General features: G+C 37.7%; 56 protein-coding genes. 18 read left to right on the top strand and 38 right to left on the bottom strand.

Going from position 1 to position 57,671, the window contains the following annotated elements; all coding sequences use genetic code 11:
• The first annotated feature begins 18 nt into the window (after positions 1-18).
• Positions 19-1,383, top strand: coding sequence for an oxygen-independent coproporphyrinogen III oxidase (gene hemN, locus ACSQ7D_RS05780; protein WP_437135204.1), 1,365 nt, complete (start codon positions 19-21; stop codon positions 1,381-1,383).
• A gap of 158 nt (positions 1,384-1,541) precedes the next feature.
• The gene (gene mscL / locus ACSQ7D_RS05775; RefSeq protein ID WP_009417159.1) at positions 1,542-1,925 is read left to right on the top strand and encodes a large conductance mechanosensitive channel protein MscL; all 384 of its coding nucleotides are present in this window, start codon (positions 1,542-1,544) and stop codon (positions 1,923-1,925) included.
• A 96-nt stretch (positions 1,926-2,021) separates the two neighbouring features.
• On the opposite strand, the gene ACSQ7D_RS05770 is transcribed toward mscL, so the two are convergent.
• From ACSQ7D_RS05770 to recQ, 5 genes are all read right to left on the bottom strand, one after another.
• On the bottom strand, positions 2,022-2,921 hold the full coding sequence (locus tag ACSQ7D_RS05770; RefSeq protein WP_437135203.1) for a NifU family protein: 900 nt from the start codon (positions 2,919-2,921) through the stop codon (positions 2,022-2,024).
• Between the two features lie 26 nt (positions 2,922-2,947).
• A complete protein-coding gene (locus tag ACSQ7D_RS05765; protein ID WP_437135202.1) occupies positions 2,948-3,583 on the bottom strand; it encodes a ribonuclease H1 domain-containing protein in 636 nt (211 codons plus the stop codon).
• Positions 3,584-3,671: 88 nt separating this feature from the next.
• Complete coding sequence (gene prfA, locus ACSQ7D_RS05760) at positions 3,672-4,745, bottom strand: peptide chain release factor 1 (protein ID WP_308765860.1); 1,074 nt, start codon at positions 4,743-4,745, stop codon at positions 3,672-3,674.
• 113 nt (positions 4,746-4,858) lie between these two features.
• A complete protein-coding gene (pckA, locus tag ACSQ7D_RS05755) occupies positions 4,859-6,442 on the bottom strand; it encodes a phosphoenolpyruvate carboxykinase (ATP) (protein WP_437135201.1) in 1,584 nt (527 codons plus the stop codon).
• Positions 6,443-7,160: 718 nt separating this feature from the next.
• Complete coding sequence (gene recQ / locus ACSQ7D_RS05750; RefSeq protein ID WP_009419726.1) at positions 7,161-9,350, bottom strand: DNA helicase RecQ; 2,190 nt, start codon at positions 9,348-9,350, stop codon at positions 7,161-7,163.
• A 531-nt stretch (positions 9,351-9,881) separates the two neighbouring features.
• Between recQ and gldF the strand changes: the two genes are divergently transcribed.
• From gldF to ACSQ7D_RS05715, 7 genes are all read left to right on the top strand, one after another.
• Complete coding sequence (gldF, locus tag ACSQ7D_RS05745) at positions 9,882-10,601, top strand: gliding motility-associated ABC transporter permease subunit GldF (protein ID WP_278589925.1); 720 nt, start codon at positions 9,882-9,884, stop codon at positions 10,599-10,601.
• Entirely contained in the window at positions 10,598-12,286 is a 1,689-nt protein-coding gene (gene gldG, locus ACSQ7D_RS05740; protein ID WP_437135200.1) for a gliding motility-associated ABC transporter substrate-binding protein GldG, read from the top strand. The genes gldF and gldG overlap by 4 nt, the downstream gene beginning before the upstream one ends.
• Position 12,287: 1 nt before the next feature.
• Positions 12,288-13,481: a tRNA 2-thiouridine(34) synthase MnmA gene (mnmA, locus tag ACSQ7D_RS05735; protein ID WP_437135199.1), complete on the top strand. Its 1,194-nt coding sequence runs from the start codon at positions 12,288-12,290 to the stop codon at positions 13,479-13,481.
• A 65-nt stretch (positions 13,482-13,546) separates the two neighbouring features.
• Positions 13,547-14,821: a glycosyltransferase family 4 protein gene (locus ACSQ7D_RS05730; RefSeq protein ID WP_437135198.1), complete on the top strand. Its 1,275-nt coding sequence runs from the start codon at positions 13,547-13,549 to the stop codon at positions 14,819-14,821.
• Between the two features lie 356 nt (positions 14,822-15,177).
• The gene (locus tag ACSQ7D_RS05725) at positions 15,178-15,489 is read left to right on the top strand and encodes a hypothetical protein (RefSeq protein ID WP_002672015.1); all 312 of its coding nucleotides are present in this window, start codon (positions 15,178-15,180) and stop codon (positions 15,487-15,489) included.
• A 133-nt stretch (positions 15,490-15,622) separates the two neighbouring features.
• The gene (locus ACSQ7D_RS05720) at positions 15,623-16,921 is read left to right on the top strand and encodes a TolC family protein (protein ID WP_437135197.1); all 1,299 of its coding nucleotides are present in this window, start codon (positions 15,623-15,625) and stop codon (positions 16,919-16,921) included.
• Positions 16,922-17,112: 191 nt separating this feature from the next.
• Complete coding sequence (locus ACSQ7D_RS05715; protein ID WP_437135196.1) at positions 17,113-18,333, top strand: alpha/beta hydrolase; 1,221 nt, start codon at positions 17,113-17,115, stop codon at positions 18,331-18,333.
• Between the two features lie 91 nt (positions 18,334-18,424).
• Here the strand turns inward: ACSQ7D_RS05715 and ACSQ7D_RS05710 are convergent, their stop codons facing one another.
• Together ACSQ7D_RS05710 and dnaA are read right to left on the bottom strand one after the other, a co-directional pair.
• Positions 18,425-19,597 (bottom strand): alanine dehydrogenase, encoded by a 1,173-nt coding sequence (locus tag ACSQ7D_RS05710; protein ID WP_437135195.1) that lies wholly within the window; start codon positions 19,595-19,597, stop codon positions 18,425-18,427.
• Entirely contained in the window at positions 19,597-21,018 is a 1,422-nt protein-coding gene (gene dnaA, locus ACSQ7D_RS05705; protein ID WP_437135194.1) for a chromosomal replication initiator protein DnaA, read from the bottom strand. Before dnaA ends, ACSQ7D_RS05710 begins: the two co-directional genes overlap by 1 nt.
• A gap of 201 nt (positions 21,019-21,219) precedes the next feature.
• On the opposite strand from dnaA, the gene ACSQ7D_RS05700 reads away from it, so the two are divergent.
• On the top strand, positions 21,220-21,636 hold the full coding sequence (locus ACSQ7D_RS05700) for an acyl-CoA thioesterase (protein ID WP_048747655.1): 417 nt from the start codon (positions 21,220-21,222) through the stop codon (positions 21,634-21,636).
• A gap of 98 nt (positions 21,637-21,734) precedes the next feature.
• On the opposite strand, the gene ACSQ7D_RS05695 is transcribed toward ACSQ7D_RS05700, so the two are convergent.
• Together ACSQ7D_RS05695 and ACSQ7D_RS05690 are read right to left on the bottom strand one after the other, a co-directional pair.
• Positions 21,735-22,562 (bottom strand): purine-nucleoside phosphorylase, encoded by an 828-nt coding sequence (locus ACSQ7D_RS05695; protein WP_106095404.1) that lies wholly within the window; start codon positions 22,560-22,562, stop codon positions 21,735-21,737.
• Positions 22,563-22,679: 117 nt separating this feature from the next.
• On the bottom strand, positions 22,680-23,495 hold the full coding sequence (locus tag ACSQ7D_RS05690; protein WP_015782949.1) for a M48 family metallopeptidase: 816 nt from the start codon (positions 23,493-23,495) through the stop codon (positions 22,680-22,682).
• Between the two features lie 948 nt (positions 23,496-24,443).
• On the opposite strand from ACSQ7D_RS05690, the gene ACSQ7D_RS05685 reads away from it, so the two are divergent.
• The 3 genes from ACSQ7D_RS05685 to ACSQ7D_RS05675 are packed head-to-tail and all read left to right on the top strand — an operon-like array spanning position 24,444 to position 27,115.
• Complete coding sequence (locus ACSQ7D_RS05685) at positions 24,444-25,703, top strand: tetratricopeptide repeat protein (RefSeq protein WP_016479570.1); 1,260 nt, start codon at positions 24,444-24,446, stop codon at positions 25,701-25,703.
• Between the two features lie 39 nt (positions 25,704-25,742).
• A complete protein-coding gene (gene truA, locus ACSQ7D_RS05680; protein ID WP_437135193.1) occupies positions 25,743-26,531 on the top strand; it encodes a tRNA pseudouridine(38-40) synthase TruA in 789 nt (262 codons plus the stop codon).
• 59 nt (positions 26,532-26,590) lie between these two features.
• Complete coding sequence (locus tag ACSQ7D_RS05675; protein WP_009421613.1) at positions 26,591-27,115, top strand: membrane protein; 525 nt, start codon at positions 26,591-26,593, stop codon at positions 27,113-27,115.
• Between the two features lie 56 nt (positions 27,116-27,171).
• Here the strand turns inward: ACSQ7D_RS05675 and rsmG are convergent, their stop codons facing one another.
• Positions 27,172-27,789, bottom strand: coding sequence for a 16S rRNA (guanine(527)-N(7))-methyltransferase RsmG (rsmG, locus tag ACSQ7D_RS05670; RefSeq protein ID WP_264860524.1), 618 nt, complete (start codon positions 27,787-27,789; stop codon positions 27,172-27,174).
• Between the two features lie 46 nt (positions 27,790-27,835).
• On the opposite strand from rsmG, the gene ACSQ7D_RS05665 reads away from it, so the two are divergent.
• The gene (locus tag ACSQ7D_RS05665) at positions 27,836-28,315 is read left to right on the top strand and encodes a DUF4421 family protein (protein WP_437135192.1); all 480 of its coding nucleotides are present in this window, start codon (positions 27,836-27,838) and stop codon (positions 28,313-28,315) included.
• Complete coding sequence (locus ACSQ7D_RS05660) at positions 28,281-28,802, top strand: DUF4421 family protein (RefSeq protein ID WP_437135191.1); 522 nt, start codon at positions 28,281-28,283, stop codon at positions 28,800-28,802. Before ACSQ7D_RS05665 ends, ACSQ7D_RS05660 begins: the two co-directional genes overlap by 35 nt.
• Here the strand turns inward: ACSQ7D_RS05660 and ACSQ7D_RS05655 are convergent.
• The 6 genes from ACSQ7D_RS05655 to ACSQ7D_RS05630 form a co-directional block, all read right to left on the bottom strand.
• On the bottom strand, positions 28,750-29,901 hold the full coding sequence (locus tag ACSQ7D_RS05655; protein WP_437135298.1) for a class I SAM-dependent methyltransferase: 1,152 nt from the start codon (positions 29,899-29,901) through the stop codon (positions 28,750-28,752). The genes ACSQ7D_RS05660 and ACSQ7D_RS05655 overlap by 53 nt on opposite strands.
• 31 nt (positions 29,902-29,932) lie before the next feature.
• Positions 29,933-31,021, bottom strand: coding sequence for a magnesium/cobalt transporter CorA (gene corA, locus ACSQ7D_RS05650; protein ID WP_437135190.1), 1,089 nt, complete (start codon positions 31,019-31,021; stop codon positions 29,933-29,935).
• A 236-nt stretch (positions 31,022-31,257) separates the two neighbouring features.
• On the bottom strand, positions 31,258-31,782 hold the full coding sequence (locus ACSQ7D_RS05645) for a class I SAM-dependent methyltransferase (RefSeq protein WP_255493648.1): 525 nt from the start codon (positions 31,780-31,782) through the stop codon (positions 31,258-31,260).
• Positions 31,783-31,902: 120 nt separating this feature from the next.
• Positions 31,903-32,190, bottom strand: coding sequence for a YciI family protein (locus ACSQ7D_RS05640; RefSeq protein WP_015782942.1), 288 nt, complete (start codon positions 32,188-32,190; stop codon positions 31,903-31,905).
• A gap of 33 nt (positions 32,191-32,223) precedes the next feature.
• Positions 32,224-32,901 (bottom strand): SDR family NAD(P)-dependent oxidoreductase, encoded by a 678-nt coding sequence (locus ACSQ7D_RS05635; protein WP_437135189.1) that lies wholly within the window; start codon positions 32,899-32,901, stop codon positions 32,224-32,226.
• Position 32,902: 1 nt separating this feature from the next.
• Entirely contained in the window at positions 32,903-34,378 is a 1,476-nt protein-coding gene (locus ACSQ7D_RS05630; RefSeq protein ID WP_437135188.1) for an SLC13 family permease, read from the bottom strand.
• A gap of 147 nt (positions 34,379-34,525) precedes the next feature.
• On the opposite strand from ACSQ7D_RS05630, the gene ACSQ7D_RS05625 reads away from it, so the two are divergent.
• Positions 34,526-34,726: a hypothetical protein gene (locus ACSQ7D_RS05625; RefSeq protein ID WP_437135650.1), complete on the top strand. Its 201-nt coding sequence runs from the start codon at positions 34,526-34,528 to the stop codon at positions 34,724-34,726.
• Here the strand turns inward: ACSQ7D_RS05625 and ACSQ7D_RS05620 are convergent.
• From ACSQ7D_RS05620 to ACSQ7D_RS05555, 14 genes are all read right to left on the bottom strand, one after another.
• On the bottom strand, positions 34,723-36,177 hold the full coding sequence (locus ACSQ7D_RS05620) for a lipopolysaccharide biosynthesis protein (protein ID WP_437135186.1): 1,455 nt from the start codon (positions 36,175-36,177) through the stop codon (positions 34,723-34,725). The two genes, ACSQ7D_RS05625 and ACSQ7D_RS05620, sit on opposite strands and share 4 nt — an antisense overlap.
• Before the next feature lie 3 nt (positions 36,178-36,180).
• Positions 36,181-37,530 (bottom strand): tetratricopeptide repeat protein, encoded by a 1,350-nt coding sequence (locus ACSQ7D_RS05615; RefSeq protein WP_437135185.1) that lies wholly within the window; start codon positions 37,528-37,530, stop codon positions 36,181-36,183.
• A 43-nt stretch (positions 37,531-37,573) separates the two neighbouring features.
• A complete protein-coding gene (locus ACSQ7D_RS05610) occupies positions 37,574-38,020 on the bottom strand; it encodes a GyrI-like domain-containing protein (RefSeq protein WP_437135184.1) in 447 nt (148 codons plus the stop codon).
• Between the two features lie 79 nt (positions 38,021-38,099).
• A complete protein-coding gene (locus ACSQ7D_RS05605; RefSeq protein WP_437135183.1) occupies positions 38,100-39,590 on the bottom strand; it encodes a restriction endonuclease subunit R in 1,491 nt (496 codons plus the stop codon).
• A 118-nt stretch (positions 39,591-39,708) separates the two neighbouring features.
• Positions 39,709-41,328, bottom strand: a complete 1,620-nt coding sequence (locus tag ACSQ7D_RS05600; protein ID WP_437135182.1) for an ABC-F family ATP-binding cassette domain-containing protein — start codon at positions 41,326-41,328, stop codon at positions 39,709-39,711.
• A gap of 30 nt (positions 41,329-41,358) precedes the next feature.
• Complete coding sequence (locus ACSQ7D_RS05595) at positions 41,359-41,652, bottom strand: Txe/YoeB family addiction module toxin (RefSeq protein ID WP_002671928.1); 294 nt, start codon at positions 41,650-41,652, stop codon at positions 41,359-41,361.
• A 2-nt stretch (positions 41,653-41,654) separates the two neighbouring features.
• Positions 41,655-41,876 (bottom strand): hypothetical protein, encoded by a 222-nt coding sequence (locus ACSQ7D_RS05590; protein ID WP_009750482.1) that lies wholly within the window; start codon positions 41,874-41,876, stop codon positions 41,655-41,657.
• Between the two features lie 22 nt (positions 41,877-41,898).
• Complete coding sequence (locus ACSQ7D_RS05585) at positions 41,899-42,390, bottom strand: YfbM family protein (RefSeq protein ID WP_009422092.1); 492 nt, start codon at positions 42,388-42,390, stop codon at positions 41,899-41,901.
• 73 nt (positions 42,391-42,463) lie between these two features.
• On the bottom strand, positions 42,464-43,159 hold the full coding sequence (locus tag ACSQ7D_RS05580) for a class I SAM-dependent methyltransferase (RefSeq protein ID WP_437135181.1): 696 nt from the start codon (positions 43,157-43,159) through the stop codon (positions 42,464-42,466).
• A gap of 19 nt (positions 43,160-43,178) precedes the next feature.
• Positions 43,179-44,492: a 5-methylcytosine restriction system specificity protein McrC gene (locus ACSQ7D_RS05575; protein ID WP_437135180.1), complete on the bottom strand. Its 1,314-nt coding sequence runs from the start codon at positions 44,490-44,492 to the stop codon at positions 43,179-43,181.
• Positions 44,473-46,764, bottom strand: coding sequence for an McrB family protein (locus ACSQ7D_RS05570; RefSeq protein ID WP_437135179.1), 2,292 nt, complete (start codon positions 46,762-46,764; stop codon positions 44,473-44,475). Before ACSQ7D_RS05570 ends, ACSQ7D_RS05575 begins: the two co-directional genes overlap by 20 nt.
• A 96-nt stretch (positions 46,765-46,860) precedes the next feature.
• Positions 46,861-47,367 carry an Lrp/AsnC family transcriptional regulator gene (locus ACSQ7D_RS05565; RefSeq protein ID WP_015782926.1) on the bottom strand — a complete coding sequence of 169 codons (507 nt, stop codon included), beginning with the start codon at positions 47,365-47,367 and terminating at the stop codon, positions 46,861-46,863.
• 209 nt (positions 47,368-47,576) lie between these two features.
• Positions 47,577-47,702: a hypothetical protein gene (locus tag ACSQ7D_RS05560; RefSeq protein ID WP_437135649.1), complete on the bottom strand. Its 126-nt coding sequence runs from the start codon at positions 47,700-47,702 to the stop codon at positions 47,577-47,579.
• A 68-nt stretch (positions 47,703-47,770) separates the two neighbouring features.
• A complete protein-coding gene (locus ACSQ7D_RS05555; RefSeq protein ID WP_437135648.1) occupies positions 47,771-48,826 on the bottom strand; it encodes a M14 family metallopeptidase in 1,056 nt (351 codons plus the stop codon).
• Between the two features lie 387 nt (positions 48,827-49,213).
• Between ACSQ7D_RS05555 and ACSQ7D_RS05550 the strand changes: the two genes are divergently transcribed.
• Both ACSQ7D_RS05550 and mnmE read left to right on the top strand, forming a co-directional pair.
• On the top strand, positions 49,214-49,660 hold the full coding sequence (locus ACSQ7D_RS05550) for a helix-turn-helix domain-containing protein (RefSeq protein WP_437135647.1): 447 nt from the start codon (positions 49,214-49,216) through the stop codon (positions 49,658-49,660).
• A 56-nt stretch (positions 49,661-49,716) separates the two neighbouring features.
• Entirely contained in the window at positions 49,717-51,135 is a 1,419-nt protein-coding gene (gene mnmE, locus ACSQ7D_RS05545) for a tRNA uridine-5-carboxymethylaminomethyl(34) synthesis GTPase MnmE (RefSeq protein ID WP_437135646.1), read from the top strand.
• Here the strand turns inward: mnmE and ACSQ7D_RS05540 are convergent.
• The 8 genes from ACSQ7D_RS05540 to ACSQ7D_RS05505 all read right to left on the bottom strand — a co-directional run bounded on the left by ACSQ7D_RS05540 (position 51,097) and on the right by ACSQ7D_RS05505 (position 57,570).
• Entirely contained in the window at positions 51,097-51,567 is a 471-nt protein-coding gene (locus ACSQ7D_RS05540) for a hypothetical protein (RefSeq protein ID WP_437135645.1), read from the bottom strand. The two genes, mnmE and ACSQ7D_RS05540, sit on opposite strands and share 39 nt — an antisense overlap.
• A 4-nt stretch (positions 51,568-51,571) precedes the next feature.
• Positions 51,572-52,132 (bottom strand): hypothetical protein, encoded by a 561-nt coding sequence (locus tag ACSQ7D_RS05535; protein WP_002671901.1) that lies wholly within the window; start codon positions 52,130-52,132, stop codon positions 51,572-51,574.
• 27 nt (positions 52,133-52,159) lie between these two features.
• Positions 52,160-52,918 carry a Mur ligase gene (locus ACSQ7D_RS05530; protein WP_437135644.1) on the bottom strand — a complete coding sequence of 253 codons (759 nt, stop codon included), beginning with the start codon at positions 52,916-52,918 and terminating at the stop codon, positions 52,160-52,162.
• Between the two features lie 3 nt (positions 52,919-52,921).
• Positions 52,922-54,667 carry an alpha-amylase family glycosyl hydrolase gene (locus tag ACSQ7D_RS05525; RefSeq protein ID WP_437135643.1) on the bottom strand — a complete coding sequence of 582 codons (1,746 nt, stop codon included), beginning with the start codon at positions 54,665-54,667 and terminating at the stop codon, positions 52,922-52,924.
• A 40-nt stretch (positions 54,668-54,707) separates the two neighbouring features.
• A protein-coding gene (gene prfB / locus ACSQ7D_RS05520; RefSeq protein WP_157446755.1) for a peptide chain release factor 2 occupies positions 54,708-55,812 on the bottom strand; the annotation gives its coding sequence in 2 pieces (ribosomal slippage) (positions 54,708-55,751 and positions 55,753-55,812; 1,104 coding nt in all).
• Positions 55,809-56,363 (bottom strand): ribosome recycling factor, encoded by a 555-nt coding sequence (frr, locus tag ACSQ7D_RS05515; protein WP_437135642.1) that lies wholly within the window; start codon positions 56,361-56,363, stop codon positions 55,809-55,811. Before frr ends, prfB begins: the two co-directional genes overlap by 4 nt.
• 153 nt (positions 56,364-56,516) lie before the next feature.
• Positions 56,517-57,224, bottom strand: a complete 708-nt coding sequence (gene pyrH / locus ACSQ7D_RS05510; RefSeq protein WP_002671891.1) for a UMP kinase — start codon at positions 57,222-57,224, stop codon at positions 56,517-56,519.
• 220 nt (positions 57,225-57,444) lie between these two features.
• Positions 57,445-57,570: a hypothetical protein gene (locus ACSQ7D_RS05505; protein ID WP_437135641.1), complete on the bottom strand. Its 126-nt coding sequence runs from the start codon at positions 57,568-57,570 to the stop codon at positions 57,445-57,447.
• Positions 57,571-57,671 lie beyond the last annotated feature (101 nt).

Here is a 57,671-nt window from a genome sequence, read left to right as displayed (position 1 = left end):
GCCCCGTTTTTAGTGAAAATGGCAATATCTCTCATTCAAAAATACAATGTAGCTGGGCCTCGCTATACTAGCTATCCTACTGTTCCCTATTGGGATAGTAGTACTTTTTCTACTGAAAAATGGTTGGAGAGCTTACGAAAATCCTATGCTGAGAGCAATAGTACTGAAGGGATTAGCCTATACATTCATTTGCCTTTCTGTGAGAGTCTTTGTACTTTCTGTGGTTGTCATAAACGCATTACTAAGCGTCACGAAATGGAAGCTCCTTATATAGAGGCAATACTTAAAGAATGGCAGTTATACACTAATTTTTTGGAAGAACGCCCTCGTATTAAGGAAATACACTTAGGGGGAGGTACACCTACCTTTTTTGAACCTTTGCAGTTGCGCTGTTTGATAGAAGGTATTTTTGAACGTGCTGATAAAGCTGATGCTCACGAATTTAGTTTTGAAGGTCATCCTAATAATACCACTGAAACTCATCTACAAACGCTTTACGACTTAGGTTTTAGGCGTGTGAGTTATGGTGTACAAGATTATTCGCCTAAGGTACAAAAAGCCATTCACCGCATTCAACCTTTTGAGAATGTACAGCGTGTTACCCAGCAAGCCAGAGCTATCGGCTATACCTCTGTAAGCCACGATTTGGTCTTTGGTTTGCCGTTTCAAACCTTAGACGATGTACTCTTCACCATTGATAGGAGTAACACTCTTCGTCCCGACCGTATTGCTTTTTATAGCTATGCGCACGTACCTTGGATAAAAGGCAGTGGACAACGTGGTTTTAAAGATGAAGATGTGCCCACAGGCGAAGTAAAACGAGAGCTGTATGAAGTAGGAAAACAATACTTATTGAAAGCAGGATATGCCGAAATAGGAATGGATCACTTTGCTTTACCTACTGATAGTATGTATAAGGCTTTCAAAAATCATCAATTGCATCGTAACTTTATGGGCTATACAGCCTCCAAAACGCAAGTGATGATAGGCTTAGGAATGTCTTCTATCAGCGATAGTTGGTACGGTTTTGCCCAAAACGAGAAAGATTTAGATGCTTATTATGCACGTCTTGAGAAGAATGAAATACCCGTGTGTAAAGGGCATATTCTCAATAAAGAAGATTTAATTATTAGGCGTCATATTCTCAACTTGATGTGTCAGTTTAGTACTTCTTGGAACGACGAATCTCTTCAGTTTCCTGAAATAGCAGAAGTAATGGCACATCTACAAGAGATGCAAAACGATGGTTTACTGCATATAGCAGGTAATCATATAGAAGTCCCCGATGAGGGAAAACCTTTTATTAGAAATATCTGTATGGCTTTTGATTTGCACTTGCAACGCAAAATGCCTAATACCAAAATATTTAGTATGACTGTGTAAAGTTATACTTAACCATCATAGTGATTGAGTTTTTTAGTTAGTGATGAAAAGGGACAGTTGTGAAATTCGTCCCTTTTCTTTTTGTATTTCCGAAAAAAGTATTATTTTTGCCCCGAATTAAGTAACAAATTATTTTTATAAACTTAAAATGAATCATTATGGGATTTTTAAAAGAATTTAAAGAATTTGCCGTAAAAGGTAACGTAGTCGATTTAGCCATCGGGGTTATCATCGGGGCTGCTTTTGGTGCTATTGTATCATCATTAGTGTCTGATGTTATTACCCCTTTGTTATTAACACCTGCTTTGAAAGCTACGGGTGCTGAACACTTAGAAGGTTTGGTATGGAATGGAGTAGCTTATGGTAAGTTTCTTGCCGCTGTAATTAACTTCTTCTGTATTGCACTTGTATTGTTTATGCTTCTAAAAGGTATCAACAAGCTAAACAAACAGAAAAAAGAAGAAGAGGCTCCTGCTACACCAGCTGGTCCTACTCAAGAAGAGTTACTTACTGAGATTAGAGATTTATTGAAAAATAAATAAGAAGAATTTCGTGTAACCGCAACACTACACATTTCAACAATTGTTTAACTAAACCACGCTATATAAGGCGTGGTTTTCTATTTCAGAAGAATTATCTTATCCGTTAAGAGCGTTTACATTAATATAAGGGTTTTGTAGCTTATCTTTCAAGATGACTTCAATTCCCTTTTTTAAGGTTAGGGTAGAGGAGGGGCAACCACTACAAGCTCCTTGCAGTATTACCTCTACGTAATGCGTTTCTGGATTGTACGAAATAAACTGAATATTTCCTCCATCAGAGGCTACAGCAGGCTTTACAAACTCATCTATAATAGCTACAATTTGTTTTGATACCTCATCGTTAGTAACCATAGAGAGTAGGCGTTCTTGTATTGCTTGCTGATGTCGTTTAATTTCAGAAGAAGAAATAAGTATGTGTCCTTCTGAAAGATAATTCTTAATGAATTCTCGTATATTAGAAGTAACCATTGCCCACTCTTTGTTATCTTTTTTAGTAACTGAAATATAGTTATCATCAAAAAATACCTCCTCAATAAAAGGAAACTGAGTAAAAAGAGCTTTAGCCATAGGAGCCTCATCAGTTTCCTCTATATGCTTATATTCTATAATGGTAGGAACAAGACGTTTATTGGCTACAAACTTCATTACCGAAGGGTTAGGTGTTGTTTCAGCATATATAGAAATAACCTTCTTTTGTTCACCCTCAGTACTTACAATTTCTCTCCCTGACTGTAAATAAAATAACACTTGCTGTGCTACTTCTTCTTGTACGTCTTTCCATTCTATAATTGGAAATCGTTTCAATGCAATAAAATTACTCGAGATATATACTGTCTTTACAAAAGGAAGGTAAAACAGCTCTTTTGCTAAGGGTGAGTTTTTAGCTTCATCAATATTTTTATACTCGTAACTACCTTTTACTAAGGCTTTATTCGCCTCTAATTTAATAATATCAGGACTCGAAGTAGGCTGTACAGATAGAGTAATATCAGTCATTTATTTTTTAGATTTAAGAAGAAAAGTTAAGAGTCTTTTCTACCAAAGTCTGCAGGATTTTCGCCCCACGCTTTGGTTTCCCATTTGAGAATACGATTAGGGTAAGTGTTTTCTTGTAGCCATTTTTCAGCACGAGTTATTAGTTCAAATATTTTTGCATTATCAGCTGTCTTTCCAAGCTTAGTTTTACATACTTTTTGTTGTACCCAGCGCATTGCTATTTCACTATCCGAATAAATAGGCATCGTAAGATTGCGTTGTTTTAAGAATGCCAAAGCGTGTACTATAGCCAAAAACTCCCCTATGTTATTGGTGCCATCTTTCATAGGTGTGAGCCTAAAAATCTCGGCTTGTGTTTCAGTATCTACCCCCCGATATTCCATTATACCAGGGTTACCGCTACAAGCAGCATCTACCGCAATAGAAGGCAAAATAGGCTTCCCAATAAGTTTTAATGCGCCTGATGAAAGAGCAGGCTCTTCTATCTTTTTACCTTTATACGTTTCATAATTCCCTGCATAGGCTTTTTGTGCCATTTCTTCTGTAGGAAAACTTTTGTATTTAGCATTCGGAAAATTATTAACAGCCTTCTTACATTCAGCCCACGAGGTAAAGACCCCCGTTTGGTGTCCCTCCCATACTACATAATACTTCTTTGCCATCTCACAAAATAAATAGGATTGCCAAAAAGAATATAACAGCTACTATTGCTACAATAACAATATTGCTATTTTCTTTTTTAATAATAGTTTAAAAAACATCTCCTTCTTTTAGCTTCTCAGCATTTTCAGCCAATTGAAGTTCATCGATAAGACGTTGTACATCACCATTGATAACATTTTGCAAATCATAAAGGGTAAGACCTATGCGGTGGTCGGTTACGCGTCCTTGCGGATAGTTATAAGTGCGTATTTTAGCTGAGCGGTCACCACTGGAAACCATTGATTTCCTACGAGCAGAATCAGCTTCCATCTTCTTTGCTAGCTCCATTTCGTACAAACGTGAACGCAATACTTTAAGCGCCTTTTCAAGATTCTTGTGTTGCGATTTCTCATCTTGGCAACGTACTTCAATGCCTGTAGGAATATGTTGCAACTGAATAGCCGAATAGGTTGTATTCACCGACTGTCCTCCGGGTCCCGTAGAAGTAGTACGAATGATTTTCACATCAGCCATATCAAGTTCCACATCAAATTCTTCTGCTTCTGGCAATACAATTACAGTTGCTGCCGAAGTATGTACACGCCCTTGTGTCTCTGTTTGAGGCACTCGTTGTACACGATGTACTCCTGCTTCAAATTTTAAGGTACCATATACATTGTCACCCGTTACTTCAAAGATAATTTCTTTATACCCGCCAGCAGTTCCTTCATTAAAGTCCATTACTGAGGTACTCCAGCCTTTACTTTGGCAGTATTTGGTGTACATACGGTATAGGTCGCCTGCAAAGATTGAAGCCTCGTCACCACCTGTTCCTGCACGAATTTCCATTACCGCATTCTTAGCATCTTCGGGGTCTTTTGGGATGAGCATATATTTGATTTCTTCTTCTAACTGAGGTAAACGCTCTTTGCTTTCCTCTAATTGTAACTTTGCCATTTCCACCATTTCGGCATCACTGCCATCAGCAATAATTTCCTCAGCTTCTTGTAGGTTTCCAGTTACGTTTATAAACTCATCACGCTTATCCATCAGCTCTTTAAGGTCTTTATATTCCTTGTTGAGTTGGATATAGCGCTTTTGGTCTGCAATAATATCAGGTTGAATGATTAAGTCCGAAACTTCGTCGAAACGTTGTTTTACGATATTTAATTTGTCGAGCATTTTTTATCTTTAAATTCTATTTGGGGTGCAAAAGTAGTAATAATATTAGTAAAAAACAAAAATAAAAGGCTGTTCTTAAATGAACAGCCTTTTGAATATGGTTATCTAAATAATTACAATTTAGGAGCTCCAGCAAGGACGTCAGCACTTGCACCTTCAGCGAATTTTTTGTCTTTGAAGTTTTGTACAAATGATTCAGCCAATTCTCTCAGTTTAGCACTGAATTGTGCTTTGTCACTCCAAGTATTTTCTGGGTTCAAGATGCTTTGGTCTGATACACCTTCACAAGATTGAGGTACTTTGAAGCCAAAGATAGGTAATTCTTTGTACTCAACATTGTTAAGTTTGCCGGTAAGAGCCGCAGTGATAAGAGCACGAGTATCTTTCAAGCTACATCTTTTCATTTTTCCGTTGTAACCAGTGTTTACCAACCATACGTTTACGCCAGTTTCTTTGATTTTCTCAGCCAAACGTTTTCCGTATTCAGCTGGGTGAAGTGGCATAAAGGCAGCACCGAAACAAGCAGAGAAAGTTTTTTGAGGGGTAGTGATACCTACCTCAGTACCGGCTACTTTTGAAGTATAACCAGAAACGAATTGGTAAGCAGCTTGTTCAGGAGTCAATTTAGAGATTGGAGGCAATACACCATAAGCATCAAAAGTAAGGAAGAAGATGTTCTTAGGATTGTGTCCTATAGAACCTGGCTGGATATTTGCGATGTAGTAAATAGGATAAGAAACACGAGTGTTTTCAGTGATATCAGTGCGAGAGAAATCAACTACACCTTTATCATCCATAATTACGTTTTCAAGGATAGCACCTTTCTTAATAGCTCCAAAGATTTCAGGTTCTTTTTCAGCAGTAAGGTCTACTACTTTAGCATAGCAACCACCTTCAAAGTTGAATACCGTATTTTCAGGAGTCCAACCGTGTTCGTCGTCACCAATTAAATGACGGTTAGGGTCAGCTGAAAGAGTAGTTTTACCAGTACCTGATAAGCCGAAGAAGATAGCAGTATCACCACCTTTACCTACGTTAGCTGAACAGTGCATTGGCATAGTGTTGCGGAACACAGGCAATTCAAAGTTCATAGCTGAGAAGATACCTTTTTTAATTTCTCCGGTATAACCTGTACCACCAATCAAAGCAATTTTTTTGGTGAAGTTCAAGATAGCGAAGTTAGCTTGACGAGTACCATCTACAGCAGGGTCAGCTTCAAAACCAGGTGCATTTACTACCAACCAATCTTCTTTGAAAGAAGGAAGTTCGCTATCATCTATACGCAAGAACATATTGTAAGCAAAAAGGTTGCTCCAAGGAAGCTCAGTAATGGTACGAATGTTAGTACGGTATTTAGGATCTGCACAAACATAACCATCGTGAACGTAGATTTCTTTGTTAGATAAGTAAGCTACTACTTTTTCATATAGTTTGTCAAATTTTGCAGGTTCAAAAGGAATGTTAATACTTCCCCACCATACGCGATCTTTGGTGATATCATCTTTTACGATGAAACGGTCTTTAGGAGAACGCCCTGTAAATTTACCTGTTTTAATAGCAATAGCTCCTGAAGAAGCTTCAACGCCTAATTTTTTATCCAAAGTTTCTTGTTGTAGTTCGTCAGCAGTTAACTGATAACGAACATTAGCGTTCTTAATTCCGTATTTATCAACGGAAAGTGTTTTTGGTTTACTCATAATGTCTTAAATTTGATATTAATTTAACAATTCTTTTTTATCTAATAGCAATATAAAATTGCCTCAATTTTTGAGAGGTCTCTCAAAAACCGGTGCAAATGTACAAATTAATTTTGATACTGAAAAATATTTTTTAATGTTTTTTTGAAGTTATTTTTACGAGTATTTATAACAACTCTATATACTCCTTATTTACCTGTATTTTCAAGCTCTAATAAAAGATTTTTAGGTTTTATAATAACACTCTAAATCATCTTATCTTTACTTTATTTCCATTTATCCTTCGTTTATTCTTTATTTGCCTCTGTGGCTCGCACTATCATTTATTTGTTCCTTATTCGTCATCTATTCGTCTTTTCTCTATCTGCCCGTGCGACTCGCACCATCATTTATTCGTTCTTTATTCGTTCTTTATTCGTTCTTTATTCGTTCTTTATTCGTTCTTTATTCGTTCTTTATTCGTTCTTTATTCGTTTTTTCTCTATCTGCCCGTGCGGCTCGCACCGTCATTTGTTCGTCATTTGTTCGTCATTTGTTCGTCATTTGTTCGTCATTTGTTCGTCATTTGTTTATCTGCCTGTGCGGCTCGCACCTGTCCGTGTGACTCACACCGTTTTCACTAAAAAAAGTGTCTGAGAAATTATAGCTAACTCTCAGACACTTTATTTAATCTAACTTACTTATTTTATTATAGGTTAAATGTAAAAAACTTCTCATATTAATTCGCTACTTCACTAATAAATTTCAATCGGTAGATTCTTAGTTCATCATCTTCGTAATCACCAGCAAACTCTTTAGAGGCTAACGATATTTTGTCGCTTTCAGCTTCCATAAAGTATTCGTGAAGCTCTTCTTGTTGCTCTTCATCAAAGATTTCATTCACCCAATAATCGATATTTAGCTTGGTACCGCTGTATACTATTTGTTCCATTTCTTTGAGAAATTCGTCCATCTCCAACCCTTTGGCTTGGGCGATGTCGGGCAATGGCAATTTGCGGTCTATATTCTGAATGATAAACAATTTCAAAGCTGAGTTAGATCCGGTAGTTTTTACTATTAAATCCTCAGCGCGTACAATGTCATTCTCTTCTACGTAACGCTCAATGAGCTTTACAAACTCACTACCATATTTCTTAGCCTTGCCTTCCCCTATACCGTGTACATTAGTAAGTTCCTGAATAGTAATAGGGTATTTGAGAGCCATATCTTCTAGCGAAGGGTCTTGGAATACCACAAACGGAGGTACTCCTTTTTGTTTGGCTACTTTCTTACGCAAATCTTTGAGCATTTCAAGAAGTACAGGGTCGGCTGCTACGGCATTAGCACTGTTGATATCTTCGGGTTCTTCTTCATAACTGTGGTCTTCAGTCATCATAAATGAAGGTACATCTTTTAAAAACTCTTTTCCTTTGTCGGTGATAAACATCACTCCGTAAGTTTCTATATCTTTACGTATGAGTCCGTTTACCATTACCTGACGGAGGAGTGCCATCCAGTAAGCATCGTCTTTTTCCTTCCCAATGCCAAAGAACTCTTGTTCGTCAATACGGTGTGCTTTGATAATAGCACTCACTTTTCCAATAAGCGTATTTACAATCTCTTTAGCTTTAAATTTCTGTTTGGTAGCAATAATTACGTTTAGTAATTTCACCACATCGTCTTTGGCTTCTTTCTTTTCTTTAGGGAAACGCACATTATCGTCCATATTAGCACCTTCACCATTCACTTCGTCAAACTCTTCACCAAAGTAATGTAAGATAAATTTACGGCGCGAACTAGACGTTTCGGCATAGGCTACAATATCTTGCAAGAGTGCTTGTCCTATTTCTTGCTCAGCTATAGGTTTACCTATCATAAATTTTTCCAGCTTCTCTACATCTTTATAAGAATAGAAAGCCAAGCAATGCCCTTCACCACCATCACGACCGGCACGTCCGGTTTCTTGATAGTAACTTTCTATACTTTTAGGAATATCGTGGTGAATTACAAAGCGCACATCGGGTTTGTCAATACCCATACCAAAAGCAATAGTTGCAACTACCACATCTACTTCTTCCATCAAGAACATATCTTGGTGTTTGGCGCGTGTTTTGGCATCTAATCCTGCGTGATAAGGCACTGCCGAAATGCCGTTTACTTGCAAGGTTTGCGCGAGGTCTTCCACCTTTTTACGGCTAAGACAGTATATAATCCCTGATTTTTTACTGTTCTGTTTCACAAAACGAATGATATCGGCATCTACATTTTTAGTTTTAGGGCGTACCTCGTAATACAAGTTTGGGCGGTTGAACGACGACTTAAACACGTTAGCCTCCTGCATTCCTAAGTTCTTCAAAATGTCTTCTTGTACCTTAGGAGTAGCCGTAGCAGTAAGCGCTACAATAGGTATATTACTGCCCAAACGCTCGATAATGGTTCTAATATTGCGGTACTCAGGACGGAAATCGTGTCCCCATTCCGAGATACAGTGCGCCTCATCTACCGCTACAAAGGAAATAGGTACTGTTTTGAGAAAGTTAGCATATTCCTCTTTGATAAGCGACTCGGGGGCGACGTATAGCAACTTAGTCTTACCTGCACTGATGTCTTCCATTACCTCTCGAATTTCATTTTTAGTAAGCGAAGAGTTTAGCACGTGGGCAATACTATCAGTTGACGAAATACCACGCATAGCATCTACTTGGTTTTTCATCAAAGCGATAAGCGGAGAGATAACAATAGCAGTCCCCTCCAAGACTAAGGCAGGTAATTGGTAACACAATGATTTACCACCACCTGTAGGCATAATAACAAAGGTGTTCTCTTTATTAATTACGCTGGTAATAATTTCTTCTTGATGCCCTTTAAACGCTTCAAACCCAAAGTAGTGTTTCAGGGCATTGTGTAAATCATCTTTTGTCATTTCCATATTAAAAAATCTTCTGTTTTAGTGTTGAGTTTTTCTGTTATTACATTCAATTTACAAATATACGACATTTTTCTAAACCACAAAAATTTTTGATAAAAAAATATTGTCACACTTATAAATTTTCTTTTATAAAGCTACTAATGGGAAAAGCCTATATGGCTCCCAAAATGCGAGCTTTGTCAGAGCTTGACTTTTCCAAATATGAAATTTTCTCATTCGATAAACTTAATTCTACGTGTTTAAAACGGCATTTAGAGAGTTAGGGGAGAAGGCGAAAAGAAAAAATACATCCTTATATTTTTTACTTTTACAATATTATAAAGGGAGTAAAGAGGATAAAATTTGCATTGTATTTTTCACAATAAGAAACCGATACTCTTGAAAATATGATAATTGTTACTAACTTTTATTGCCCCCTATAGTGGTAATATCATATTATTTTTGTATTTTTGCACGCTGAAAAATCATTAAGAATAAAGATTATTGTTAAAGACTTTTTAAATCTCAAATTCTTACCTCTTAACTATAAAAATGTACGCACTATTCAAAAAAGAAATCCGTTATTTCTTCACTTCGCCCATTGGTTTTACTATCATTGGGCTCTTTATCGTGCTCAACGGCTTGTTCCTATGGGTCTTTAAAACAGATTACAACATTTTCAATGCTGGTTTCGCCGATATGTTGCCTTTTTTTAGGCTTTCGTCTTGGGTTTTTGTCTTTTTAGTACCCGCTCTTACGATGAGAAGCATCTCCGAGGAGAAAAAAAGCGGTATGTTAGCCCTTTTGTTCACCAAACCGGTCAGCACCCTGCAAATGGTGCTCGGCAAGTACTTGGGTATTCTCTTCTTACTCTTTGTAATCCTTTTGCCGTCAGCCCTGTACGTCTATATGGTATGGGTGTTGGGCAACCCCGTAGGCAACTTAGATATAGCTGGCACTGTAGGGTCTTACATTGCCTTGTTTTTGCTGGTAGCCACTTTTGCCTCAGTAGGCTTATGGGCGTCGTCTATAAGTAGTAACCAAATCATTTCCTTTGTGTTAGCGGCCTTTCTGTGCTTCTTTTTCTTCTTTGGTATCGACCAACTTATTGCCTTTGTAGCCCCCGAAGATTTTGGTGGGGTAGGCTTCCAAACGCATTTCGATGCTATCAGTAGGGGAGTGCTTGACACCCGAAATATCGTGTATTTCCTCTCTGTTATCTCATTTTTCATATATCTCACTACCTTATCACTCAAAGCCTACAAACGATGAAAAAACTCTTTCAAAACTCTATTAGCAAGGTAGTTATAGCCTTAGTTTGCCTCCTTGCAATTAATTATATAGCCAAACAATGGCACACGCGGATAGACCTCACTCAAGACAAACGTTATACGCTCTCTGAGGTGAGCAAGAAAACACTTGCTAAAATACAGAATCCTATCGTGATTGATGTATTGCTCAAAGGCAATATCCCTACCGAATTTAAGAAATTACAGACTGAAACAATTCAGTTATTAGACGAGTATGCTGTTGCCAATAACAACATTATCGTCAATTTTGTAAATCCATTAGAAGGGGAGGAGCACCCCGAAAGTGTGATTCAAGAACTGATAAATAATGGCTATCAGCCCCTGCAAATCACCCAAAATGAAGCGGGAAAATCTTCTATTGAGTATATTTTCCCTTGGGCAGTGATTAGCGATGGCAAGAAGAGTGAGCGCGTTCGTCTCTTTGTGAACAAACTCGGCTCTACCGACCAAGAGCAGGTACAGAACTCAGTACAGAAATTGGAATACAATTTTACCGATGCGCTCTATAAGTTTGCTTTAGATAAAAAGAAGAAAATCGCAGTGCTCAGAAGTAATGGTGCTTTAAAAGATATCTATATGGCCGACTTCCTCAAAACAGCGCGCGAATACTACTTTATAGCACCTTTCACCCTCGATTCAGTGGCTACTAACCCCGAGAAGACTCTACACGACCTCGAAAAATTCGATTTACTACTCGTACCTAAGCCTACTGAGCCTTTCACCGATGCCCAAAAGCAGGTCGTAGACCAGTATATAATGAATGGCGGTCGTGCTCTATGGCTGATTGACAATGTAGCGGTTTCCTTAGAAGATATGTACAAAACAGGTGGAATGACAATGGCAATGCCCGTCAATCTAAACCTTACTGATATGTTTTTCCAATATGGTTTCCGTATCAATTACACTTTGGTAAACGATTTGTACTTTTCTGAAATCATTGTAGCCACAGGCGATGGCTCTCAAACCCGTTATATGCCTATTCCTTGGGTGTATAATCCACTGGTGATTTCAGGCAATAATCACCTTATCAACAATCATTTAGATGCAGTGAGGTTTCAGTTTGCCAATAGCATCGATACGCTGAAAAACGGAGTGAAGAAAACAGTGCTTCTCGCCAGTTCACCTTTCTCAAAAGCCGATGGTACCCCTCGCGAAATCAATTTGCGCTTCGACCCCAATAACCAGAATAAAGAAGCCTACAAACACGGAAATATTCCCTTAGCAGTGCTTTTGGAAGGAGAGTTTAACTCAGTTTATAAAAATCGTATTCGCCCCATAAGCCTCAAAGAAAAATCCGATAGAAGCAAACCTACCAAAATGTTGGTAGTAGCCGATGGCGATATTATCAAAAACGATATAGATAGCAAAAATAATATTCCCTTAGAACTCGGTTTTGATAAATGGACAAGCAAATATTATGACAATAAATCCTTCTTGCAGAATGCTTTAAACTATCTTTTAGACGATACTGAGTTTTTGAGTTTGCGCAATAAGAAAGTTCAATTAGCTTTCTTAGACAAACAAAAAGTAGCTGAAAGTGTCAGCAGTTGGCAAATAAAAGTATTTGTGTATCCATTATTGCTTTTGATATTGGTAATGCTTTCAGTATTATATTTTTATAGGAAGAAGAACATAAGAAGAGAATAAAATGAAAAGAGTAGTAGTAGGACTTAGTGGGGGAGTAGATAGTAGCGTAGCTGCCTATTTGTTAAAAGAACAAGGCTATGAGGTAATAGGCCTTTTTATGAAGAATTGGCACGATGATTCAGTTACTATTTCCGACGAATGTCCTTGGTTAGAAGATAGTAACGATGCGCTTTTAGTAGCCGAAAAGCTCGGTATTCCATTCCAAACAGTGGATATGAGTGAACCCTACAAAGCCCGTATTGTCGATTATATGTTCAATGAATACGAACACGGCAGAACGCCCAATCCCGATGTGTTGTGTAATCGCGAAATCAAGTTTGATGTCTTTATGAAGCTCGCCCTTAGTTTAGGTGCCGATTACGTAGCAACGGGACACTATTGTCGCAAAGAAGAAATAGAGATAAATGGTGAAAAAATCTACCGATTACTATCCGGGAAAGATGAAAATAAAGATCAATCGTATTTCCTATGTCAGCTTTCACAAGACCAACTTAGTAAATCACTTTTCCCTATTGGAGAATTGCAGAAATCGGAAGTAAGAGCCATTGCCAAAGCTCAAGATTTGATAACCGCTGATAAAAAAGATTCTCAGGGACTTTGCTTTGTAGGAAAAGTACGTTTACCCGAGTTTCTACAACAAAAGCTACAACCCAAACAAGGCGATATTATTGAAATCTCCAATGATTGGAAAGGATATACTGACTTTGATATGCCACGTACTTTTGAAACTTATGAAGGTGAATTGGAGTATTTGTCACAACGTTTTGTGTATCAACCCGAAGACGGTAAAAAAGTAGGTATCCATCAGGGGGCTCATTATTTTACCAAAGGGCAACGCAAGGGCTTAAATGTGGGAGGAACCAAAGAACCTTTGTTCATCATAGAAACTGATATTGAGAAGAATATCATCTATACAGGACAAGGACACACACATCGCGGATTGTTCCGCAGTGCTTTGTTTATCGCAACCCCTGATGAACATTGGATTCGAGAAGATTTGGCATTAAAAGTATATGAATCGAAAGAGTTTATGGTACGTATACGCTATCGTCAGCCATTACAGAAAGCGGTTTTATATAAAGTCGAAAACGGTTTGTATATTCATTTTTCAGAACCCCAAAGTGCTATTACTGAGGGACAATTTGCTGCCTGGTACAGCGGAGATGAATTAGTGGGTAGCGGTGTTATTTCATAGAAAAAACACCTATTGTAAAATGGTTATAATGTATATTATGTCAAATAACAGATAGGGAAAAAGATATGAGAAAGGTACTTATCATCACTTATTATTGGGCGCCTGCTGGCGGACCTGGTGTACAACGTTGGTTAAAATTCGTGAAATATTTACGAGATTTTAATATAGAACCTATTGTATATATTCCTGAAAACCCAACTTATCCCATCATTGATAATGAAATAGGAAACGATTTGCCTACCGATATACAAATTATCAAACATCCTATATGGGAACCTTATGCTTGGGCTTCGTTATTCTCTAAAAAGAAAACCCAAAAAATTAGTTCAGGTATCATTCCGCGTAAAAAAGTTTCTATTTTAGATAAAGTATTACTTTGGATACGTGGTAACTTCTTCATTCCCGATGCTCGCAAATTCTGGGTAAAACCTTCTGTAAAGTATCTGAATAAGTTTATAAAAGAAAAACAGATAGAAACTATTATCACTACTTCGCCTCCCCACAGCATACACCTTATAGGTTATGAGTTAAAGAAACAAATTCCTCACCTCAAATGGATTAGCGATTTCCGCGACCCGTGGACAACTATTGGTTATTACAAAGATTTACACCTTACTAAATGGGCAGATAAACGTCAGCATTATTGGGAAAAAGAAGTGTTACAACAATCAGACTTGGTGATTACAACAAGTTTCAAGACGCAAAAAGACTTTCGGCAGCTTACCAATACTCCTATTGAGGTAATTACCAATGGTTATGATGAGGAAAAAACAACCACCTCTCCCCTATCTAATAAATTCCTTATTTCGCACATAGGTTCCTTATTATCAGATAGAAACCCCAAAATGCTGTGGAAAATATTAGCCGAATTAATACGCGAAGAACCTCATTTTGCCGAAGATTTCACACTTTGTTTTGCAGGCAAAGTAAGTGAAGAAATCGAAGAAGATATTCGCCATAACGGACTTACACCTTATTATATTAATAAAGGTTATATTAGCCATCAAGAAGCTATTAGTTTGCAAAAGCAATCGCAAGTATTGTTGCTCATCGAAATAGATTCCGAAGAAACACAAGGTATTATTCCGGGTAAACTGTTTGAATATATGATTTCGGGGCGACCTATTCTCGCCATAGGTCCTCATAACTGGGATGTTACACCTATTCTCACTGAAACACAAACAGGTACTTTTGTGGGATATACCGATGCCTCTCAGATGAAAGCCAAAATAGTAGAGTTCTATCATCAATTCCTACATAAAACACTTAAAACCAACCCCAAAGAAGTAGAACAATACAGCCGTAAAGCCCTTACTCAGCGGTTGGCTCAACTGATATGAAAAGTTTTCTTATTTATCACATTTTTTTCTATTAATGAAAGATTTTCTGCGATAAATAATCTTTTTCTTTTGTTTATTAAAAAATAATACATACCTTTGCAGAGAAATCTCAAAAGGTACTTTTTCTGCTTCTTATATAAAAGAAGAGAAAACTATCTGGGGAAAACAATTTTCTATATAGAGAATTAAAAAAACTATCTCAGTAAAACGTTTTCTCATATAGAAAACTAAATAAACTATCTCGGGAAAATGATTCCCTATGTTGGTAACTGAAAAAACTATCTCAGTAAAACGATTTCCTATATAGGAAACAAATAAAATAAGTAATTATCTCATAAAATTTAATTGACAATCTTATGGCAAAGAAAACTTACTCAACTAATTTAGTCGAATCACAAGTGATGATTGACGGGTTAAAAGGTCGTAATGACAAATTGCCTTTGGGTGTGAAAGCCGAAGACATTACTAAGCTCGAAGAGCTCCGAAAGAAGATGGAAACACTCAACAGCGAACAAGAAAAGCTCAAAGCCGATCTCAAAACTAAGACTCAAGAACTTAGTAAAACTATTACCGAAATAGAAAGTAAAGTATCTTTCATTAAAAAACTCATAAAAATTGATATTCCTCAAACACAATGGAAAGAATTTGGTATTGAGGACAAACGATAAAAAGAAATACCTTGTTAGGCAGTGCGTCCCAACAAGGTATTTTTTGTAATGATAAATAGTTAAGAACGAATTACTTTGTATATATAATAATTCGGAAACTATATATAATATCAAACTTATTGAATAGAATTAAATGATGAAAAAGTTATTTTTTTTACTTTGTTTACTGCCTTTTTCAGTAGTAGCACAAAAACTGTGGACATTAAGCGACTGTATTCAGTATGCCAAAGAAAATAACCTATCTATTAAACAATCGGAAATAGATTTGAAAGCCACAGATATTGATAAAATGCAAGGCAAAGCAGGTTTCTTGCCCTCGGTGAATGGCAATGCATCTTATAACTTAAATGAGGGGAAAAATATCAATCCTGTAACCAATCAGTTTGAAAATGCTTTCTTTCAATCGGCGTCAGGAGGAGTAAGCGTAGACCTTACTCTTTTTGCAGGACTACAAAATTGGCGCAAGTTACATCAGGCGGAACTTAATCGTATAGCTTCTCAATATCAGTTAGATAAAATGAAAGACGATATAGTACTGATGATTATCAATGCCTATGCTGAAGTGTTGAGCAATAAAGAACAAATCAAGAACTTGAAAGCACAGTTAGAAATTTCAAAGGAAAGTTTAACGCGTACCCGTGAACTTATTGGTGCAGGTTCTTTACCCAAAGGAGATATTTATGAAGCCGAAGCACAACTGCTCACACAAGAACAGCAAATAATAGCTACCGAAAACGCTCTCTTTATTGCCAAAATGGGTTTGGCACAATTACTTTTGTTAAAAAACTATCGAGATTTTGATATTGCAGATAGTGCTTTTGAGCAACCTTCTGCTGATATTCTCAATAAAACTCCTGAAGAGATTTATGAGCGTGCCAAAGAGGTAATGAACGATGTAAAATTAGCCGAAGCGAATATGCAAGTAGCTCAAAATAGTTTGCGTTTATCACAATCAGCTTATTCACCGCGTCTTTCTGCTCAATGGGGTTATAGTTCACGATGGAGTAAGAATCAATCGCAAGATTTTTGGCAACAACTTGATGCTAATAAAGGTATGTATGCAGGGTTATCGCTTAATATTCCTATTTTTAACGGATTTTCAACTTTAGGAACAGTAAAACGTCAGCGATTAAATTTTCTAAAAAGTCAATTCGCTAAAGAACAAGCAGAACTTACTTCTGAGAAGAACATTTATCAAGCCTATAACGATGCTTCGAATGCTAAAAAGCTATATGAAGCAAGTGAAAAGACGGTACAAGCAAAACAACAGGCGTTTAGTTATGCGCAAGAGCGTCATAATGTAGGTTTAATGAATACTTTTGATTTTAGTCAAGCTAAGTATCAGTATGAGAATGCTCAAAACGATTTTGTTAAAGCCAAATATCAATATATTTTTAAGCTAAAAGTATTAGAATATTATTTTAGTCATTAATACAAAGTCGATGTTTTTTTGTCCAACTTTGGTACTTTCGAACAAGCCTTATTATAGATTATTTTAGATAAAGTAGAACCTTTAGCTTTGTTGTCTACCCAAATACCTGACAATTGGAAAGGTGTAATCAAAGATGCTCGCAACGTTAAGTACAAAAGTCATAAAAAGTAAAATTACTAATTTATCTATATATGAAAAAATGCATACTATTCAGTGCTATAACCTTATTTGTTGTAGGGCTACAAGCACAAAACAAATTCAAAGTAACGCCTGATGAGGCACGCAATGGTTCGTATACTATTAGTCCTACTTTACCTAAGGACGGAATGGTAAAAGCAGGTACGGTTCTTACACTCAAAGCAACTCCTGCCACTGGCTATATTTTTGATAGTGGCTATTACTCTTTACCAGAACAGTGGGGGGCTATGTTTTATGAACAGTCTACACCTGAGTTCAAAGTGAAAGTAGACAAAGATATGAATGTAGGAGCTTGTTTTATACCTAAAAAAGCGGAAGCTAATCTGAAAGTAGTGCAAGATATCGTTTATGCTAAACCGGGAGTAAAACCGCTGAAATACGATGTATATAGTCCTAAAAGTAAGCAAAATCTACCTTGTATCGTAATTATTCACGGAGGTGGATGGAGCTCCAATACTGAATCGGTGATGAGAGGTTTGGCACGCGAACTAGCAAACAGTGGCAGATATGTGGTTTTCAACATTGATTATCGCTGGATAGACAAACTTGACGGAGATAGTACTCCTACTCAATTGCACCAAATTATAGAAGATGTGTATGGTGCTTTGTTACACATTTCTGAAAATGCTGCTAAATACGGAGGCGATAGCAGTAAGTTACTCCTTACGGGCGATAGTGCGGGAGGATATTTATCCGCTTCAGTAGCAAATTTTGTAGAACGTATAGGCGATAGAGGTTTTAATAAAACACAAAGTGTTTACGAGTTTATGCCTACCTATATGCCTAAAGGAAAAACTGTGGCACAAGTGCGCAATGAGTTGGCTAAAGCTATCAAAGCTGCTGCACCCAGCTATGGAGTATTTCGTCCTGAAATGCTCACTCATCGCTTTAAAGACTATCCTTATTTAAATGAAATTGCACCTATCAACAGTATTCCAGAGGCTTCTAAAAGAGCAGTACCCCAATTGTTGTTTAGAGGTTCAGAAGATGAACTTATAAAAGATGAAGAGGTTAAAGCTTACGAACGTGCCCTTTCCAAAGTCGGTCAGAGGGTGGAGTATATACAAGTAGGAGGTGCCAATCACGCTTTCTTCGATTGGAAACCTGATACTAAAACACAAGCAACTTTCAACAAATACGGCAAATACCACGCTCACGAAATGTTGTTGTTCTTTGATTCAGTGTTAGAAGGTCTTAACAAAACAGAAAATTGAAATTAGAAACAATAGCAAAATGTCCGAGAAGTTAACTCTATAACTTCTCGGACATTTTATTATCAAAGTATTAAGAAAACTTATTCTGTGTCTATAAAAACAATAAATGTAAAGGTTTGTAAGGCAATCCGAACCACTCGGAGATGTTGTGATGAGTAATGATTCCGTGATAAGAATAGAGTCCGTTTCTAAAGCCTTTGTCTATTTGTAAAAGGTTTTCTACACCTCCCTCCTCTCCTATTTTCAGTAAGTAAGGTAATAGGATATTGCTGAGCAAAGTTGAAGCTGTATGAGCATAACGGGAAGGTAAATTAGGCACTCCACAATGTACTACTTCGTATTTTGTAAAGGTAAGTTGTTCTAAAGTGGTAAGCTTACTGGTTTCTATACAGCCTCCTATGCCAATACTAGCATCTACTATCACAGCACCACGCTTCATTTGTTGTACCATTTCTTCGGTTACTACTATGGGCGAGCGACATTCTCCACTCATAGCCCCTATAAGCACGTGGCAATGTGTTAAGGCTTCTCGGAGTAACTGAGGTTGCAAAGTAGCGGTATATACTGAGGAGGGCAAATGTGTACGCAGTTTTCTCAAATCGGTGAGAGAAGGAGCAAATATCTTTACATTGGCACCCAATCCTAAGGCAGTTTTAGTAGCAGCTTCGGTGAGTTCATTTGCACCCAAAAGTATTACCTCAGTAGGCGGTATTCCAGTGATATTGCCGAGCAAGAGTCGGTTTTCTTCTGCAAGCAGCTCAGAGGCGGTGAGTACAGCTGCAATACCTGTGAGCTCATCAACCGACTGCTGTATGGGGTGATTTTCTGCTTCGTCTTTTATATATTCAAAAGCTAAGGCAGTGATTTGCTTTTGTGCAAGCGTCTCGAAGTAAGTTTTATCTTGTGTGTTAAGTTGTAAAGCCGACAACAATATGGATTGAGCATTAAAGTAAGCAAGTTCATCAGTAGTAGGTGGTTGAACTTTTAGCACAATAGGACACGCGAATATTTCTTGGGTATCGTATACTATTTCGGCACCTGCCTCACTATAGTCGGTATCGGAAAAATGAGCCTCCTCCCCTGCCCCAGCCTCTATTAGTATTTGATGTCCATTAGCTACTAATACCGCTACTTCATTGGGAGTTAAGCAAATGCGATGCTCCTGAAAGGTATGCTCTTTGGGAAGCCCTATTTTCAAAGATTTTTGTTCATTGCTTACCGCTAATCGTTCTTCTTGTGGTAATAGTTGAGATAAGGATTGCATCAGTCAGAGAATTTAGTTTCCAAATCACTTACATATTTCTTGAAAGCACGGTCGGTTTCTATTAGGTTTTCCACCGTTTTACAAGCGTGTAACACCGTAGCGTGGTCGCGTTGTCCTATTTGGCTTCCAATAGTAGAAAGCGAATTTTTGGTGTATTTCTTCGAGAAAAACATCGCCAACTGTCGTGCTTGAACCACATTGCGCTTTCTGGTTTTGGAATGCAAGGATTCTATATCTAAGCTAAAGTAATCAGCAATGATTTGCTGAATATGGTCAATCGTCAAATCGTTTCGATTATTCTTCACCGATTTATCGATAATGCTTTGTGCAAGTTCTATAGAGTACTCTTTACGGTTGAAAGCCGCTTGTGCAATCAGTGAATTGCTCACCCCTTCGAGTTCACGCACATTGGTACGAATATTTTCAGCTAAATAAGCGATGATATCCTCGCCTATTTCAGCGCCATCGTTATAGAATTTATTTTCTAATATTTTATAGCGCGTTTCATAGTCGGGCGTTTGGAGTTCGGCTGAAAGCCCCCATTTAAAGCGAGAGAGCAAGCGCTGTTCGATATCGAATAAATCAACTGGTGCTTTATCGGAAGTGAGGATTACCTGTTTTCCATTTTGGTGCAGGTGATTGAAGATGTGAAAGAAAGCATCTTGGGTTTTTACCTTCCCTGATAGGAACTGAATATCATCGACTATCAGCACATCGATGAGCTGATAAAAGTGAATAAAGTCGTTAAGTGTATTCTTATCTTTATCTTTGGCTGTGGAAGCACTGATAAACTGTTGGGTGAACTTTTCGGCAGAGACGTATAGTACCTTCTTTTTAGGGTATTTTTCTTTGATATCTACCCCTATTGCGTGTGCCAAGTGGGTTTTACCTAAGCCTACTCCACCGAAGATAAACAGCGGATTGAAAGCCGTACCCCCAGGTTTGTTGGCAACTGCCATACCTGCAGATCGGGCTAAACGATTAGAAGCCCCCTCCACAAAGTTGTCGAAGTTCTGATGTAAGTTCAGCTGAGGATCAACAGTTATTTCGCGAATACCAGGTATTACGAAAGGATTTTTAAGTCCAGGGTCTTTGGTTTCAGTAGCTAAAGTCAAAGTCTGTTTTGCTAATTCCGGCCGATTAGTACTAGGAAGTTGTTCTTTAGTAAGAGGAGTATCGACAATATATACGAGGCGAGAGTTTACACCTAAGGTAAAAGTCATAGCTGATTTGAGAAGAGAAATATAATTTTCTTCTAACCACTCGCAAAAGAATTTACTGGGCACTTTGATTTTTAGGGTGTTGCCCTCTAATTCTACAGGTACGATAGGAGCGAACCAAGTGTTAAATGGTTGCTCAGTGATATTGTCTTTTATGAATTCAAGACACCTACTCCAGACTTTTTCAGCTGCTTCTTTCATCTTTTTTAGTGCTACTTTTTAGCTAAAAATTTGATTATTAGATTTTTTTACTAATTTTGCCGGTGATAAAACTGTTGTTTTTTCAGTGAGCAAAGTTGTGAATAATTTTTGAATAAAAAAAATATTTAACATTTGTTTTTGTACTTTTATTTTATATGGGAGCACTGTTAATGTTTTGTTAATATTTATATCTATTTAAATATGAAAGAATTATATTTTGATTATGTATTGCGTACACGCTATGCAGAAACTGACCAAATGGGGGTAGTGTACTACGGAAATTATCCTCAGTATCTTGAACTGGGAAGAGTGGAGTGGCTAAGGTCTATTGGCTTTACCTATAAGGCGATGGAAGAAGAAGGAATAATGATGCCTGTGGTATCTCTACAAATTCAGTATAAAAAGCCTGCTTTGTATGACGAGCTCATCACCATTCGTACCAAGTTAAAAGAATTACCCTCTACAAAAATAGAGTTTAACTATGAAATTCTCAATGAAAAAGGAGAATTACTCTCTACGGCTAATACTGTATTGGTGTTTGTAGATGCGAGGACTTTCAGACCGGTGCGTTGCCCTGAGAAGGTGCTAAAGCTTATAAAAGCAAAAAGTGAAGAGTAGGGAGTGAAAAGTAAATAATTTGGTAATTTAACTTTGCCAAAGGTTGTAGCACAACAAGCTATTGAAACTTTGGCAAAGTTTATACCACAACTAAAAAACTATTGATAGCTTTTAATCAAATTCTTCACCAATAATATCACGTTTGGCATTGCGATATTAGCAGCGTTGAGTACTTCTTCGTGTGATACGTCGGGGGAGATGTCGGGACCACCTAAGTCGGTGATGACTGAAAGAGCACACACTTCCATATTCTGATGACGTGCTACAATTACTTCGGGTACGGTGCTCATACCTACAGCATCACCTCCTAAAATGCGCACCATACCATATTCGGCTGGGGTTTCAAAAGAAGGACCTTGCAAACCTACATACACTCCTTTTTGGAGCTTGATTTTATGTTTCTTAGCTATCTTTTCGAGCTCGGTTATCATAGCTTGGTTATAAGGTTTGCTCATATCGGGGAAGCGCGCACCAAATAGGTCTAAGTTCTTACCGCGTAGAGGGTGTTCAGGAAATAAATTGATATGGTCGCGAATAACCATTACATCACCTATTGAAAAGTTAGGGTTCACCCCTCCTGAAGCGTTAGAAACAATCAGACGTTTAATACCTAATTGCGCAAAAACGCGTATTGGGAAGGTTACTTCTTGCATTGTATATCCTTCGTAATAATGCACACGCCCTGCCATCATTAGCACATAGCGGTTTTCTATTTTACCGTAAATCAGTTTACCTTTGTGTCCTTCTACAGTAGATTTAGGGAAGTTAGGGATATTGTTGTATTTAATCTCAGAAATTACTTCTACTTCATCTTCTAACTTATTGAGTCCAGAACCTAAAATAATAGCAAATTCAGGAGTGTGCTCTGTGATGTACGACTGTATGATGCGAGCCGTTTCATTAATTTTATCGTAAACTTGTTGCATATCTTTATAATGTTTTATTTGTTACCTATATTGGTGTGAATAATACTAAAATGTTGACAACCTCTCCCTATACTCCTTCAAAAGAGGAATCGTAGCGATGCTTATCATATCTTTTAGCTATTGAAAATGGGTGACTCCAAACTTAGCAGCTTCAGCACGTGCTTTGGGTACTAAGGCAGTGAGGTTTTTGATACGAGAGGCATCAGAAGGGTGGGTGCTTAAAATAGTAGGTGTAGATTTACCATTATTCTTGGCACTCATACGCTTCCATAGCTCAGGAGCCTCAGCGGGGTCATAACCAGCAATTGCCATAATCTGGATACCTATTGCATCAGCTTCTGTTTCGTTGGAACGACTGAAAGGTAACATTACCCCTAAGTTAGACCCTAAGCCATAAGCGAGCATAAACTGGTCGGTATAAGCAGCGTATTTGCTAGTTTGCAAGGCTACCGAACCTGCAATAGCACCTATTTGTTGTAAGGTAGCAGCACTCATACGTTGTGCTCCGTGGTCGGCTAAAGCGTGAGCCACCTCGTGCCCCATTACCACTGCCAAACCTGTTTCGGATTGTGTAATAGGTAAAATTCCTGTATAGACCACAATCTTACCGCCTGGCATACACCAAGCGTTCACCTCAGGACTATCTACCAAGTTATATTCCCAACGATAATCATCTAAATAGCCTTTATAACCATTGGTATCAAGCCATAGTTTGGCAGCTTTGGCTATACGTTCGCCTACGCGTTTCACCATAGCGGCATCGTTTGTATTTTTCACTACCTTATTAGATTTTAAAAAGGTGGAATACTCACTAAAAGCCATCGGAAATACCTGACTATTAGGCATAAAGTTAAGAGTGCTCTTTCCTGTAAAAGGGTTTGTCTTACAAGAAAAGACAATTAAAAGGAATGCGATTAAAGTTAATTTCTTCATAAGATTTTATTTGAGGGCAAAGATACAAATAATAATCGGAAATACAATAGTAATACTTTATAAATTTTATTGTTAATGAAAAACAATAATATAATAGGTGAAAAGTATTCTTTTTACAGTGAGACTACGTGCCAGAAATCGAACAAATTGGTTTCAAAATTAAAAGAGAATTAAGGATATGCCTTGTGAAATGATTATTTTAAGACTTCAACTTTGCCAAAGTTTAAACTTTGGCAAAGTGTATACCGCAAAGGAAACTAGTAATTAGTATTGTAAATATATAGGACTCACATTAATATCAATAGGTGAAAAGTATTCTTTTTACAGTGAGACTACGTGCCAGAAATCGAACAAATTGGTTTTAAGATTAAAAGAAAATGAAGGTTGATTAATACAAGTACTATATGACTTTGGAGAAGCTGAGAAAAAAATGCTAAAATTTCTAAAATAGAGCATATTTTTTTAAAATAAGACAATAAAATTCTTTTTCATCTTTTAGTGAATTAAAAATAATAATTGTTTATATATCAGTTAGATATAAAATATACCTATCTTACCTTTTAGATGTAGCTTAACCGAAGGAAGAGCGAAGGTAAGACGAACCTAAGACGAAGGAAAGACGAAGGAAAGAGGTTACTAAGTTGAATCTCAATTAGTAGAAAGAGGTATTTACGTTATTGAGAAAAAAATCATAAAAACGTGATTTTGGCGAAAAAAATGCAATTTTTAGTGTGAGTAACTTTTGAGGAACGTTTATGAGAATTGAAAATAGAGAGATATAACTTTCGAGGAACTTCAACGGACTAATTGTCAGAAGAATGCGGTTGGCACAAGTTTTGTTGCTAAATAAAAAGTTGATAATATTTGGTGCTTTAAAAATAAAGTGCTACATTTGCGACTTCAAATTAGTACATAAAACAAAAAACTGCGTTAAAATTGCAAAACAATATGAGAAAACCATTATTAATGGCTGCTGCCTTACTGATTTCGGCAGTGGCGTTCGGACAAAAAAAAGAACTCAAAGAGATTGAAAAACAAATCCGTAAAGGAGATTTAACAACTGCCAAAAGCGGATTAAGTTCCATTAAAGGTTCTATTGAGGGTACTGAATTTGCACCTCAGTTCTATTTCTTGGAAGCACAAGTGAATGTGGAGGCTGCTAAGAAAAATGAAAATGTATTGCCTTCGTTGCAAGCGGCTTCTTCAGCTTTTGCCAAAGTAAGACAATTAGAAGGAGGTAAAGGCAAATACACAAACCAGTTGCAAACTTTGGCTGATGAGGCTATTAATATTGCAGCTAAGCAAGCACAAGACAATTACGAGCGTAAAAACTACAAGAATGCTTCGGTTGCTTTTGAACAAGTATACCGCCTCAGTCCGCGTGATACTGTATTTTTGTACAATGCGGCAGTAGTATCGGTTGAAAATAAAGATTATGACAACGCTGTGAAACTTTATAAAGAGTTGAAAGACTTAGGTTATGACGGTGCTGAAACACTTTATTTGGCTACTAATAAGCAAACTAAAAAAGAGGAAACTTTCCCTGATAAAAACCAGCGTGATTTGATGGTAAAAGCAGGTACTCACGAAAAAGCTAGAAATGAAAAAACGCCTTCAAAACGTGCTGATATCGTGAAGAATATTGCCTTTATTTACGTAGAGCAAAACAAGACTGATGAGGCGCTAAAAGCTTTTGCTGAAGCAAGAAAAGCTTATCCTAAAGATGCTAACATCATTCTTGCTGAAGCCAATGTTTACTTGCAATTAGACAATAAAGAAAAATTTAAACAACTAATGCAAGAAGCTGCACAGCTTGACCCTAATAATGCTGACCTTCACTACAATATTGGGGTTATCAATATGCAACAAGGTAACAATATAGAGGCTCGTAAAGCTTTTGAACAAGCACTTAAAATTAAGCCTAAATATGCTGATGCTACCTTGAACCTTTCGACTACTTACATTAATGAAGGTAATGCTTTGGTTGAGCAAATGAATTCATTAGGCAATTCGGCTGCTGATACTAAGAAATTCAATGAACTTAGAGACCAAAAAGAAGCTTTGTTTAAAAAAGCTGCTGAAGTATTAGAAAGCTACGTGAAAGCCAATGGCAACGATAAAAATATCTTGGAACAACTAAAGAGCATTTATGGAGCTTTGAGCGATAGTGCTAACTTCCAACGTGTTAAAAAACTATTGGGTGAATAATAATTTAGTATAAGATGTTCGTTAAAAGGTAACAGAGTTATGCTCTGTTACCTTTTACTTTTTATAAAGATAAAAATGCGTTATTTTATAGAACTTTCTTTCTTTGGTAAAAACTATTACGGTTGGCAATCCCAGCCCAAAGCTATTTCAGTGCAAGAAGTTTTACAGAAGGCTCTTTCTACTCTTTTGCGAACGCCTATAGAAGTTGTGGGAGCAGGTCGCACTGATAGTGGTGTGCACGCTTTGCAGATGTATGCTCACTTTGATGTGACAGAAGCGTTGCCCGCTACTCTAGTTCACAAGTTAAATGCTTTTCTTCCAAAAGATATAGCTGTTCATCATATATATGAAGTACAGCCTAATGCCCACGCCCGTTTTGACGCTTTGAAACGCACTTATCAGTACTATATTAGCACTCAGAAAGATGCTTTTGCTTACGATTATGCGATGGCATTTACTCTTCCGTTAAATCTAGCGCTTATGAATGAAGCGGCTCAAATACTTTTTTATTATACTGATTTTCAGTGTTTCTCTAAAACACATACCGATGTAAAGACATATAATTGCAAAATATACGAAGCGCATTGGGATAAGGTGGAGAACCAACTCATTTTTACTATTACCGCCGACCGTTTCTTGCGCAATATGGTACGGGCGATTGTAGGAACACTTATAGATGTAGGCTTACAGAAACTTTCGCTTACAGATTTTGAAGATATTATCATCAGTAAGAAACGCAGTAAAGCAGGAGCATCGGTTCCCGCTTGTGGGTTATATCTCACTCATATAGAATACCCCGAAAGTCTCTTTGTTGAAAAAAAGGATTAAATATTAGCATTATTCAGGAAGAATTACTACCTTTGCAAACTTTTAAAACAAAAACAGAAATGAAATATTTACAGAACAAATATTTAAAAATAGTTATAGCTGTGCTTATCATAGCGTGGGCGGTATATCAGTTCACACAGGGGAATATAGGTAATGGCATAGCGCTTATTTTGCTTTCTCTTATTCCTATTTTACTCTATTTTCGCAACGAATTTATACTTCTCACATTCTTACGTTTGCGCAAGCAAGACTTTGCAGGAATGGAAAAATGGCTCGGCAAAATAGCAGACCCTCAGACAGCTTTACTCCGTAAACAACAAGGCTATTACAACTATATGTACGGTATTATCTACTCGCAAAAGAACCTTACTCAAGCAGAAAAATACTTTCGTAAAGCTCTACAATTGGGACTTACGATGAGTTATGACGTAGCGATGGCAAAATTGAGTTTGGCAGGTATTATGATGCAAAAGCGGAAAAAACGCGAAGCACAGGAACTCCTCACTGAGGCTAAAAAGCTAGATAAACAAAACTTGATGAGCGACCAAATAAAGATGATGCAACAACAACTCAAGAAAATTTAAATCATAAAAAAGGCTGTCGTTTTAGACAGCCTTTTTTATGATTTGGTTCTAATATTTTATCCCTTTAAATACACTATTTTCTTAGTCTCGAAGAAAGGTTCATCGTAATAACTACTGATATCAGTGAGTTCTGCCTTAGGGAAAGGTGCTAACTCCTCAGTAAGGTCACCGCCTTTTAAGTAAAGAATACCATTAGGGAGGTCGTTTTTAGAAGTCTTCTTGAACTTTCCTTTTACCCAAGGCACAAAGTCCTTCATTTGAGTAACGGCACGACTTACCACAAAGTCGTAAGTATCTTTTAGTTCTTCGGCTCTTATCTGCATAGCCGTTACATTGGTGAGCCTTAAAACTTTTACTACTTCTTGTACTACTTTTATTTTCTTTCCGATAGAATCGACCAATGTAAACTGACAGTTAGGAAACATTATAGCCAAAGGTATGCCAGGAAAGCCTCCACCAGTACCGACATCTAATAGTACCGTGCCATCAACGAACTGAATGCGCTTAGCTATTGCCAAGCTATGCAACACGTGTCGTTCGTAGAAATCGTCTATATCTTTGCGCGAGATGACGTTTATTTGAGCATTCCACTTTTCGTACAGCGGTTTGAGCTCTGCAAATTGTTGTTGTTGCAACTCACTAAGTGAGGGAAAGTATTTGAGTATGATTTTCATAGTTGCTAAAAATGTATTACTTTTGCACCCGTTTTTATATATTATAATGAATTTACGAGCCTTATTATTGATTTTTTTGTGGGGAGGTTGCCTTTCGTTCTTTGCACAAGAGCGCGATACTACCTACATTCAACCTTATCTGCAAGAAATATGGCTCAGAGCATATACTCCTACCAAAATGCTCATACTTACGCAAGGGAAAGAGGTTTATTCACCCAACTATCCATTTAGTTTAGGAGTTGGAATAGGTTTGCGCAAGATATTAGGGCTTAACGTACTTTATGCACAGAACTTATTCCGACTAAAAAATGAAACAAATCTAAAAACTCGTAGTATTGATATACAAGCACATAAATACGGTAAACGCATACTTATAGATGCTTATTATCAAGACTATACAGGATTTTATATCGATAGAGGTAAAGGGAACTATACCCTCTTCCCTACCCTTTCTACCCAGCAAATAGGTGTAGAAAGCACTTACGTATGGCGTGCAGACAAGTTCTCGGCGCGAAGCTGCCTTTGAGCAAAGCGAACGCCAAGTGAAATCGGCGGGGAGTTTGCTTTTTGGCAGTGGTTTCTATTGGCATCGCATAGAGCCTGATGCTAAAACAGAGAATGTGAGTAGCGAGGCTTTTGAGAATTTCCAAATAGGTTTTCACGTGGGCTATGGCTATTCGTGGGTAGCTGGCAAACACTGGTTACTTACAGGGGCATTTATCGGTGGATTGAATTTTGGTAACCAAATGGACATACTGCAACAGCTGAATATTAAGGTTTATCCTACTTCTGTGACACGCTTTTCGTTTGTATATCTGAAAGATGATTGGACAGTAGCCTTATCGGGAATCTTTAATAACAAGTCAGTTTATCCTGCGGATAGCAAACCTATTCGCTTGATTACTCCCAGTGTACAACTATCGTTTACTAAGCATTTTTATCTCAAAAAGAAAAACTTTCTCACTCGATTGCCTTCCCTAAAAGTACGACCAACCCCTCAACGGAACGGGTAAAGATAAGATATTCATTACCACCTTCCACGATATGGTATTTCTTTTTAATTTCAGCTACCGATAACGGATAGTTTTTAGAGAGAATACAATATTTACTACCTTTCTTCAACTCTTTAGGATTGATAGGAGTTACCTGCAAAACACGTCCGGCAAAGGGCTTTTTTAGCTGCTTGGAAGTGTATAGATGAGTATTTACGTCCAACTTCTCTACCTCAAAATACTGCGTTATATAATTAAAAGCTCCTGATTTCAACAAAGCATTATTAGGAATATACAAGTATTGTTTAGGCACACTATATACCGCTTGAGAACTATGCAACACTTCTTCTGTAAATTGCAAAATAGGCTCTTCAGTCTCCAAATTCACACAATGTATTTGTACTTGTGTTTCTTTTTTAGGTTCTTGTACAACCAAAACCTCCTTTACTTCATTGCGCAAAGCTACCAAATGAATATGTGTTACCTTGGGTAGCGTATGCAACAGATAACTAATGTCTATCATAGGTGATAGTTTGGTAAGCACTTTATCTGCTTTTTGCAGTAGTACAGACTGTAACTCTAAGATATTAGGTGAGAGGTCTTCTAAGAGAAACTTCTTCTGTTTGAGTGCGTCTCTACGAGCAGGATCGAGATAAATAAGGTTGTAATGTGCTGTTGTTGCTTTCAAAAAAGCTTCTGCGCTTCCATTTATAAATGTAGCCTTGCGCCCTAATACCTGCCAATTATGTTCTACTTTGCTGAGAAGTTCCTTATTTTGTTCTACCAATGTAACTTCTTTAAACTTCTCTGAAAGAAAAAATGCATCAATACCAAACCCACAAGTCAGGTCTAAAAAACATTCTCCGTGTAAGCCTTGTGCCTTATACTGAGCGGTTGCCTCGGAGGAGGTTTGCTCTAAATTAAGTGTTGGAGGGAACAATATACCTTCCGCAGTAAGCAAAAAAGGGAGTTTTTTAGTTGCTGTACGTCTGCCTTCAATCTGTTGTACTAATTCTTTGTTAGAAATGCCATTGAACACAGTTTTTTTGAGGAGCAATGTTGTAGTTGCCCCCTCGTATTCCCTGATAAAGCGTTGTACATTCTCGTCTAACAAATTCATAGCGCGCAAAGATAGTGTATTTTTACAAAAATCAAAGCCATTTTTTGCGTTTGAAGTAGAAAATCATTGCTACTGAAATACCTATCATCACCAACCATACTAACGGATATGCCCACCATACTTCTAATTCAGGCATATACTTGAAATTCATACCGTATACCCCCACAATAAAAGTAAGCGGAATAAAAATAGTAGAAATAAGGGTGAGCAAGCGCATAATGTTGTTCATCTTGTTACTCATTGCCCCCATATAAGTATCCGTAAGTCCCCAAAGGATATCGCGGTAAGTGCTGAGTGTTTCCACAATTTGCACCGTGTGGTCGTGGAGGTCACGGAAATAATGCTTGGTATCGGTGTCGATAAGATGATGAGGGGTTTTCTCTATCTTGTTTACTACCTCACGCGAGGGCGTAATCGATTTTTGCAAAAAGATAGCACTCTTTCTCAACAACTGGATTTCGGAAATCATATCTTCACGAGGGTGAATAATAATATCATCTTCAATGGTTTCAATCTTATCGCTTACTTTATCCAAAATCACAAAATAGTTGTCTACAATAGCATCTAAGAGTCCGAATAGCAAATAGTCAGCGGGGCGTTTGCGCAGACTGCTATCGGCGTTTTGCAAACGTTTGCGTACGGGGTCAAACACGTCTTCGTCTTCACTTTCTTGAAAAGTGATGAGGTAGTTTTTACCCAATAATAATGCTAAGTGCTCTGAAATGAGTTGCTTATCTTTGCCGTAGTACAGCATTTTAATGATCACAAGAATATGTTCATCGAGGATTTCTACTTTCGGACGGTGTTCGGTATCGAGTACGTCTTCCAAAAATAGGTTATCTAAATGAGTATAAGCACCTAACTTTTTTACTTCCTCAATATTGTTTAAGCCGTTTACATTCACCCACGTGATACGGCTATCGATTATAAATTTAAGGGCTTCCTCAGCCGAAGAGACTTTCTTTACCTCACAAGAATGCTCGTTATAGGCAAAGACTTCTATATTGAGAGGCTTCTCTTTATTACCGAAATACACCAGACTACCGGCAGGCAAACCTACCTTTTTGGAGCGATTTGCCTTGCGTTTCCTCTTGGTAGTAGAGACTATATTTTTACTCATATATAATTATTATATTAAAATATTGTTTATTAATATTTTATTAAAACATTTTAAAGTTAAAGTATAAGTATTATAACAAAAACGAAAGCATTAGTAAGCGTAATAAATGCTTGTTACTTTTATTTAAATTGGTGGTTAATATACTGATTATTAGATTATTTTCACATTTATATACATAGTAAATAGATACTTTATAGAATATGTATTAAATAAAAGGTTTACATTTTTATTGTAAGTTACTTATATTCAGTAGTTATTAGCTTGTAAAACACCCAACCTTGTATTCTTTCTTCTTGTACTAAGGATAGTCCTACTGAGTTTAAAAATTGACTAAAATCTTCTGTTCTTTTTAGCTTAGGAAGGTAATAACTAATCTTTGCATATTCACAAGCAATGAGAAAAATGCCTTTGTCTGAAAGTATACGTTTGACTTCCAAAAAAGCCTCTTTGAGGTCTTGCCAATGGAAGTGTGTTTGAAAAGCAGTTATCAAATCAAAAGTTTTATCACCAAATGAGGTATGCCGAATGTCCTCTAACTGAAAGATAGCCTTTGTATGAAGCTTCTTTGCTTCCTTAATAGCGATTTTGGATATTTCAATTCCCCAAACTTCACTATGAGGAAAATATTCAGTGAGCAGGACAGTTGATTTGCCATTTCCTACTCCTATATCTAATATTTTTCGTGGAGCTTCTGACGGTTTATAAAGTCCTAATGCCCATTGTACCATTGGTATATAAACACGATTAAAAAGTTTCATCATTATTACACCTACAAAACCCGAAGGCTTTTTAGACTGCTGAATTAGGTAATAAAGCAGGAGTATTAAGATTGAAAAAGTAAGGGCTGTTAGAAAAATAATTTTCACTTGTTAATTGTGGTTTTAAGAGACTACCTTACCGAACTCCTCAGAGAATTTGGTAGGAGTAAACTCAATGACCTGGTAGGTTGCTATTTTGTGCTGATAAAAAGGGTCTTGGGCAATGATAGTTTCTACCTCTCCCCTACTACCTGCCTTGCACAAAATTATACCACCTACACGGGGTACTTGTGCTCCTGAAGCGACAAAATGTCCTGAAGCATAATGCTTATCTAAATAAGCGCGATGTGCTTCTAAATGTTTTTCAACCTCTGAAAGGTCTTTTTGATACGTTAAAATAATGATGTACATATTTTAGTTATTAGTCGTTAGTTTTTAATTGTTTTATGGAGTTGTATTGGCTACTTGTAATACTTTTCCATTGAATACCTTACTACCATTAAGGGCAAAATCGGCAATGTAGCGTGCCATTTGCTGTGGGGTGATATTAGCTTTATAATCAGGGAAGGCTTCAGTGAGCATTTCGGTCTGTACCGCACCTAAGGCTAAAGTATTGAAAACGATACCGCGCTCTTTGTATTCTTCGGCTAAGAGCTCCGATAAGGTAATAAGAGCACCTTTAGAGGAGCTATACGCTGCCAAACCGCTAAACTTCAAACTCCCTTGCACACCTCCCATACTGCTAATACTTACCACGTGCGAGCCATTCCTCATAAAAGGCAATACTTTCTGAGTGAGTTGCGCCACTCCGAACACATTCACCTTATACACTTCTAAAAAGTCAGTTTCAGTAAGTTGTTCAAAGGGTTTATTGATGAGTTTTCCTGCGTTATGAATGAGTATATCCACGCACTGCCATTGTTGCAAATAAGTGACTACCGTTTGTATGTCTTCTGTTTTTGTAATATCAAAAGGGAAACAATGCACATTAGGCAATTGCAGTGCCTCTATAGTAGCAGTATGCCGCGAAAGGGCTAAAATGTTATGCCCTTCCGCAGCCAACTGTTGTACCAGCGCAAAGCCTATACCTCTGCTGGTTCCTGTTATGATGATGTTTTTCATATTATCCTAAGAGATGTGTTTCTCCTACAACATACAAAACAAGGTATCCTATCACCATACTGATAAGCCCTACGATAAGCCCCATTTTTAGCATATCGTTCTGTTTTACTAAGCCTGTAGAGTACGCAATGGCATTCGGAGGCGTAGAAATAGGTAAGCACATCGCTGATGATGCTGCTAGAGCTATTCCAATAAGCACTGTAGAGGTACCCCCTATTGCGCTTAGGTTTTCTCCCATTCCTTGACAAATAGTTACCAAAATAGGAATTAACAAAGCTGCCGCAGCAGTATTGGAAATAAAGTTGCTGAGAAGATAACAAATAAGTCCTGAGGCAATCAATACTATTATAGGCGACCACGACCCAAATGGAATGGTATCAATAGCAAGTTCGGCTAAGCCCGATTCATTGATACCTAAACCTAAAGCGAAACCTCCTGCTACCATCCAGATAACACTCCAATTGATGGACTGTAGGTCTTTGGCGGTAATCACGCCTGTTGCTGCAAAAATACCCATAGGCACTAAGGCAACGGTATTGGCATCAATGCCTGTTAGTTCACTGGGGAGTAGCCATAAAAGAATGGTAACGATAAAAGTGCCACTTACTACCCACATACGCCAACCTTGGTGTACTTTTCCTAAAATATGTAAGTTAATTGTTTTTTGAGTAAAAGGGAAGAATTTTAATATAAGTCGCCACGAGATGAAGAGTAACAAAAGTACCAATGGGAACATAAACGACATCCATTCGCCGAAATCAACGCCCATATTCAGTCCTTTGGGGTCGTTGAGAGCTTGCAGAGCAATAGCGTTAGGAGGTGTACCGATAGGGGTAGCCATACCGCCCAAGTTAGCAGCAATCGGGATACTCATCGTGAGTGCGGTACGTCCTTTGCCACTTGCAGGCAATGCTGCAAAAACAGGTGTAAGGAAAGTGAGCATCATAGCTGCCGTAGCAGTATTGCTCACAAACATTGAGAAAATACCCGTAATGAGCAGGAAACCCAATAACACATTCTCGCTTTTATTCCCAAACGGACGTATCAAATTCTTGGCAAGCAAGACGTCTAACCCCGATTTGGTGGCGGCAATAGCCAAGAAAAAACCACCTAAAAAGAGTATAATTACAGGGTTGGCAAAGGTAGCCATAATCTCTTTACTGCTGAGTAGTTTTCCGAAAATCTCGTTCTCTTCTCCTTTAAAGAAGAACAGACTGTGGTTAGAAACCGTTAAACACATTAGAGTGATGATACCCAGCGAAGTAGCCCACGAAGAGATAGCCTCACTAATCCACATAAGAGTGGCAAACACAAAAATAGCGATAATTCGCTGATGTACGACCGTTAGTCCGCTAATATGAAACATTTGAGTAGGTAAATTCCACACTACAGCGGTTACAATCACTATACATATCAAAGCGATAAGGTGTTTTTTTTCAAAGTGATTGGTCATTACATTTTCTAATTCTTTAGACATAATATTTTGGTAAGTTTAAAAAGTTATTTGCTATTTAACAAACGAATGGCAAAAGTACAAAAAAAGAATAATTCATCAAAGAAAAACAATGGAAATTTCATAACAATTATACAAACATACTTAGCATAGAGTTTCACCGAACAATAAATGAAAGAAGAACGAACCTACAGTGGGTCTACAGTGGGTCTACAGTGGGTCTACAGTGGCTCTACAGTGGGTCTACAGTGGGTCTACAGTGGGTCTACAGTGGCTCTACAGTGGCTCTACAGTGGCTCTACAGTGGCTCTACAGTGGCTCTACAGTGGCTCTACTCTATATGAGAAGCGAATACAAAGACTAATTTACTAATTACTAAATCGGCGAATAAGCTTTATTAACTCGTCCGAAATTCCCAATTTAAGAAGAAAAAATAGACTGACTCCCCCTACGAGTAATGATTTTAAGCTGATATTTACAAGAGGGTGAAACGGAAAGTCCCAAAAGAAGAAACCTCCTATGGCTACGATACCAAAGAGGGTGGTCTGTAACGTTTCTTTATAAAAAGGCTGTAAGTTGTATTTGCGATACACAAAAACCGACTTGAGTAGGTTATATGAACTAAAAGCGATTAGGGTTGCTAATCCCGCCCCATTGATGCCGTAAAGCGGTATGAGCCACATATTCATTAAAACAGTGCCTATGACCAAAAAAACACCCAAAAACAGTACGGTACGATAGTAAGGTGAATTGAGCAATACCGCATTATTGAAGCCTACTAAGGCGTCCGATAGCTTTACTACTGATATTATGACAAGCACCGTGAGTCCTGTGCTGTAATCCTTATCGGGCAGAAGAACGTAACACTGCTGGGCATTCACGATGATAAGCACACAAATCACCATACTCACAAAATAAGTGTTCACAGTGCTGCGCTTATACAGGTCGGATAGCTCTTTTGGCTTGCTTTGATTCATAAATTGTGCCGTCAGTGGACTCACAATCTGGTACATACTCCTATACGGAATAGCAATCACCGTAGCTGTAAAAATGGCTACATTGTAAACCGCTATTTCGCCAATGGGCAAGTATTGGTTCAGCATAAACTTATCAATATCCATCAATACGGAAGCTACTGATCCCGATAAAATCACAAAAAGGCTGTACAAAAAGACTTCTTTCTTGTTCTTAGGCAATCCCCAAGCAAATTGCGGTCGGCGTACATAGAAAGCGAAAACGAACATCAAGAGCATACGCAAGGCATACACCCAAAATACACCCCATATCAGTTGGTGAAAGTCGATGAGCTGGAAATAAATGGCTAATAGCAGGAGCATCACCCCTACCCTATGGAATACCTCTTTAAGGAAATTGCCAAAGACAGTTTTTAGCTGTACACGCGTCCACGCATAAGCAATTTCAAAGTAAGCCATCGCTATGGAAGTGAGGAAGATGAGAAAAACGTAATCGCGTACTTCTTCGTTTTTAGCCGAAAGCCATTGCGCAATCTGTTCGTACCCAATTACTCCGACAAAGGTGGCAGGAACAATGATGAGCAAAGGCAAAAAGCAAAGCATTAGGTTGAATTGCGCTTGCTCTTTCTTATCTCGATAAGCGGTATAATAACGCACCAAGGTATTGTTCACCCCAAAGGCGATAAGAGGGGACAGAATGGTGGCAGTGGAAGTAACATAACTCACTAATCCGTACTGAGCTTTGGAGAGGAAGTAAGTAAACAAGAAAAGGGTGTTCAGTGCCCCTATGGCAAACCCTAAATAGGTAGCCACCACATTCTTAAACGATTGACGGAGCACTATTCCCATAAACTATTGTATTTTAAAGTTGAATTTGTGTTCAAAAAACGACTGCCACTCGGGTGCGTGTTGTAAGCCTAAGTGGTAATAATGAGTAGCTTCCTCTAAATCGTCTAATCCGTAATAAGCCAAAGCAATACGATAGTAATTCTCTAGCTCGTGTGGGTAGATTTGCACTATATCGGCAATGATAGATAAGGCTTCTCGGTATTTTTGAGAGAGCAATAGTAGGTCAATCCATTCGATGAGGGTAGTATAGGAATAATCGCCGTTTTGTACCGCTTTCCGATAGCCGTATTCTGCTTCTTTTAGGTTCTGAAAGTGATAATAATTCAGCTCGGCATAACGGCGCCAATAATAAGGCTCATTAGATTCAAAAGTAAGTACCTTTTTAATGTATTTTAGAGCCTTAGCGTGATTATGACGCAAGTAATGGAAGTCAGCTAAGGTAATCCACGCTTTGTCTAATTGAGGATCTTCGTGTATAGCCCTGAAATAATACTCTTCTGCCTTGGCATCATTACGCATTTTCTCATAACAACGCCCAATGTGCAGATAAGCTAAAGCCGAAGGGTCGTCTAACGTAAGAGTAATCTTATAGTTTTCGATAGCTTTTTCGTAATCTTCCATCATTTCGAGCACACGAGCTTTCTCGAAATAAGCCCCCGTGAAAGTATCGTCGCTGATGATAGCAAAATCAAAACAACGCAAGGCATTTTTATGGTCGGTAATGGATAGATACAGCTTACCGAGGTAATACCAAGCAACTTCACAATAAGGATTTTGGTCTAAGTAAGTGTTTAGAAAGTCGGTTGCCTCTTGCACTTCCCCCAACACCTCATAGCAGAACACCAACTGTTGGAGTGCGGTATAATCCTGAGGGTCTTCTTTCAAACATTTGGTAAAATACTTTTTGGCATTGGTATAATCCTCCGTATAGAGGTATTCCATTGCCATTAGGGCATAGATATTCGAAACGTCATCGGTAAGTGTGATGGCGTATTGTAGCAACTCAATAGCGCGATGATGTTTGTTCATTTTAGAGTACAAATTAGCCTGTTGCACGTGCACTTCAGCATTCATAGGTTCTATGAGCAACAGTTCATTGAGGAGTTCCGAAGCCTCTTCTAAGCGGTCTTCAAACACCAATTGTTCTGCATTTAGCAATTTAAGTGATGAAGCATCGGGGTGCTGAGACAAACCGATTTCCAAGGCACGTTTCGCTTTGCTAATGCGTCCGTATTCTAAGTAATATTCTACGATTTCTTCAAATTCATCAACGTCGAAAAAGAGAATGTTATTCTCTTTGAGCATCAATTCGAATTTGGTAACCGCGTAGTTTTCTTCTTCTGGTAACATCATTTTAGTTAAGAGGTTTTTTGGCAATCCTCTATTTTTAAGTTCGCTATTTTTTCTCTTTTACGCCTATAAAAATATCTACTTCGGAAGCATCTCCTTGCTGAGACTTCTCGGAGTAGCACTCATAGTCATATATATAAGTGCGATTGAGTGTGGCGTCGTTGTCCCAGATATGTTGCCACATCGCCCCTACTGCCTGAGGCATTGCGCCTTTGGCTACAAACTTTTGAAAGGTTTGTTCAGGGAATTCCCTGCCCTCTAAGCCGTCGGGAATCGTGCTGAGCGTGGTAACTTCCACCCCTATTATACAAGTGTAAGGCTCGGTATAGTCCTTTTGGTAATCAGTGTAGATGCCGTAAATGGCATCGCTTATCTTATTGGGTATTTTTGCCAAAAGTTGCTCGCTAAAAAAGCGTTGCCAAAGGTTTCCGATGTCTTGCATCGCCTGTCCGTTCTGATTCGTTGTGCGCACACTGATTCCTATGATTTTCATTTTCTTATATGATTAATTCTTTGTCGTTTTCCCTCGTTTAGTTTTTTCTATAATTATAGACATTTTGGATTTTTAGAATTTATCTTATAAAATCTTTACCTATTTCCTTTTTAACGGTATTAAAAATTTCAGGGTTATTCATTTCTTGCCAATTGTATTTTAAATACTTAGTTCGGTCAAAGTTATTGTTTTTCCTCATATAAATCCAAATGAAATCTTTATCACATATAACTATTCTATTGGCATTTAATCTAAGAGCATACGATTGTGCTTGCTGAAAAGTTTCTTCTAGCTCTGCATTAGATTTGATATAAAACTTTGTTTCTAATATCATTTTGCCTCTCTCATAACCTTTTTTGGTTTCAGCAAAGAACACATAATCAGGAAAATTGCGCTCTCCTCGTCCCATTCTTACAGGAAGCTGTCGAACCCAATCTTTTTCTGAATAATTGAGGTCGTTCAAAAAAGGTTCTACTATTTTGAGTTCTACTTCTCGTTCGTTTTTGCAATCTTTATTAGGAGCAAAATTGGCAGATGAGAGTTTAGGTAACTGAGAAATATCCTCTCCTTTTTGTTCTAGTATTTCTAAAATACGTGTATAATCTTCATTATGAAGTCTTGTACCATTCACTCCTTGAAAGTTCTTACGAACAATTGGAAGTTCTTTCAAGTGTTCATCTGTTTTTATCTCAGTAAGAGTAATAGGTTTAATATGTTGGATATGTCCTATATGTGTTTCTCCATAATACCAGAAAAAAGGGTCACGAATACCATCGGTGACTGCTCTACAAACAAATTCTATACTACTTTTGGGCGAAAGACAATACATAAGGATAATATCACCTTTTACTGCATCTTCATTCCCTGACCAAAAGGCAGTAGTATCAGCTTTTGCTTCACTTAGAAATTTGTAATCTCCATTTTTTACTCCACCTCCTGTTATCCAAATATTAGTAGGTTCAGGTAAAACCTCTTCTTTCTCTTTCCCGATAAATTTAGGAGCAAAATCATAAAGAAAAGCACATAGTTCAAATATGGTAAGATTATTTTGTTTTCTAAATTCATTCCAAAGTTTACAAAATTCTAAGTAGTATAAAGCTCTTTCTCTTTTGTCTTTTCTTAGAGGAACTTTTGGCAATTCTACATTAAAGGTATCTGCTATTTTCTGTAGTTTAGCAAAATTTAATTGAAAGAAGTAGGGGATATAAAAATCTTCATCCTCATCTTTATAGTTGAAAAGACTTAATGATAAAGGTTCTATGTAAGAAATAATAAAATCATAACTTTCTGGGGGAAATATGAGAAAAGCTTCCTCTTCTTCTTCATCAAATCCTTCTAATCCATTGTCTAAAAAATATAAATATAAATCTTTAATTTTTACATTTGGAGGAAAAACAGAAAAACTAACAAAGGTATCTATAATATCAATACAGCACTCCAAATCTTTATTTTTTTCCTCTACAAATTTTAAAAGAATATCATCTAGAAATCCTTCCTCAAAAAGCTTAATCACTTCTTGCCCTTCTTTGCTCTCTTTATAGTTGTTCCAAATGAATTGATTTAGTTCCATATGGTTTTATTTTTTGGTTTTTACCTCAAAACACTCTGGCAAAGCTCATTTTTATCACCTTTTTGTACAATAACCTTTGCCAAAGTGCTGTGATTAACCATTAATCATTAACAATTAATCATTGTTTATACATTTTTTCCCTCAATTCCTGAATATTCTTGTCGTCCATATACTCATCAAAGGTCATATAGCGGTCGATAATGCCACTAGGGGTAAGCTCGATGATACGATTGGCGACGGTTTGCGAAAATTCGTGGTCGTGGGTGGTGAAAAGCACGGTGTCTTTGAAGTTTTTCAGCGAGTTGTTGAAGGCGGTGATGCTCTCCAAATCCAAGTGGTTAGTAGGTTCGTTGAGCATAAGCACATTGGCGCGCAACATCATCATACGGCTGAGCATACAGCGCACTTTCTCGCCTCCTGAGAGCACTTTGCAGTTTTTGAGAGCTTCCTCGCCACTGAAAAGCATCTTGCCCAAGAACCCGCGCACGTATACTTCCTCGCGCTCTTCCTCTGTTTTCGCCCATTGGCGCAACCAATCCACCAAAGAAAGGTCTTGAGTGAAGAAATCGGAGCTATCCACCGGCAGGTAAGACTGCGAGGTGGTAATTCCCCACGCAAAGGTACCCGCATCGGGCTTGAGGTTGCCGTTGAGAATCTCATAAAAGGCAGTGGTAGCACGTGAATCCTTAGAAATCACGGCTACTTTGTCGTCTTTGGCAAGGTTGATGTCTACATTTTGGAACAATACCTGTCCGTCGATAGAAGCAGCGAGGTTTTCCACGTGTAGGATTTGGTCGCCAGCCTCGCGGTCGCGTTCGAAAATGATGGCAGGGTAACGACGAGAGGACGGTTTGATTTCCTCGATATTGAGTTTCTCCAACATCTTCTTACGAGAGGTTGCCTGCTTTGATTTTGCCACGTTGGCACTAAAGCGCGCGATAAATTCTTGCAACTCTTTGGCTTTCTCTTCTGCTTTTTTGTTCTGCTGGGCACGCTGACGGGCTGCCAACTGACTACTTTCGTACCAGAAAGTATAGTTACCCGAAAAATGGTTGATTTTTCCGAAGTCAATATCCGAGATATGGGTACAAACGGCATCAAGGAAGTGGCGGTCGTGAGAAACGACAATCACCGTATTGTCATAGTTTGCCAAAAAGTTCTCCAGCCAGCTGATAGTCTCGAAGTCGAGGTCGTTCGTAGGCTCGTCCATTATGAGTACATCGGGGTTGCCAAAGAGGGCTTGTGCCAAAAGTACCCGCACCTTGAGCTTGCCGTCCATTTCGGACATCATAGTGTAGTGCATATCTTCGGTAATGCCTAAATTGGAAAGCAGTGCAGCGGCATCACTCTCGGCATTCCATCCGTTCATTTCATCAAACTGTATTTGTAGCTCACCAATGCGTTCGGCGTGCTCATCGGAATAGTCGGCATAGAGGTCGTCCATCTCTTTTTTGACTTTGGAGAGGACTTTGTTGCCCATAATCACCGTGTCGAGCACAGTATAGTCGTCATAAGCGTAGTGGTCTTGTTCGAGCACCGACATACGCTTGCCCGGTTCGAGGATCACACGTCCCGAAGTAGGTTCTTGCTTGCCAGAAAGGATTTTTAGGAAGGTAGATTTGCCTGCTCCATTGGCACCGATGATGCCGTAGCAGTTGCCTTGTGTAAAGGTTACGTTTACCTCATCGAAGAGGACGCGCTTGCCGAATTGTACGGATAAATTGGATACTGATAACATTGTTAATGATTAATGTTTAATGATAAATGACTATTTGTTTTTGTAATGACCATAAGCAGTCGCTAAGACCACTAACTTTTTTTCTTCAAAGATTTCATAAACAAGCCTATGCTTGTCATTGATACGCCGAGAATATACAAGGCGTTCTCCCTTACCTTTGAGACGCTCCACCTTGCCCGTTCCTGTTGTCGGGTGTTGCTTTATTTCTTCGATAAGGTTAAGTATTCTCTCAACAATTTTTTTCTGTCCTGAACTTATATGCTTTGCCATATCTTCAGAAAAAACCTCTGTTTCTTCCAAAGAATACGTTTCTAATTCTTCCATTATTACAAATATTTAGCTCTAAGTTCTTCTATAGTAACTTTAGTTCTTTTGCTTTTCATAGAGCGGTCTATTTTTGCAAAGAACTCTTTCTCCGCCATTTCTGTATCATCTTTTTTTTCTTCTTTGATGATTCTAATGTCTGTGGCTTTAAACTTTTTCAATATTTCCTCTATAATAGGAAAATCTATTGCTTTTACATTTGTTTGAAAAGTTATTGTTTCCATAAAATAATGTTTTAACGTTTTATTAAATATCTACGGTAAAGATAACATTGAGCTCTTTGTCTAAAGCGTTTTTATAGAACTCTAAAAGTCCTTCGCTCCAGTCTAAAAGAAATGTAAGATTATCCTCATCTTTTGGGAGGGTATATTCCTCTTCGGGGATTTTATCAAAATTGTTTTTAATAGTTTCTTGTAGGTTATTGGTTTCCAGATAAGCTACAATATCTTTGATAACTTCGGGCTTTTTGAGCGAAATAACATAGTCATTGTGGTCTAAAATCAGTTCCCCACCGAAAACAACATTGTATGGTACTTTGTTTTCTTCATTCCACGTGCCTTTCCCAAGACAAAACTGAACTCCTTCCCACGCTTTGTTAATCTCAAAGCCTTCAGAAGTATTAAATAGTTCTTCTTCTATTTCTTCAAGCATATAGTCGTACATCTCGTCTATATCTTGCGCTTTTAATTGTTCTAACGCTTCATCAGTAATAGCGTAAAGCATTCCTAATCGTGCCATAATGTATTGTTTTAAAGTGCAAAAGTACGGAATATTTGTGAGATATGAAAATAATAGCAATTGTATAGAGAAGTTATTTCTGAGCTGTTACAATAACCGCCATTGAAGTTTTAGGATTGAAAGGTTCTTTTTTGAAGTTGCCGTATAGTTTAAGGTCTTTAAAACCTATTTGAGAGAGCCATTGGGTGAGTTCTTGGGAAAGAATAGGCTGTAAAAGCTCTTCATTGGCAATAGTTTTGTCCAAAACTGTCCTAAATATTACCTTGTTATTGCTATTTAAGTGATAAGAACGCTCAAACTTTACTTTTTCGTTCTCTATTAGAGGCAGGTTACCGAGAAAATTACCTTCTTTCTGGGCAAAATACTTCTCAAAGTTTACCATTTGCAAGATGAGTTTGCCTCCTTGCGTGAGTTGGTTATAAGCTTTTTTAAGAAAAGTCTGCACTTCGTCTTTATTATCCAAATGTGGGAGCGTGTTCCCAATGTTGATAATGGTATCGAACATAGGTAAAGTATCGATAGCAAGCATATTAAGCTCTTGCACTTCAACACCCTTGGCAGTAGCCTGAGCAATAAGTGCTTTACTGAGGTCGATAGCCGTAACATCATAGCCCTGTGCGCGCAGATAGGCGGTAAGGTTGCCCGTACCTGCCCCTACATCAAGAACTGTCTTGCCGTACACTTCGGCATCGAAAAAGACTTTATGTGCAGGCGATAGCGGAAAGATAGCATCGTATTTCTCAGCGATACTATTGTAGAATTGTGACATATTTTTTAATGATAAATGATTAATTGTTAATGATTAATGGAACAGAAACACTTAATTTGTAAATATTTCTGTACTGATGTATCTCCTTTTTATTTGCGATGTTTAAATCGGTATTTTGTTCGAATGAGGGGTAGATGATAAGGCAATCTATCAACCTATTGTCGTCTATTTTTAGGGCTTTATAAACCCTTTCTAAACGCGCATAAGCACTCACCTGACGAATGTCGTCTATCACTCTACTATCTTCATAAACAGTTTTGTATTTGGCATCAATCACCATTTTGTATTCTGGAGTGTTGAGCAAGAAATCTAATTCGGTATAATCAGCTGTAAAATGATAGTGCACCTCTCCCCTACTGCCGAACTGTTCTTGTAGTTTTTTGTATACATATAACTCAAAAAGTTTTGGCATATCTATCCAAAAAGGCGGAATAGCTATTTTTTGTTGGGTTGTTTCGGTGATATTATACGAAAAACGCTTCAAAATCTGCTTTCCGATGCGAATAGCTTCCTCATATTCTTTAAAAAAAGAATTGGTAGTGATTTTTTTGAGGTTTTCTACATCGAGTTCTTCTGAAATCAACTCAAAATGCGGACTACAATACGTAATAAGTTCTCGAATAGACTCGTCATTACCTGCAAAATAATTAGAGTGTGTATTCTTAAAGCTGATGATAAACTGCAAAACTTTCTTCAAAAAGCGATTTTCGAGGCTATCCATTCCAAACTCTTGATACCTACATACGTGGGCTGTGAGTTTGTTCTTAAAAACATTTTGTTTGAGGTGTTTATCTAACTGTATCTTGCCTTTGATGCGGTTATTAAGATTCTCCTCCACCGTGTAGTAGGATTTTTTAAGTCCTTTGCGCACAATACGCTTCAGTAGCAATAGAAATTGCACTATTAGAAAAGGCGTGAGCGTGTCTTTTTGCTGTTCGATGGCAATTAGTGGTTCGTCCCAATAGATTTTGATAAGATTTTGTGTATGTTTGGGGTCGAGCGCCGTAATGTTGAGAAGCATTTTTAGATAGTCGATTTCTGCCCATTCTTCCTCTTGGGTAGGTAAGCCTTCAACAATCTGTTTTTTGTTCATTTTAGGCTCTATATATACGAATTTGTGATGTTTTACCAACCACAAAGCTCCCACGTAATAGCCTGCCTGCAAACACACTTCTTCCTCATTTGTACAACTGATTTCAAAAGGATATATAGAATTTCCCCATTTATCTTTCTTCAATACATACGGACAAATCTTAGGTATTGCTTCAAAGTAAATGCTTCCCTCTTCTTTTTTGATACTATAGGGTTGATGTTCAAGAAGGGTTATTTTCATAGACTAATGTTTTAATTTCTTGCATTTGTTCTTCAATTCTTATATTATCTATGAGTATTCCATCTTTTATGTATTCCAATAGAATAGGCTTGATTTCGTATTCCCAACGAATAGACATAGGCACATCTTTTCCATCGCTGTATTTTTTCTGAATAAAATACGACTGTCCAAGCCACACATCTTCTGGTTTAAATTCGGGTGATAAGGTTTTGGCACGTTTTAATTCAGTATCTGTATTGTTAATATATTCATCATAGTTCTCAATAAAGAGCTTACTTACTGCTTTAAACAAGTTTTTATCAAAATTCTCTTCTAACTCCTTAGGCAACACATTCACAAAGGCAAAACGCCGACGAATGGCATAATCTATATGTCCTACCGAGCGGTCAGCCGTATTCATTGTACCGATGATGTAGAGATTAGGCGGTAACGTGAAACTATTGTCACCATCGATAGCATACATACTCTCCACGGATTCCCCACGATATTCCAAGGCATAGATGAGTTCCCCCAATACTGTTGAAAGGTTCGCACGGTTGATTTCGTCAATTACAAGAAAATAAGATTTCTTCCTTTTGAAATCATTAGCCCATTTTATGAAATAGTCAGTTATAAATTTCCAGCCCCATTTGTGATAGTTTTTATAAAAACTATCGAATTTATCATCTAAATTTCTTTGACAAAATTCTTCAATAGGAATACCTGCTAAATTATGATTGCGTCCACTTAAATATCGCAATTCGTTATTTTGTATAAAATTATATTTAAGTTCTTTCCCTTCATCAAAATGAACTTCTCGCCCCTCTTTCTTTTCTTTTTCAAGAAAATCTCTAAAATTTTCCCATTTAATAGGTTCTTGGAATGCTTTTAAGGCTTTCTCTGCAAACTCAGCTAACACTTTATTTTCAGCTGTATAGACAATGCCCCCACCTGTTTCATTGGGTTGCGCTACAATGCCCCTTACAAAATCTTCATAAGAGTAACTGGGGTGAAACTGAATCAGTTTAAACTGCTCATTACCCTCTAAACTATCATTGTCATTCAAACCTAATAGCTGTTTGGCAATACGCTTGGCTTCACGGGTTTTACCTGTACCTGGAGGACCTTGTAAAATGATTTGGTGCTTGTAATGTAGTAGGTCGATAATCGTAGGCTTAATCGCTTGATTTGTCATATTACTTTCTATTGTTTCAAATTCTACTTTGTATTTCTTTTCAAAAACATATTCCCTGAAATAACTATTATCATAACTTTTAGGATAAGTTTCCTTATCAAGTGCTATCTCTTCTTTGACAGCATTTTTGATATCAGGGTAATATGTTTCAATATGTTGTGGGGTTCCCTGATAATAAAGAAAAGCATTGTTAGGTCTTTCAAACTCTTCCCTTCTCAATTTTGGGATATCTACTTCCCTTCCTGTAATAAAAAGAAATTCTTTGGGACTTACACTTAAACAAATCCTCTTCCCTATGTGATAACGAAGTGATTTTTCATCTAATCTAACACTGAATACTTGATTTTCGGTATCTTCTAATGCTAAATCCTCTATAATATTTCCTAATTTGTAAAAGAAAACAGATGCCCAATGCTTAGGAATCTTATCCAATACGTTTCTAAATGCTTTTTCTGAAGAAGTTGTCATATTCTGGTGCACAATATCCTGAGCCAATAGCAAAGGTTCATCAAAACCTTGTGGAATAAAGTTGCTCGTGAGTTGTTTTAACTCAGGATTGTTAAAATAAGTCGTGATTTCGGTAAGTAACTCAATAAAATGCTCGTATTTGCGTTCTTTTCGAGAAACTTCTCCTAAATACTCACATAACTTAGTATAAATATCCCTTTTATAAAAAGTATACTCATTAGGGAATTTCAGCGTCAGTAAAAAAGAAAGAGTGCGCTCATCAATTTTTGTACTAAAATTTGTATTGCTTTTTTCTTTTAAGTCATCAATAACATTTTCAGTGAAAGTCCTGCATATTCCCAATTTGGTATAGAAATCATCAGCCCCATAAACAATACCCAACAATTCCTTTAATTTCGTTGGATAGTTTTCTCCTAACGCTTCCAATATACCAAAAGGACGGTAATCTACTAAATTGTCCTTTTTCCGAAAAGCCTCTTTAAACATTTCGTAAAAATCACGGGCATTAATATCCCAATGCTGCTCAAAATGTTCTATTGCCTGCCATTTGTACACTTCATCGGGATTAGAAGGCTTTTCTTGTAAGAAACGAATGTAATTGCTTATGAGTGCTTGTATTTTCTCATTCATAGTATTTCGGTTTTTGCGCAACAAAATTACTCAATTTTCTGTATAAACAAAAAGAGCTACCCGATTTTTCATTCAGATAGCCCTTTTAAAAAGTTCTTATTTAGTAGTTAAAAAATCATATAAATCCAATTCTCGAAAAGCCTTATGAAGCAAACGACTCTTATCGTTAAAAGCCTCTTCCATTGATATCATTGTCTCTGAGCGCGACACGCCTTGAATGTCGTCTATCATATAAATAACTTCCTTAGCGTGCTTCACCCCCTTTGTCCTAATTTTACAAAACAGATTGTATTTCCCCGAAGTAATGTGTGCCTCTGTTACAAACGGGATAGCCTCTAATTGTTCCAAAACATACTCAGCTTGATGATTGCGCTCCAAAAAGATACCCACATAAGCAATAAAAGTATATCCCATTCTCTCGTAATCTACTGAAATGGCAGAACTTTTTATAATTTCCAATTCTTCCATTTTTCTTATCCGTACATTCACTGTCCCCGACGATATATCAAGTGCCTTAGCAACATCTATATAGGGTTTTCGTGCATCTTCTATAAGAATATCCAATATCTTAAGATCCATTTCATCTAATCTATATTTTGCCATCTACATTAAGTTTATGAGTTCTTTTTTTTAAAAGCGCAAAGTAACAATGTTTTTTTGTATATTCCAAATTGCAACATACTTTTTAAGTTGAAGTCTACCTATAACCTTTTTTTTATCTCTGCCTTACCTTCAACTCTCCTTCTACTTAGGTTCGTTGTTCCTTCGTTCATCGTTCGTCTTTTGTTCGTTGTAGAGCTACTGTAGACCCACTATAGACCCACTATAGACCCACTGTAGACCCACTGTAGACCCACTGTAGACCCACTGTAGACCCACTGTAGACCCACTGTAGACCCACTGTAGACCCACTGTAGACCCACTGTAGACCCACTCATTGTTCGTCTATCCTATAAGTTTCCTATAAGCTCCATCTAATTAACCATTAATCATTAACCATTCACCATTAATCTATTTTCAATGTCGATAAATCCAAGTGATTTTTAATATAATCTCTATCAATGGCTGAACTTATAAACTTTGATAAAACATCTTCTTTATGTCCGTATTTTTTAGATAAATCACCTATCTCAGCAATATAAGGCACAAACGAGATTTGTTCATTCTCCAAAACTTCCTTATAAAGAATACCTACATCATTACCACAATGAGTGTCGTCTCTTAAAATAATATCGTAAAAAAACTTATCGTTTTCAGGTATACTGAAATAATCTTTATAGTTCACATTTGTAACATCGCAAGTGGCTACATATTGTAGAGCTCTAAATATCGCCATAGCAATATATACTCTCGTTTGTTCACGATTGTAATCATCAGAAAAGTGCCCTGCTTCAAAAAGAATAGTGGGTGTACCTAATTGTGTATACTTATCTCCCGTACAATTGATATTAAAACTATCGTCAAAACGCGCTATCTGATTAGGTATATGGTGCTGTAAAGTGTTATTCATTACTACAATCACTTCCATTGCCTTCTGCCGTACTTCATTAATACTGCGCTCTTCATTATAAGCAGGTGCTAAGAAAGAAACTGTAGCTGGCAAAGGTGTCTGTCCTACACTGAAAATAGTGCGCTGGTCGTGCAGATTAAAGCAATAATCAGGCTGTACAAGTTCATAAGCTTTCCGTAAACACTTGCTCTCAGGTTGTGTAAGTTCATCGGCATCACGGTTAAGGTCTACGCCGTTGTGATTTACACGTGTAAACACTTCAGCACCGTCGGGATTAAGCATAGGAATGCAATAAACACTTAATTCCGATAAGAAATCAGCTGTTTTAAGCTCGTTTAAAACATCGAAAAGCGCTTTGGTAGTAGTTGATTCATTACCGTGCATTTGCGACCACATAAGTATCTTTTTATGACCTTTCCCTACTCTGTACAGGTCAATAGGTGTCCCTTTAACTGAAGTACCTAAGGGTATTACCTCCTCAAAAGGGTATTTATCTAAAAGTGGGGCTATCATCGGATAAGTGATATAACGCCCAAAAAGCTGTTTTTTCATCTGTATATTAATATTTAAAAGCAAAAGTAATAAATATTCATTAAAGTACAACCTGTAATAAAGTAAAAGTTCCCTTATATTTCAGCGTTACATTTGTATCAATTAATATTTACAATTGTAAAACTATCAATAATACTAAATATACTAATCAACGATTATTATGCTCTATAAAAAGACTTTCCTTTCTATTCTGAAATACCATTTTCGTAATGATTATATCCATAGATTATTTTTATAGTAGTTTTATATAATACTATAAACGAATAATTTACGTTGTAATCATAAATAAACACTTTAATATGATGAAAAATATCCTTGTTTATACTTGTATATCTCAAAATATTGATTTACATTTGTGCATTCTTAGGAAAATAAACAAATGTTACAATGTTAAACACATCAGATTTTGCCATTCGCTTACAACAAGTGATGGATTATTACGGTTTAAATGCTGCAGCCTTTGCTGATAGCTTAGAGATTCAGCGTTCAGGGATTTCTCATCTCTTATCAGAACGCAACAAACCGAGCTTGGATTTTATCCTAAAGCTCATCGAAAAATTTCCTGAAGTAGATATGTATTGGATTACACAAGGAAAAGGAAGTTTCCCTCGTAAGGAAGATAAAGAGCTTGCCAGCGCTAAAAAAACGCAACAACCTGACCTTTTCAGTGATATTCCTGAAATAGAAATGCAAGCCCCTACTCCTGCTCCACCTTCTGTTGCAATAAAAGAAAAGCAAATAGAGACAAAAGCTTTACCATCACCCACTAATAAGCATATTAAACGAATTATTTTCTTTTATGAAGATAATCGCTTTGAGGTTTTTGAAAATTAGTAGATTGATAGTAATGAAAAAATCACTACATTTGCACCAATTTTCAATAACATAGAATGAAGAGAGATAATTCGTTATATATAAATGATACGATTGTAGCTTTGGCAACTGCTTCAGGGGTCGGTGCTATTGCTGTAATTCGCTTATCGGGAAAAGAAGCCATAGCCATAGCCGACTCGGTGTTTAAGCCTCATAGTGGAAGATCTTTACTTGAAGCTCCATCACATACAGTTCATTTAGGAACTCTCGAAAGTAAAGACCAAGTAATCGACGAGTGTTTGGCTACTATTTTCAAAGGAACTAAATCTTATACAGGTGAGCCCGTAGTTGAGTTTTCGTGTCACGGAAGTAATTATATCGTAGAAGAAGTTATCAAGCTGTGCTTGGCAAAAGGAGCTCGTTTAGCCGATGCTGGGGAGTTCACCAAACGTGCTTTTCTCAATGGCAAATTAGCACTCAATCAAGCGGAAGCCGTTGCCGATTTGATTGCCTCCGATAGTAAGGCTTCTCATCAGGTAGCATTACAGCAAATGCGAGGTGGTTTTACTTCTGAGATAGAAGGATTACGACAAGAATTATTGAACTTTACCTCATTAATAGAACTTGAATTAGACTTTTCGGAAGAAGATGTAGAGTTTGCCGATAGAACTCAGTTTAAATTGCTTTTAAGCACTATTAAAACCACTGTTTTATCTCTCTTACAATCATTTTCAGTAGGTAATGTACTAAAAAATGGTATTCCTGTGGCTATTGTAGGGAAGCCTAATGCAGGCAAATCTACTTTATTAAATGCCCTTCTGAACGAAGAACGCGCTATTGTATCGGATATTGCAGGTACTACCCGCGATACTATTGAAGAAATGCTTCATATAGGAGGTATTGCTTTTCGTTTTATTGATACCGCAGGAATTCGTGATACTCAAGACCAAATCGAGGCTATAGGCGTACAAAAAGCTAAAGAAAAGATAGAAAAAGCCTCTATTGTGCTCTACTTATTCGATGTAAAAAATAGCTCTACCCAAGAGATTATTTCTTTTGTAAAAGAAAATTACCGCGAAGGAACCAAATTTGTACTATTACACAACAAAACTGACTTATCAACAGAAAGTAATATAACTCTTTTTGATAATGAAATTTTACAATCCTTAAAAGGTTATACTGATACACTACTGAGAATATCAGCTAAAGAAGGAAACAATATTTTAGCCCTTAAAGATTTTCTCTCTCACTATGCTCAAAGTCTTAATAATACAGGTAAAGCAACTATTATTACTAATATCCGCCACTACGAAGCTCTACACAATACCTTACAAAGTATTGAAAGAATAGAGCAAGGATTACAATTACAACTTTCAGGTGACCTATTAGCTATTGATATCCGCGAAGCTCTCTATCATTTAGGCACTATTACAGGAGCTGTAAGCAATGATGAGGTCTTAGGAAACATCTTTTCCCGCTTCTGTATTGGCAAATAAGATATCTTGCTGAATATTATCCTCTTTTTTCTTCTTCCTGAACAACAAATAATAAAAGCAAGTGATAAACCACCCTACCCAAAAGAGATAAAACCCTAAATGAAAGCTCAACTTCATCATTTTGTGTGAAGTAGTTGTGAAGTCAATATAGGTAAAGTAAGCCCCTATTCCCCCTAAAATAATAAGTAAAAAGGCTAATAATCTACTAAACGATACGCTTACTTTTGTTCTAAACAGTTGTAATACAGCAATAAGTACTAACTGTATTACCAATAATAAAAGAGCCGTTTTCCACCAAGTTTTGAAAATGGTATACTCACGGTACATTGTACTTATGCCTATTTTCCCTATAAACGACATTTTGGATATTAAAACCCCAGATATAAGGCTTAATAATGCTTGTACCAAACCAAGTATAGTTACGTTTTTCATAAGTTTATTTCTTTATAATCTTCCAACCATTTTTCTCATTGTATTTCAACTTAAACTTCTGAGTAATAAAGGTTGTATTAGGATACGGGTCTTTACCAAAATTATAAAAAGGTGTTTTCTCTTTATCTAATACTACATTACAAATAACCACCTTTTCTGAGTTCTTCTCAATAGTAATCCCTTTATCATTTAATTTATAAATGATTGTTTTAACATTAGCACTGTTCTTATTCTGTTTCACAAGGTAAGGAAGTGCTTCTTTAGTAAGAGTAGGAGAGATTACATATACACTATCCTTTGAAAACCATCTCTTCCTACTTTTCTCATTATTAATATCAATAAGTCCTTCATCTGCTAATTCCTGTATAGTAATTAGCAAATCTTTGTCTTTAGTACTGTCTAACTTCTGCTTATTGGTATTAAATTTCCCTGTCTCAAATAAAGGGTTCTCTTCTAAATAATCAGCAATAAGGTTAGATACCTCATCTTTACTTATTTGATTGCTCGAATTACAAGCTGTAAAAAAGCTTAAAGCTAAAACTATGAGTGAAAAATAAAACTTCATATATCTAAATTTTTAATTATTATCTTATTAAATACTTGCCATTGCCTCATAAAAGTCGGCTTCGTCTATGCCCATATTCTGGCATACCCATTTGGCTGCTTCTATATAGCCCAATTGTTCAGCACTTGTTTCACCCAAGGGCAATTCGCCCTCGGGGGTAATGAGGTAAGTCTCACCATTATGAGTTTCAAACGCAGGGGTACCATACTCCATCTTGCGAATAGGACTCTCATTATTCCCTACTAACTCATTTAATAGCAGGTCTTCTTCATTGTAAATGAGTATTCCTCCTTTGGTTATTCCTTCTATAAATTGTTTATAAATATCTTTATTTTCTTCTATCATATCGCTGATAAGAGCTACTGTGGGGTGCAACATAGCCCCCTCTTCATTGCCTTCTATAAGCACAAATTCAGTATCAGCAAAATGCACTTGCTTCCCTTCGATAGGACTTTCAAAGTAGTAGCTCACTGGTTGATTACAAAAATCCATAGTGTGAAGCACCCTTGCCAATACTTCTTTTCTTCCTTTGTTACCTGTAATCACTACACGAGTTTTGTGTTTAAAGTATTCGTATAGAAAAGAGGTAGGCGATAGAATATTAAGTCCTAAGTGTTCTGCTTGTAATAGGTCTGGGTGTGTATGCGAAAGATGCGGGTCTACCACCACGTAATCAATTGTAGCCGTCATCTCTTCGGGGAGTGTAGTGATATGATGTCTTTTGTGTAACTCAGCCATTAACGGACGCAAATGCGTACTGGGAGCTACTATAAAATGAATGTTCATAATTTACGAATCTACTAATTTGCTAATTTTGAATATTAAAGACTCCAAAGGCGCTATATCTACTCGCAATCTTCCTTTACCATTTGCAATCTGTAAGGTAGTGTGTTTTTCATTGTAAAGAGCATCGGTAAGCGTATAAGTACCATCGTTTAAGAACCAACTACCCAACAAGTAATCTGGCAACTGCAAGTCAAAACCAAAATAGTCGTGCTCACTAAAATTGCTCACAATCACCCACTGTTCGTCCTCATTGCCTCTTGCAAAACTGTACACCCTATCGTTGTAATACTCAGTATGCTGTCGATTGTATTGGTGCAAATCAATATAAGCCCCATTTACTTTTAAGTTGAGCAATCGCTGGTAGAAATTGCGTAAAGAACGTTCTGTTTCTGATAACTGACCGCCGTCAAAGCGTTTGTTATTCACCCAACGCTGGTGTGCAGGAACACCTATATAATCAAAAATAGACGTGCGCGACGGACTACCAAATCCTGCTACTTCCGCTGCTTTCTCCCCTACTTCCTGACCAAAATACAGCATCACTGGCGACTCGCTAATAAACGTAGAGACTGTCATCGCGGGTTTAGCTTTTTCAGCATATCCCGCAAACTCAGGCGAAGCTATGCGCTGTTCGTCGTGGTTTTCCAAGAAGTGTAACATACGATGTGCAATATCGGCAAGGTTGTGCTGTATAGGGGCAATGGCATCGGTGCTGTGTCCGTGAGTCACAATATTGCGCAAAGTCTCGTAAAGTTGCACTTTGTCGTATAGATAGTCCATCTTGCCTAAATGCAGATAAGGACGATATTCATTAGGATTGTATACTTCAGCCAATAAAAATGCCTTTGGATTTTGGTGCTTGATAGCCGAATTGAGATAACTCCAGAACTCTACCGGTACCATTTCAGCCATATCATAACGGAAGCCGTCTACTCCTTTCCCGAGCCAATACAAGGCTATATCTTTAAATTTTCTCCAAGTGTCGGGTACTGTTTTATCAGCCCAAAAGTGGTAATGCCCTTCACTATCTTCATTCTCAAAGCTTGCTGGTAGTTCAACAAAATCCTTAGTGCCGTCAGGTCGTACCCCGTAGTTGAGTTTTACCGTTTCATACCAGTCATTGCGGTCGGGTTTAGAAGCGCGTGCGCCATTACCCGTCCATTTGGCAGGAAACTCATGATACTCACCATAAATACCCTCAGGCAACTGAAAAGCTTCATTAGGATTGTAATAGAAATTGTTATTTACCGCATATTGTACGGTGGTATCATCGTCTTCGCCAAAACCGCGTGTGCCTTCCGGCTTGGCTATACTCTCATACCGACGCGCCACGTGGTTAGGCACTATGTCCATTATTACTTTCAATCCGCATTGGTGGGTACGGGCAATCAGGTCTTCCCATTCCTCCAAGCGTTGTGTAGGGTCATCGGCAAGGTCGGGGTTTACAGTGTAGTAATCCTTAATAGCATAAGGCGAACCGGCACGACCTTTTACCACTGCAGGAAAGTCGTTGCTGATGCCATAAGCCGTATAGTCGGTAGTAAGGGCGTGGTGTAGCACCCCCGTAAACCAAATATGTGTTACTCCTAATGCTTTGAGTTCTTCAAGAGCTTTTGTAGTAAAGTCAGCAAACTTACCTACACCGTTCTCTTCTATCGTCCCCCAAGGTTTATTAGTGGTATTAGTATTGCCAAAAAGCCTTGTAAGCACCTGATATACTACTATTTTATTATCATTCATTACCCTCATATTCCAAAAGTATTAACCACTAACCATTAATCGTTAACCATTACAAATCGCCCGTACGGCTCGTACCCATAAGCATTAGGTAGGCTTTGAGAAACTCATCTAATTCACCGTTCATTACGCTATCTACATCAGTAGATTCGTAATTGGTGCGTACGTCTTTCACAAGTTTGTAGGGGTGCATTACATAGTTGCGTATTTGTGAGCCCCATTCTATCTTCATCTTTCCTGCCTCTATCTCATCGCGCTTGGCTTGACGCTTTTTGAGCTCTATCTCATACAACTGCGATTTGAGTAGTTGCAACGCCTTGTTCTTATTATCTAACTGACTGCGGGTCTCGGAATTCTCGATAATGATACCCGTAGGGTGGTGACGCAAACGCACAGCTGTCTCTACCTTGTTTACATTCTGCCCTCCAGCACCACTGGAGCGCATCGTCTCAAAGGTAATATCAGCGGGATTAATATCTATTTCAATAGTATCATCTACCAAAGGGTACACGTATACCGAGGCAAAAGAGGTATGGCGTTTAGCATTACTATCAAAAGGTGAGATGCGTACCAAGCGGTGTACGCCATTTTCACCTTTTAGGTAACCAAAAGCGTATTCCCCTTCAATCTCTATGGTAACCGTTTTTACTCCTGCCACATCGCCTTCTTGGAAGTTAAGTGTTTTTACCTTATATTTTTGGTTATTGCACCACATCGTGTACATACGTAGTAGCATCGATGCCCAGTCACAGCTTTCAGTACCACCTGCACCTGCCGTAATTTGCAATACCGCACTCATCGTATCGCCCTCGTCCGAAAGCATATTGCGGAACTCCAATGCTTCAATAGCGTGTAAGGCTTGGGCGTATTGGTGGTCTACATCCTCCGCAGTAGCTTCACCTTCTTTAAAAAAGTCAAGTAGTACTTCTATATCCGAGGTAAGATTTTCGGCTTCCTCATAGTCTTCCACCCATTTCTTTTTAGTGCGAAGCTCGCGCATCACTTTCTCAGCTTCTTTGGCATTATCCCAAAAGTCAGGTGCAAAAGTCTTTTCTTCTTCGTTGCTTATTTCAATGCGTTTGGCATCTACGTCAAAGATACCTCCTTAACGCACCCAGGCGATTCACTAAATCCTTTACTTGTTCGTTGTTTGTCATACTTTTAGGATCTCAGCTTCTTTTACAGCTAATACTTCTTCTACTTTCTTGATGTATTTGTCGGTGAGCTTTTGCACACGCTCTTCAGCTTCTTTCTTCACATCGTCCGAAGCTTCTACCTTTTTAATCTCTTTATTAGCGTCTTGTCGGGCGTTGCGCACACTTATTTTAGCGTCTTCACCTTCACCTTTGGCTTGTTTCACGAGCTCTTTACGGCGTTCTTCGGTAAGTGGTGGTACGGTGATAATCACCATTTCACCATTGTTCATTGGGTTAAAGCCCAAGTTAGCTATTTGGATAGCTTTCTCAATAGGCTGAATCATTTTCTTTTCCCAAGGTTGAATAGAGATAGTACGAGAGTCGGGAGCTGATACATTGGCTACCTGACTAAGAGGTGTTTGCACCCCGTAGTAGTCTACCATTACACTACTTACCATTTGCGGACTCGCCTTGCCAGCGCGGATATTGGCTAAAGCCTTATCTAAGTGTTGCAATGCCTCTTGCATCGCTTCGCTCGTAGTTTCTAAGATAATATTAATTTCTTCGTTCATTGTATATTGTTTTTAATTATTTGTTAGTTGTTAGTCTTCAATTGTTAAAGAAGCGTCGCAATATAACCATTAACCATTAATCATTAACCATTAACCATTAATCATTAACCATTAATCATTAATCATTAACCATTAATCATTAATCATTAACCATTAATCATTAACCGTCGTTCCTACGTTTTCGCCTGCTACTACTTTAGCGAGGTTGCCTTTTTTGTTCATATCGAATACGATGATAGGCAAATGGTTTTCTTGGCTAAGGGTAAAAGCCGTCATATCCATTACTTTGAGGTTTTTATCAATACACTCATTAAAAGAGATATGGTCAAACTTCACCGCATTAGGGTCTTTTTCAGGGTCGGCATTGTAGATACCATCTACACGAGTACCTTTAAGGATTACATCGGCATTGATTTCGATAGCGCGAAGTACCGCTGCCGAATCGGTCGTAAAGTAAGGATTACCCGTCCCCGCTCCAAAAATCACTACGCGTCCTTTTTCTAAGTGGCGTACTGCACGACGTTTGATAAAAGGCTCGGCTATAGCTTCCATCTTGATAGCTGTTTGCAAACGGCTAAAAAGTCCTTCGTCTTCTAAGGCACTTTGTAGGGCAAGCGAGTTGATAACGGTAGCCAGCATACCCATATAGTCGCCTTGCACTCTATCCATACCATTGCTGGCACCAGCTACCCCGCGGAAGATATTCCCCCCGCCAATTACTATGGCCACTTGCACGCCTTGGTTCACTACCTCCTTAATTTCGGCAGCGTATTCTTTTAAACGCGCGGGGTCAATACCGTACTGGCGACTTCCCATAAGGGCTTCCCCGCTGAGTTTTAGTAAAATTCGTTTGTATTTCATATATGAAAAATGTATTTTATCTAAAAAGTCTGTTTTATAACAAATCGTATATACGTACTTATTTTGGGGGCAAAGATAATGATTAATTAACAATTAACAACATACCATTGAGAATTAAATTCGCAAAATGCGTTCTTTTTTTCTTTCATTTTCACTTTGTCCCCCTCTTATTCTTAATTTTTCTTCGTCTTTTCCCTATCTATCCGTGTGGCTCGCACCGTTATTTGTATAAACTTTGCCAAAGTTTCAAATCTTTGGCAATGTTAAAATCCACTAATAACCTTCTTTTTATCTCTGCCTTAGTTTCAACTTTCCTTCTACTTAGGTTCGTTGTTCCTTCGTTCATCGTTCGTCTTTTATTCGTTGTAGACCCACTGTAGAGCTACTGTAGAGCCACTGTAGAGCCACTGTAGAGCCACTGTAGAGCCACTGTAGAGCCACTGTAGA

Source organism: Capnocytophaga sp. G1920 (assembly GCF_051417515.1).
The sequence above is the reverse complement of the archived record's forward strand: the minus strand, read 5'-3'. Positions and strand labels throughout refer to the sequence as shown.

What these genes read in the sequence shown, in the direction of transcription:
- ACSQ7D_RS05615 (WP_437135185.1), bottom strand. Translation starts at nt 37,530, where the DNA reads ATGATGTTACCAGAAGAAGAAAACTACGCGGTTACCAAATTCGAATTG.
- ACSQ7D_RS05605 (WP_437135183.1), bottom strand. Translation starts at nt 39,590, where the DNA reads ATGGAACTAAATCAATTCATTTGGAACAACTATAAAGAGAGCAAAGAA.
- corA (WP_437135190.1), bottom strand. Translation starts at nt 31,021, where the DNA reads ATGAGTAAAAATATAGTCTCTACTACCAAGAGGAAACGCAAGGCAAAT.
- ACSQ7D_RS05570 (WP_437135179.1), bottom strand. Translation starts at nt 46,764, where the DNA reads ATGAATGAGAAAATACAAGCACTCATAAGCAATTACATTCGTTTCTTA.
- rsmG (WP_264860524.1), bottom strand. Translation starts at nt 27,789, where the DNA reads ATGAAAATCATACTCAAATACTTTCCCTCACTTAGTGAGTTGCAACAA.
- dnaA (WP_437135194.1), bottom strand. Translation starts at nt 21,018, where the DNA reads ATGAAAGAAGCAGCTGAAAAAGTCTGGAGTAGGTGTCTTGAATTCATA.
- ACSQ7D_RS05610 (WP_437135184.1), bottom strand. Translation starts at nt 38,020, where the DNA reads ATGAAAATCATAGGAATCAGTGTGCGCACAACGAATCAGAACGGACAG.
- ACSQ7D_RS05595 (WP_002671928.1), bottom strand. Translation starts at nt 41,652, where the DNA reads ATGGAAGAATTAGAAACGTATTCTTTGGAAGAAACAGAGGTTTTTTCT.
- ACSQ7D_RS05765 (WP_437135202.1), bottom strand. Translation starts at nt 3,583, where the DNA reads ATGGCAAAGAAGTATTATGTAGTATGGGAGGGACACCAAACGGGGGTC.
- ACSQ7D_RS05640 (WP_015782942.1), bottom strand. Translation starts at nt 32,190, where the DNA reads ATGTACATCATTATTTTAACGTATCAAAAAGACCTTTCAGAGGTTGAA.
- ACSQ7D_RS05555 (WP_437135648.1), bottom strand. Translation starts at nt 48,826, where the DNA reads ATGAAAAAACAGCTTTTTGGGCGTTATATCACTTATCCGATGATAGCC.
- ACSQ7D_RS05655 (WP_437135298.1), bottom strand. Translation starts at nt 29,901, where the DNA reads ATGAATTTGTTAGACGAGAATGTACAACGCTTTATCAGGGAATACGAG.
- ACSQ7D_RS05715 (WP_437135196.1), top strand. Translation starts at nt 17,113, where the DNA reads ATGAAAAAATGCATACTATTCAGTGCTATAACCTTATTTGTTGTAGGG.
- ACSQ7D_RS05565 (WP_015782926.1), bottom strand. Translation starts at nt 47,367, where the DNA reads ATGGCAAAATATAGATTAGATGAAATGGATCTTAAGATATTGGATATT.
- ACSQ7D_RS05525 (WP_437135643.1), bottom strand. Translation starts at nt 54,667, where the DNA reads ATGAGGGTAATGAATGATAATAAAATAGTAGTATATCAGGTGCTTACA.
- pyrH (WP_002671891.1), bottom strand. Translation starts at nt 57,224, where the DNA reads ATGAAATACAAACGAATTTTACTAAAACTCAGCGGGGAAGCCCTTATG.
- gldG (WP_437135200.1), top strand. Translation starts at nt 10,598, where the DNA reads ATGAAAAAACTCTTTCAAAACTCTATTAGCAAGGTAGTTATAGCCTTA.
- hemN (WP_437135204.1), top strand. Translation starts at nt 19, where the DNA reads ATGGCAATATCTCTCATTCAAAAATACAATGTAGCTGGGCCTCGCTAT.
- ACSQ7D_RS05710 (WP_437135195.1), bottom strand. Translation starts at nt 19,597, where the DNA reads ATGCAATCCTTATCTCAACTATTACCACAAGAAGAACGATTAGCGGTA.
- ACSQ7D_RS05575 (WP_437135180.1), bottom strand. Translation starts at nt 44,492, where the DNA reads ATGAAAATAACCCTTCTTGAACATCAACCCTATAGTATCAAAAAAGAA.
- ACSQ7D_RS05685 (WP_016479570.1), top strand. Translation starts at nt 24,444, where the DNA reads ATGAGAAAACCATTATTAATGGCTGCTGCCTTACTGATTTCGGCAGTG.
- ACSQ7D_RS05600 (WP_437135182.1), bottom strand. Translation starts at nt 41,328, where the DNA reads ATGTTATCAGTATCCAATTTATCCGTACAATTCGGCAAGCGCGTCCTC.
- ACSQ7D_RS05665 (WP_437135192.1), top strand. Translation starts at nt 27,836, where the DNA reads ATGAATTTACGAGCCTTATTATTGATTTTTTTGTGGGGAGGTTGCCTT.
- mnmA (WP_437135199.1), top strand. Translation starts at nt 12,288, where the DNA reads ATGAAAAGAGTAGTAGTAGGACTTAGTGGGGGAGTAGATAGTAGCGTA.
- mscL (WP_009417159.1), top strand. Translation starts at nt 1,542, where the DNA reads ATGGGATTTTTAAAAGAATTTAAAGAATTTGCCGTAAAAGGTAACGTA.
- ACSQ7D_RS05720 (WP_437135197.1), top strand. Translation starts at nt 15,623, where the DNA reads ATGATGAAAAAGTTATTTTTTTTACTTTGTTTACTGCCTTTTTCAGTA.
- ACSQ7D_RS05550 (WP_437135647.1), top strand. Translation starts at nt 49,214, where the DNA reads ATGTTAAACACATCAGATTTTGCCATTCGCTTACAACAAGTGATGGAT.
- ACSQ7D_RS05585 (WP_009422092.1), bottom strand. Translation starts at nt 42,390, where the DNA reads ATGGCACGATTAGGAATGCTTTACGCTATTACTGATGAAGCGTTAGAA.
- ACSQ7D_RS05690 (WP_015782949.1), bottom strand. Translation starts at nt 23,495, where the DNA reads ATGAAGAAATTAACTTTAATCGCATTCCTTTTAATTGTCTTTTCTTGT.
- ACSQ7D_RS05700 (WP_048747655.1), top strand. Translation starts at nt 21,220, where the DNA reads ATGAAAGAATTATATTTTGATTATGTATTGCGTACACGCTATGCAGAA.
- ACSQ7D_RS05505 (WP_437135641.1), bottom strand. Translation starts at nt 57,570, where the DNA reads ATGAACGAAGGAACAACGAACCTAAGTAGAAGGAAAGTTGAAACTAAG.
- frr (WP_437135642.1), bottom strand. Translation starts at nt 56,363, where the DNA reads ATGAACGAAGAAATTAATATTATCTTAGAAACTACGAGCGAAGCGATG.
- ACSQ7D_RS05645 (WP_255493648.1), bottom strand. Translation starts at nt 31,782, where the DNA reads ATGATGAAACTTTTTAATCGTGTTTATATACCAATGGTACAATGGGCA.
- ACSQ7D_RS05580 (WP_437135181.1), bottom strand. Translation starts at nt 43,159, where the DNA reads ATGTCACAATTCTACAATAGTATCGCTGAGAAATACGATGCTATCTTT.
- ACSQ7D_RS05675 (WP_009421613.1), top strand. Translation starts at nt 26,591, where the DNA reads ATGAAATATTTACAGAACAAATATTTAAAAATAGTTATAGCTGTGCTT.
- ACSQ7D_RS05695 (WP_106095404.1), bottom strand. Translation starts at nt 22,562, where the DNA reads ATGCAACAAGTTTACGATAAAATTAATGAAACGGCTCGCATCATACAG.
- pckA (WP_437135201.1), bottom strand. Translation starts at nt 6,442, where the DNA reads ATGAGTAAACCAAAAACACTTTCCGTTGATAAATACGGAATTAAGAAC.
- ACSQ7D_RS05725 (WP_002672015.1), top strand. Translation starts at nt 15,178, where the DNA reads ATGGCAAAGAAAACTTACTCAACTAATTTAGTCGAATCACAAGTGATG.
- ACSQ7D_RS05530 (WP_437135644.1), bottom strand. Translation starts at nt 52,918, where the DNA reads ATGAACATTCATTTTATAGTAGCTCCCAGTACGCATTTGCGTCCGTTA.
- ACSQ7D_RS05535 (WP_002671901.1), bottom strand. Translation starts at nt 52,132, where the DNA reads ATGAAGTTTTATTTTTCACTCATAGTTTTAGCTTTAAGCTTTTTTACA.
- truA (WP_437135193.1), top strand. Translation starts at nt 25,743, where the DNA reads ATGCTCTGTTACCTTTTACTTTTTATAAAGATAAAAATGCGTTATTTT.
- gldF (WP_278589925.1), top strand. Translation starts at nt 9,882, where the DNA reads ATGTACGCACTATTCAAAAAAGAAATCCGTTATTTCTTCACTTCGCCC.
- ACSQ7D_RS05560 (WP_437135649.1), bottom strand. Translation starts at nt 47,702, where the DNA reads ATGAGTGGGTCTACAGTGGGTCTACAGTGGGTCTACAGTGGGTCTACA.
- recQ (WP_009419726.1), bottom strand. Translation starts at nt 9,350, where the DNA reads ATGGAAATGACAAAAGATGATTTACACAATGCCCTGAAACACTACTTT.
- ACSQ7D_RS05590 (WP_009750482.1), bottom strand. Translation starts at nt 41,876, where the DNA reads ATGGAAACAATAACTTTTCAAACAAATGTAAAAGCAATAGATTTTCCT.
- prfA (WP_308765860.1), bottom strand. Translation starts at nt 4,745, where the DNA reads ATGCTCGACAAATTAAATATCGTAAAACAACGTTTCGACGAAGTTTCG.
- ACSQ7D_RS05540 (WP_437135645.1), bottom strand. Translation starts at nt 51,567, where the DNA reads ATGAAAAACGTAACTATACTTGGTTTGGTACAAGCATTATTAAGCCTT.
- mnmE (WP_437135646.1), top strand. Translation starts at nt 49,717, where the DNA reads ATGAAGAGAGATAATTCGTTATATATAAATGATACGATTGTAGCTTTG.
- ACSQ7D_RS05630 (WP_437135188.1), bottom strand. Translation starts at nt 34,378, where the DNA reads ATGTCTAAAGAATTAGAAAATGTAATGACCAATCACTTTGAAAAAAAA.
- ACSQ7D_RS05770 (WP_437135203.1), bottom strand. Translation starts at nt 2,921, where the DNA reads ATGACTGATATTACTCTATCTGTACAGCCTACTTCGAGTCCTGATATT.
- ACSQ7D_RS05625 (WP_437135650.1), top strand. Translation starts at nt 34,526, where the DNA reads ATGAAAGAAGAACGAACCTACAGTGGGTCTACAGTGGGTCTACAGTGG.
- ACSQ7D_RS05620 (WP_437135186.1), bottom strand. Translation starts at nt 36,177, where the DNA reads ATGGGAATAGTGCTCCGTCAATCGTTTAAGAATGTGGTGGCTACCTAT.
- ACSQ7D_RS05635 (WP_437135189.1), bottom strand. Translation starts at nt 32,901, where the DNA reads ATGAAAAACATCATCATAACAGGAACCAGCAGAGGTATAGGCTTTGCG.
- ACSQ7D_RS05730 (WP_437135198.1), top strand. Translation starts at nt 13,547, where the DNA reads ATGAGAAAGGTACTTATCATCACTTATTATTGGGCGCCTGCTGGCGGA.